Source organism: Rhizobium sp. NLR8a (assembly GCF_019685235.1).
In the GTDB taxonomy this organism is placed as follows: Bacteria; Pseudomonadota; Alphaproteobacteria; order Rhizobiales; family Rhizobiaceae; genus Rhizobium.
This window is the reverse complement of record NZ_JABDWI010000008.1, coordinates 226,411-283,031: the sequence shown is the minus strand read 5'-3', so window position 1 is coordinate 283,031 and position 56,621 is coordinate 226,411. Positions and strand designations below refer to the sequence as shown.

At 61.5% G+C, this 56,621-nt stretch carries 54 protein-coding genes and 1 tRNA gene (2 of these 55 only partly in view); 33 read left to right on the top strand and 22 right to left on the bottom strand.

The window, feature by feature from the left end:
- Together HJC04_RS17495 and HJC04_RS17490 are read left to right on the top strand one after the other, a co-directional pair.
- Positions 1-529: the 3' portion of a class I SAM-dependent methyltransferase gene (locus HJC04_RS17495; RefSeq protein WP_221146724.1), read on the top strand. Its footprint begins 284 nt before the window's first position; only the last 529 of its 813 coding nucleotides appear in the window; the start codon falls outside the window, past its left edge; it ends in the stop codon at positions 527-529.
- Positions 526-1,497, top strand: coding sequence for a hypothetical protein (locus HJC04_RS17490; protein WP_221146723.1), 972 nt, complete (start codon positions 526-528; stop codon positions 1,495-1,497). The genes HJC04_RS17495 and HJC04_RS17490 overlap by 4 nt, the downstream gene beginning before the upstream one ends.
- 41 nt (positions 1,498-1,538) lie before the next feature.
- Here HJC04_RS17490 and rfbB read toward each other — a convergent pair whose 3' ends face one another.
- Positions 1,539-2,594 carry a dTDP-glucose 4,6-dehydratase gene (rfbB, locus tag HJC04_RS17485; RefSeq protein ID WP_221146722.1) on the bottom strand — a complete coding sequence of 352 codons (1,056 nt, stop codon included), beginning with the start codon at positions 2,592-2,594 and terminating at the stop codon, positions 1,539-1,541.
- Between the two features lie 184 nt (positions 2,595-2,778).
- Here rfbB and gmd point away from each other — a divergent pair, with 184 nt between their 5' ends.
- From gmd to fabI, 7 genes are all read left to right on the top strand, one after another.
- Positions 2,779-3,840 carry a GDP-mannose 4,6-dehydratase gene (gene gmd, locus HJC04_RS17480; protein ID WP_221122496.1) on the top strand — a complete coding sequence of 354 codons (1,062 nt, stop codon included), beginning with the start codon at positions 2,779-2,781 and terminating at the stop codon, positions 3,838-3,840.
- Entirely contained in the window at positions 3,841-4,791 is a 951-nt protein-coding gene (locus HJC04_RS17475; protein ID WP_221146721.1) for a GDP-L-fucose synthase, read from the top strand.
- A gap of 347 nt (positions 4,792-5,138) precedes the next feature.
- The gene (locus tag HJC04_RS17470) at positions 5,139-6,161 is read left to right on the top strand and encodes a bifunctional 2-polyprenyl-6-hydroxyphenol methylase/3-demethylubiquinol 3-O-methyltransferase UbiG (protein WP_210629108.1); all 1,023 of its coding nucleotides are present in this window, start codon (positions 5,139-5,141) and stop codon (positions 6,159-6,161) included.
- A gap of 543 nt (positions 6,162-6,704) precedes the next feature.
- The gene (locus HJC04_RS17465) at positions 6,705-8,954 is read left to right on the top strand and encodes a DUF3141 domain-containing protein (RefSeq protein ID WP_210629107.1); all 2,250 of its coding nucleotides are present in this window, start codon (positions 6,705-6,707) and stop codon (positions 8,952-8,954) included.
- Between the two features lie 56 nt (positions 8,955-9,010).
- Complete coding sequence (locus HJC04_RS17460; protein WP_221122499.1) at positions 9,011-9,979, top strand: phosphate acetyltransferase; 969 nt, start codon at positions 9,011-9,013, stop codon at positions 9,977-9,979.
- A gap of 4 nt (positions 9,980-9,983) precedes the next feature.
- On the top strand, positions 9,984-11,156 hold the full coding sequence (locus HJC04_RS17455; protein WP_221146720.1) for an acetate/propionate family kinase: 1,173 nt from the start codon (positions 9,984-9,986) through the stop codon (positions 11,154-11,156).
- A 30-nt stretch (positions 11,157-11,186) separates the two neighbouring features.
- Positions 11,187-11,972 (top strand): enoyl-ACP reductase FabI, encoded by a 786-nt coding sequence (gene fabI / locus HJC04_RS17450; protein ID WP_221146719.1) that lies wholly within the window; start codon positions 11,187-11,189, stop codon positions 11,970-11,972.
- Positions 11,973-12,375: 403 nt separating this feature from the next.
- Here fabI and HJC04_RS17445 read toward each other — a convergent pair whose 3' ends face one another.
- From HJC04_RS17445 to HJC04_RS17430, 4 genes are all read right to left on the bottom strand, one after another.
- The gene (locus HJC04_RS17445) at positions 12,376-13,119 is read right to left on the bottom strand and encodes a GntR family transcriptional regulator (protein ID WP_210629103.1); all 744 of its coding nucleotides are present in this window, start codon (positions 13,117-13,119) and stop codon (positions 12,376-12,378) included.
- A gap of 164 nt (positions 13,120-13,283) precedes the next feature.
- A complete protein-coding gene (locus HJC04_RS17440; RefSeq protein WP_221146718.1) occupies positions 13,284-14,414 on the bottom strand; it encodes a sugar phosphate isomerase/epimerase family protein in 1,131 nt (376 codons plus the stop codon).
- 67 nt (positions 14,415-14,481) lie between these two features.
- A complete protein-coding gene (locus HJC04_RS17435) occupies positions 14,482-15,357 on the bottom strand; it encodes an amino acid ABC transporter permease (RefSeq protein ID WP_221146717.1) in 876 nt (291 codons plus the stop codon).
- 5 nt (positions 15,358-15,362) lie between these two features.
- Positions 15,363-16,292, bottom strand: a complete 930-nt coding sequence (locus HJC04_RS17430; protein ID WP_221146716.1) for an ABC transporter substrate-binding protein — start codon at positions 16,290-16,292, stop codon at positions 15,363-15,365.
- A 576-nt stretch (positions 16,293-16,868) separates the two neighbouring features.
- Here HJC04_RS17430 and HJC04_RS17425 point away from each other — a divergent pair.
- Genes HJC04_RS17425 through HJC04_RS17400 form a run of 6 tightly spaced genes read left to right on the top strand, consistent with a single transcriptional unit; the run spans position 16,869 to position 22,856 of the window.
- Entirely contained in the window at positions 16,869-17,981 is a 1,113-nt protein-coding gene (locus HJC04_RS17425; protein ID WP_210629099.1) for an ABC transporter ATP-binding protein, read from the top strand.
- A gap of 47 nt (positions 17,982-18,028) precedes the next feature.
- Complete coding sequence (locus HJC04_RS17420) at positions 18,029-19,072, top strand: PotD/PotF family extracellular solute-binding protein (protein ID WP_221146715.1); 1,044 nt, start codon at positions 18,029-18,031, stop codon at positions 19,070-19,072.
- Between the two features lie 7 nt (positions 19,073-19,079).
- Positions 19,080-19,910: an ABC transporter permease gene (locus HJC04_RS17415; protein WP_210629097.1), complete on the top strand. Its 831-nt coding sequence runs from the start codon at positions 19,080-19,082 to the stop codon at positions 19,908-19,910.
- Positions 19,903-20,736, top strand: a complete 834-nt coding sequence (locus HJC04_RS17410) for an ABC transporter permease (protein ID WP_221146714.1) — start codon at positions 19,903-19,905, stop codon at positions 20,734-20,736. The genes HJC04_RS17415 and HJC04_RS17410 overlap by 8 nt, the downstream gene beginning before the upstream one ends.
- Positions 20,737-20,770: 34 nt before the next feature.
- Complete coding sequence (locus HJC04_RS17405; RefSeq protein ID WP_221146713.1) at positions 20,771-22,195, top strand: Xaa-Pro peptidase family protein; 1,425 nt, start codon at positions 20,771-20,773, stop codon at positions 22,193-22,195.
- 1 nt (position 22,196) lies between these two features.
- Positions 22,197-22,856: a flavin reductase family protein gene (locus HJC04_RS17400; protein WP_210629094.1), complete on the top strand. Its 660-nt coding sequence runs from the start codon at positions 22,197-22,199 to the stop codon at positions 22,854-22,856.
- Positions 22,857-23,164: 308 nt separating this feature from the next.
- Here the strand turns inward: HJC04_RS17400 and HJC04_RS17395 are convergent.
- Positions 23,165-23,238: transfer RNA gene (locus HJC04_RS17395), tRNA-Gln, on the bottom strand.
- 244 nt (positions 23,239-23,482) lie between these two features.
- On the opposite strand from HJC04_RS17395, the gene HJC04_RS17390 reads away from it, so the two are divergent.
- From HJC04_RS17390 to HJC04_RS17380, 3 genes are read left to right on the top strand one after another with little or no spacing between them, the layout of a single operon-like run.
- On the top strand, positions 23,483-25,030 hold the full coding sequence (locus HJC04_RS17390) for a Ppx/GppA phosphatase family protein (RefSeq protein ID WP_210629077.1): 1,548 nt from the start codon (positions 23,483-23,485) through the stop codon (positions 25,028-25,030).
- 10 nt (positions 25,031-25,040) lie between these two features.
- Positions 25,041-25,760 carry an RlmE family RNA methyltransferase gene (locus HJC04_RS17385; protein WP_064681032.1) on the top strand — a complete coding sequence of 240 codons (720 nt, stop codon included), beginning with the start codon at positions 25,041-25,043 and terminating at the stop codon, positions 25,758-25,760.
- A gap of 31 nt (positions 25,761-25,791) precedes the next feature.
- Positions 25,792-26,175, top strand: a complete 384-nt coding sequence (locus tag HJC04_RS17380; protein WP_210629076.1) for a VOC family protein — start codon at positions 25,792-25,794, stop codon at positions 26,173-26,175.
- Positions 26,176-26,183: 8 nt separating this feature from the next.
- Here HJC04_RS17380 and HJC04_RS17375 read toward each other — a convergent pair whose 3' ends face one another.
- Complete coding sequence (locus HJC04_RS17375; RefSeq protein ID WP_221146712.1) at positions 26,184-27,608, bottom strand: DHA2 family efflux MFS transporter permease subunit; 1,425 nt, start codon at positions 27,606-27,608, stop codon at positions 26,184-26,186.
- Positions 27,609-27,850: 242 nt separating this feature from the next.
- Here HJC04_RS17375 and HJC04_RS17370 point away from each other — a divergent pair, with 242 nt between their 5' ends.
- From HJC04_RS17370 to HJC04_RS17360, 3 genes are all read left to right on the top strand, one after another.
- The gene (locus tag HJC04_RS17370; RefSeq protein ID WP_221146711.1) at positions 27,851-28,843 is read left to right on the top strand and encodes an MBL fold metallo-hydrolase; all 993 of its coding nucleotides are present in this window, start codon (positions 27,851-27,853) and stop codon (positions 28,841-28,843) included.
- Between the two features lie 382 nt (positions 28,844-29,225).
- Positions 29,226-30,710: an IMP dehydrogenase gene (gene guaB / locus HJC04_RS17365; RefSeq protein ID WP_210629073.1), complete on the top strand. Its 1,485-nt coding sequence runs from the start codon at positions 29,226-29,228 to the stop codon at positions 30,708-30,710.
- Between the two features lie 2 nt (positions 30,711-30,712).
- Positions 30,713-31,267, top strand: coding sequence for a hypothetical protein (locus tag HJC04_RS17360; protein ID WP_221122505.1), 555 nt, complete (start codon positions 30,713-30,715; stop codon positions 31,265-31,267).
- An 8-nt stretch (positions 31,268-31,275) separates the two neighbouring features.
- Here the strand turns inward: HJC04_RS17360 and HJC04_RS17355 are convergent, their stop codons facing one another.
- On the bottom strand, positions 31,276-32,193 hold the full coding sequence (locus tag HJC04_RS17355; RefSeq protein ID WP_210629071.1) for a LysR family transcriptional regulator: 918 nt from the start codon (positions 32,191-32,193) through the stop codon (positions 31,276-31,278).
- A gap of 91 nt (positions 32,194-32,284) precedes the next feature.
- On the opposite strand from HJC04_RS17355, the gene HJC04_RS17350 reads away from it, so the two are divergent.
- The 3 genes from HJC04_RS17350 (at position 32,285) to HJC04_RS17340 (ending at position 34,423) form a co-directional block, all read left to right on the top strand.
- Complete coding sequence (locus tag HJC04_RS17350) at positions 32,285-33,040, top strand: SDR family oxidoreductase (RefSeq protein ID WP_210629070.1); 756 nt, start codon at positions 32,285-32,287, stop codon at positions 33,038-33,040.
- A 105-nt stretch (positions 33,041-33,145) separates the two neighbouring features.
- The gene (locus HJC04_RS17345; RefSeq protein ID WP_210629069.1) at positions 33,146-33,562 is read left to right on the top strand and encodes an MAPEG family protein; all 417 of its coding nucleotides are present in this window, start codon (positions 33,146-33,148) and stop codon (positions 33,560-33,562) included.
- Positions 33,563-33,790: 228 nt separating this feature from the next.
- On the top strand, positions 33,791-34,423 hold the full coding sequence (locus HJC04_RS17340) for a TetR family transcriptional regulator (RefSeq protein WP_210629068.1): 633 nt from the start codon (positions 33,791-33,793) through the stop codon (positions 34,421-34,423).
- A gap of 6 nt (positions 34,424-34,429) precedes the next feature.
- Here the strand turns inward: HJC04_RS17340 and HJC04_RS17335 are convergent, their stop codons facing one another.
- The gene (locus tag HJC04_RS17335) at positions 34,430-35,386 is read right to left on the bottom strand and encodes a LysR substrate-binding domain-containing protein (RefSeq protein ID WP_210629067.1); all 957 of its coding nucleotides are present in this window, start codon (positions 35,384-35,386) and stop codon (positions 34,430-34,432) included.
- A 204-nt stretch (positions 35,387-35,590) separates the two neighbouring features.
- On the opposite strand from HJC04_RS17335, the gene HJC04_RS17330 reads away from it, so the two are divergent.
- The gene (locus HJC04_RS17330; RefSeq protein ID WP_210629066.1) at positions 35,591-35,890 is read left to right on the top strand and encodes a DUF1127 domain-containing protein; all 300 of its coding nucleotides are present in this window, start codon (positions 35,591-35,593) and stop codon (positions 35,888-35,890) included.
- 85 nt (positions 35,891-35,975) lie between these two features.
- Here HJC04_RS17330 and HJC04_RS17325 read toward each other — a convergent pair whose 3' ends face one another.
- The 6 genes from HJC04_RS17325 to HJC04_RS17300 form a co-directional block, all read right to left on the bottom strand.
- On the bottom strand, positions 35,976-36,845 hold the full coding sequence (locus tag HJC04_RS17325) for a DUF937 domain-containing protein (protein ID WP_210629065.1): 870 nt from the start codon (positions 36,843-36,845) through the stop codon (positions 35,976-35,978).
- A gap of 98 nt (positions 36,846-36,943) precedes the next feature.
- Positions 36,944-38,317 (bottom strand): glutamate--cysteine ligase, encoded by a 1,374-nt coding sequence (locus tag HJC04_RS17320; protein ID WP_210629064.1) that lies wholly within the window; start codon positions 38,315-38,317, stop codon positions 36,944-36,946.
- A 145-nt stretch (positions 38,318-38,462) separates the two neighbouring features.
- On the bottom strand, positions 38,463-39,200 hold the full coding sequence (locus tag HJC04_RS17315) for a 16S rRNA (uracil(1498)-N(3))-methyltransferase (protein ID WP_210629063.1): 738 nt from the start codon (positions 39,198-39,200) through the stop codon (positions 38,463-38,465).
- An 18-nt stretch (positions 39,201-39,218) separates the two neighbouring features.
- Positions 39,219-40,718, bottom strand: a complete 1,500-nt coding sequence (locus HJC04_RS17310; RefSeq protein WP_210629062.1) for an inorganic phosphate transporter — start codon at positions 40,716-40,718, stop codon at positions 39,219-39,221.
- 63 nt (positions 40,719-40,781) lie between these two features.
- A complete protein-coding gene (locus HJC04_RS17305) occupies positions 40,782-41,330 on the bottom strand; it encodes an NUDIX hydrolase (protein WP_221122506.1) in 549 nt (182 codons plus the stop codon).
- Positions 41,331-41,657: 327 nt separating this feature from the next.
- Complete coding sequence (locus HJC04_RS17300; protein WP_210629060.1) at positions 41,658-42,554, bottom strand: LysR family transcriptional regulator; 897 nt, start codon at positions 42,552-42,554, stop codon at positions 41,658-41,660.
- Positions 42,555-42,712: 158 nt separating this feature from the next.
- Between HJC04_RS17300 and HJC04_RS17295 the strand changes: the two genes are divergently transcribed.
- The 4 genes from HJC04_RS17295 to HJC04_RS17280 all read left to right on the top strand — a co-directional run bounded on the left by HJC04_RS17295 (position 42,713) and on the right by HJC04_RS17280 (position 47,378).
- A complete protein-coding gene (locus HJC04_RS17295; protein WP_210629059.1) occupies positions 42,713-44,152 on the top strand; it encodes an FAD-linked oxidase C-terminal domain-containing protein in 1,440 nt (479 codons plus the stop codon).
- Positions 44,149-45,348 carry an FAD-binding protein gene (locus HJC04_RS17290; RefSeq protein WP_210629058.1) on the top strand — a complete coding sequence of 400 codons (1,200 nt, stop codon included), beginning with the start codon at positions 44,149-44,151 and terminating at the stop codon, positions 45,346-45,348. Before HJC04_RS17295 ends, HJC04_RS17290 begins: the two co-directional genes overlap by 4 nt.
- A 238-nt stretch (positions 45,349-45,586) precedes the next feature.
- Positions 45,587-46,897, top strand: coding sequence for a glycolate oxidase subunit GlcF (gene glcF / locus HJC04_RS17285; RefSeq protein WP_221146710.1), 1,311 nt, complete (start codon positions 45,587-45,589; stop codon positions 46,895-46,897).
- Between the two features lie 43 nt (positions 46,898-46,940).
- Complete coding sequence (locus tag HJC04_RS17280) at positions 46,941-47,378, top strand: hypothetical protein (protein WP_210629056.1); 438 nt, start codon at positions 46,941-46,943, stop codon at positions 47,376-47,378.
- A 23-nt stretch (positions 47,379-47,401) separates the two neighbouring features.
- Here the strand turns inward: HJC04_RS17280 and HJC04_RS17275 are convergent, their stop codons facing one another.
- The 3 genes from HJC04_RS17275 to HJC04_RS17265 all read right to left on the bottom strand — a co-directional run bounded on the left by HJC04_RS17275 (position 47,402) and on the right by HJC04_RS17265 (position 49,873).
- Complete coding sequence (locus tag HJC04_RS17275; RefSeq protein ID WP_210629055.1) at positions 47,402-48,076, bottom strand: outer membrane protein; 675 nt, start codon at positions 48,074-48,076, stop codon at positions 47,402-47,404.
- 122 nt (positions 48,077-48,198) lie between these two features.
- Entirely contained in the window at positions 48,199-48,891 is a 693-nt protein-coding gene (locus HJC04_RS17270; protein ID WP_221146709.1) for a L,D-transpeptidase, read from the bottom strand.
- 235 nt (positions 48,892-49,126) lie between these two features.
- On the bottom strand, positions 49,127-49,873 hold the full coding sequence (locus tag HJC04_RS17265) for a L,D-transpeptidase (RefSeq protein WP_210629053.1): 747 nt from the start codon (positions 49,871-49,873) through the stop codon (positions 49,127-49,129).
- Positions 49,874-50,119: 246 nt separating this feature from the next.
- Between HJC04_RS17265 and HJC04_RS17260 the strand changes: the two genes are divergently transcribed.
- Positions 50,120-50,749: a DNA-3-methyladenine glycosylase I gene (locus HJC04_RS17260; protein WP_210629052.1), complete on the top strand. Its 630-nt coding sequence runs from the start codon at positions 50,120-50,122 to the stop codon at positions 50,747-50,749.
- Complete coding sequence (locus tag HJC04_RS17255) at positions 50,746-51,246, top strand: hypothetical protein (RefSeq protein ID WP_210629051.1); 501 nt, start codon at positions 50,746-50,748, stop codon at positions 51,244-51,246. Before HJC04_RS17260 ends, HJC04_RS17255 begins: the two co-directional genes overlap by 4 nt.
- 30 nt (positions 51,247-51,276) lie before the next feature.
- Here HJC04_RS17255 and HJC04_RS17250 read toward each other — a convergent pair whose 3' ends face one another.
- Positions 51,277-51,981: an HAD family hydrolase gene (locus HJC04_RS17250; RefSeq protein ID WP_210629050.1), complete on the bottom strand. Its 705-nt coding sequence runs from the start codon at positions 51,979-51,981 to the stop codon at positions 51,277-51,279.
- A 255-nt stretch (positions 51,982-52,236) separates the two neighbouring features.
- On the opposite strand from HJC04_RS17250, the gene HJC04_RS17245 reads away from it, so the two are divergent.
- Positions 52,237-53,286, top strand: a complete 1,050-nt coding sequence (locus tag HJC04_RS17245) for an aldo/keto reductase (protein ID WP_210629049.1) — start codon at positions 52,237-52,239, stop codon at positions 53,284-53,286.
- 64 nt (positions 53,287-53,350) lie between these two features.
- Here the strand turns inward: HJC04_RS17245 and HJC04_RS17240 are convergent, their stop codons facing one another.
- From HJC04_RS17240 to HJC04_RS17230, 3 genes are all read right to left on the bottom strand, one after another.
- Positions 53,351-53,710 carry a DUF305 domain-containing protein gene (locus tag HJC04_RS17240; protein ID WP_210629048.1) on the bottom strand — a complete coding sequence of 120 codons (360 nt, stop codon included), beginning with the start codon at positions 53,708-53,710 and terminating at the stop codon, positions 53,351-53,353.
- A 75-nt stretch (positions 53,711-53,785) separates the two neighbouring features.
- Positions 53,786-54,148 (bottom strand): hypothetical protein, encoded by a 363-nt coding sequence (locus HJC04_RS17235; protein ID WP_221146708.1) that lies wholly within the window; start codon positions 54,146-54,148, stop codon positions 53,786-53,788.
- Between the two features lie 61 nt (positions 54,149-54,209).
- Positions 54,210-54,974: a hypothetical protein gene (locus HJC04_RS17230; RefSeq protein ID WP_221146707.1), complete on the bottom strand. Its 765-nt coding sequence runs from the start codon at positions 54,972-54,974 to the stop codon at positions 54,210-54,212.
- A gap of 129 nt (positions 54,975-55,103) precedes the next feature.
- Here HJC04_RS17230 and hisS point away from each other — a divergent pair, with 129 nt between their 5' ends.
- Positions 55,104-56,621, top strand: partial view of a histidine--tRNA ligase gene (gene hisS, locus HJC04_RS17225; protein ID WP_221146706.1) — the 5' portion only. 6 nt of this gene lie beyond the right edge of the window; 1,518 of the gene's 1,524 nt are visible here — the first part of the coding sequence; it begins with the start codon at positions 55,104-55,106; its stop codon lies beyond the right edge, outside the window.

The following is a 56,621-nucleotide window of genomic DNA, read 5'->3' as shown; positions in this document are numbered from 1 at the left end:
TCTTCCGGCTAATGCTTCGCTGCTCGAAATCGGTTGTTCCAGCGGCTATTATTCCGAAGTGCTTGATGTGAGTGGCTTGCCGCTGCGTTATCGCGGCTGCGATTACTCCGATGCTTTCATCGATATGGCGCGCAGCATCTATCCCGGGCTGTCGTTCGACGTGGAGGATGCGACGCGGCTCAACTATCAGGATGACGCTTTCGATGTCGTCGTCTCAGGATGTTGTCTGCTGCATATCCCCGATTATGACGCGGCGATCGCAGAGAGCGCCCGTGTTGCCAAGGAATACGTGATTTTTCACCGTACGCCTGTTGTCTATGGCGAGCCGACCAAGTATTTCCGCAAACAGGCCTATGGCGTCGAGACCATAGAGATCCATTTTTCCGAGCCGCAGCTATTGGACATCTTTCGAGTTCGCGGCCTGCACGTCCTGGCGACGTTCACGCTAACTGAGAACGTGGATCCGCACGACAGTCGTAAGGGCAATGCAATGCGCACCTATTTGTGCAGGAAACAAACCCAATCATGACGAACTATTTCTGTACCCTTTTCGACAACGGCTATCTCATCAAGGGAATGGCCATGATGGAGAGCCTCGTCCAGTGGTGCCCCGATGCGCATGTTTTTGTGCTTTGCATGGACCAGCAGACGCAGGAGATATTGACCGCTCTCAACAGGTCCTACATCACCTGCATTCCACTCGCTGATCTCGAGACGCCGGAACTTCTGGAAGTCAAGAAATCGCGCGGCGTCGCCGAATATTGCTGGACCCTGTCTCCGTGTCTGCCGAGTTTCCTGCTGGAGCAGCATCCCGACATTGATTTCATCACCTACCTCGATTCCGATCTGCTGTTTTATTCACCGCTCGGTCCGATTTTCGACGAAATCGGCAATAGTTCCATCGCCATTATCGAACACCGTTTTGCTCCGCGGCTGCAGAATCGCGAAATTAACGGCCGTTTCTGCGTCGAATGGGTGAGTTTCCGGCGCGACGAAGAGGGAATGCGCTGCCTCACTCGCTGGCGCGAGCAGTGCATCGAATGGTGCTACTATCGCCTGGAAGACGGCAAGATGGGTGATCAGAAGTATTTGGATGAATGGCCGGATCTCTACCCGAATTGCCATATCATCGAGCATCCCGGAGCCGGAATCGCGCCCTGGAACTACGAAAAGCTGCATTTTTCGCAGGATGCATCAGGCAGGATCGAGGTCGATGGTTCGCCGCTGATCTTTTATCACTTCCACCAGTTTCAGTTGCTGACCAATGGCATGTTCGATCGGCTGTCGGCTTTCTACACCGCCGTCTGCGAGGAGCCCGACGCTGCTTACAGGGTCTATGAACGCGCTCTGAGGCAAGCCCTGAAAGCGATCAAGACGGTTTCTCCCGGCTTTTCCGGCGGCATTCGTCCCTTTTTCCGGGTTAAGGCGCGCCGATGGGTGCAAAGCAATGTACCCCGGCCGGTCATAAGCTTCCTGCACAATTTCATCAGGTACTGATGTCACGATTGCGGGGAGGAGCCTCGCTTCTCCTCGCCTCGTTATTGGTACTGCCGATCGATCCACTGTCGATAGCTGCCGCTTGTCACATTCTCTACCCAAGCATCGTTGGCGAGATACCATTCGACGGTCTTGCGAATGCCCGTCTCGAAGGTCTCACTAGGGCGCCAGTCCAGCTCCCTTTCTATCTTTGCCGCATCGATGGCGTAACGACGATCATGACCTGGCCGATCACGCACAAAGGAAATCTGGGCCTTGTAGCTTGCGCCGTTTGGCAGGGGCGTCAATTCATCGAGAATTTCGCAGAGCGTATTGACGACTGACAGGTTCGTCAGTTCATTCCTGCCGCCGACATTGTAGGTTTCCCCGACTTTTCCTCTCTCCAGAACACGCCGGATCGCGCTGCAATGATCTTTGACGAACAGCCAGTCGCGCACCTGCATCCCGTCTCCGTAGATCGGAATCTGTTTCCCCGACAGAGCATTGTGGATGACGAGGGGAATAAGCTTTTCCGGAAAATGATAGGGACCGTAATTGTTCGAACAGTTCGTCGTCAGAACGGGTAGGCCATAGGTGTGATGGTAGGCGCGAACCAGATGGTCACTCGCTGCCTTGCTCGCGGAATAAGGACTATTGGGTTCGTATTTGCGATGTTCGCTGAAAGCGGCCTCGTCGGGAGCAAGCGAACCATAGACTTCGTCCGTCGATACGTGGAGGAAGCGAAAGCTCTCCCGGAAGTCTTCATTCTGTGAAGCAAGAAATCCCCGGATTGCCTCCAGCAGACGAAACGTGCCGACAATATTGGTCTGGATAAATTCTTCTGGCCCATGGATCGATCGATCGACATGACTTTCGGCAGCGAAATTCAGGATGGCGCGAGGCCGGTGGGAACGGAGCAGTGCTTCGACAAGGTCGTAGTCCGCAATGCTGCCTTTGACGAAGACATGACGCGGGTCACTCCAGATGGATTTAAGGTTCTCAAGATTGCCGGCATAGGTGAGGGCATCAAGGTTGACGACCGGTTCATCGTGGAGCGCAAGCCAGTCGAGCACGAAATTCGCACCGATAAAGCCGGCACCTCCCGTCACCAAGATCATGTCTTTCCCTTTGGACATCTGATAAATGGAACGCTCTAGTCTCATTGCGCCAATCCCCCGTCAACCGAAGAGATCGACAATGCTGAATTTCGTTTGTCCCCGGTGTCGGTCACATTGGGGTTGCGCTGGTTCGGTCGTTTCCATAAACACCTCCCGAAGATTGCATCGAAAGACGACGTGAAAAATGACGAAAACCGCGCTTATTACTGGGGTGACTGGTCAGGATGGTGCCTATCTGGCCGAATTGCTTCTGAGCAAAGGCTACACGGTGCACGGTATCAAGCGGCGGTCCTCATCTTTTAACACCGGCCGCATCGAACATATCTATCAGGATCCGCATGAGGCCCACCCACGCTTCGTCCTTCACTATGGCGATATGATCGACTCGACCAACCTGCTGCGGATCGTCCAGCAGACTCAGCCTGACGAAATCTACAACCTGGCCGCACAAAGCCATGTCGGCGTCAGTTTCGAAACGCCGGAATATACGGCCGATGCCGATGGTATCGGGACGTTGAGGCTGCTCGAAGCGATCCGCATCCTGGGTCTTGAGAAAAAAAGCCGGTTCTACCAGGCGTCGACGTCGGAACTCTACGGTCTCGTGCAGCAAGTGCCGCAGAACGAGAAGACGCCGTTCTATCCGCGCTCCCCCTATGCCGCAGCCAAGCTCTATGCCTACTGGATCGTCGTTAATTATCGCGAGGCCTACGGCATGCACGCGTCGAACGGCATTCTGTTCAATCATGAAAGCCCGCTTCGCGGCGAGACCTTCGTCACGCGCAAGATCACGATGGCGGTGGCTGCCATCAGCCTCGGCCTTCAGGACAAGCTTTTCCTGGGGAACCTTGACGCCCAGCGTGACTGGGGCCATGCGCGCGAATATGTCGAGGGCATGTGGCTGATGCTGCAGCAGGACAAGCCGGATGACTACGTCTTGGCGACGGGTGAGACGACGCGTGTGCGCCAGTTTGTCGAGTGGGCCTTTGCCGATGTCGGCATCACCTTGGAATGGAAGGGATCCGGTGTCGACGAAAAGGGCTATGATGCCGCCTCCGGCGCTTGCCTTGTGGAAATCGATCCCCGGTATTTCCGCCCGACGGAAGTCGATCTTCTGCTTGGCGACCCGACCAAGGCACGTCAGAATCTGGGCTGGCACCATAAGACCCCGGTTCGTGAACTCGCCGCTGAGATGGTGCGCGAGGATATCAAGCACTGGAAGGCTCAAGGCAGCCGGAAAGAGGTCTGAGTGTACGACTTATCGAACAAGAAGATCTGGGTTGCCGGTCATCGCGGTATGGTCGGCAGTGCTCTTGTGCGCAGGCTTCAATCCGAAAATTGCAGGATCATCACGGCCACGCGCGCCGAGGTCGACTTGAAGCGCCAAGACCAGGTCGAGAAGTTTGTTGAAGCAACCCGGCCGGACGCGATCATAATCGCCGCAGCCAAGGTTGGCGGAATCCTCGCCAATGACAGCTATCCTGCCGAATTCATCTCCGACAATCTGATCATTCAAACCAACATCTTTGAAGCCGCTCACCGGGCGGAGGTGGACCGGCTTCTCTTCCTGGGTTCAAGCTGCATTTATCCCAAGCTCGCTCCCCAGCCGATTCCTGAAGAGGCTCTGTTGACCGGTCCGCTTGAGCCGACCAACGAATGGTACGCCATTGCCAAGATCGCCGGTATCAAGCTCGCGGAAGCCTATCGCAAGCAATATGGCCGTGACTACATTTCGGCGATGCCGACCAACCTGTACGGACCTGGCGATAATTTCGACCTGAACTCCAGTCATGTCCTGCCCGCGCTGATCCGCAAGGCGCATGCGGCGAAATTGCGCAGAGACCCGCAAATGGTTGTCTGGGGCACCGGAACCCCGCGCCGCGAGTTTCTTCACGTCGACGACTGCGCCGACGCGCTGGTGTTTCTGCTGAAAACCTATTCGGGCGCACAGCATGTCAATGTCGGCTCGGGCACGGATCTTGAAATCATCGAGTTGACGCGTCTGGTTTGCCGCGTCGTCGGTTACGAGGGTGAGATCGTCCATGACCTTTCCAAGCCCGACGGCACGCCGCGAAAGCTGATGAGCAACAAGAAGCTGCAGGACATGGGCTGGAAACCGAGCATTTCGCTTGAGGACGGCATTAGAGCCACTTACGCTTGGTTTCTCGAATGCGAAAACGGATCTGATCCAGCGGCCTGATGCCCGAGTTCCTGCGGGCCGGCACTTTCTCTGTCCCACATTGATTCGCGACACAGCGCTGTCGCCGAGCCTCCGATTGCCTCGTGGTCCTGGCCGGCGGGTCCGGAACGCATTGGTGTCTAAGCTTCACCACGCGTCGGTATAAACGCCAAAGCCGGTCCGAATTACAGTCCACCGGCGAGGAAGAGCAATTCGAACAATATCGGCGACCGGCAGCAAGCCCGATCATTGCGGCGGGGAACCCGATAGGGTTAGCGCGGTGGGTATTGTAGGAGGGGCGAATATACGCATAATTTCCGCTGCTGGCGCTGCCAGGCAAGATCGGTCGAATTTCTTGGGAGGGTTCCATGGAAACGAGCATCGAGCACGCCCATGCCGGCGCAGTGTCGCCCGAACTTGTGGTCGATGCGCTGTTTGCGTGCCGAAAGACGGCAGCGATCAGGGCGGCCATCGAACTTGATCTCTTTACACATATTGGCGAGGGCAAGACGCCGGCAGTCCTGGCGTCGGCAACAGCCGCCTCGGAGCGTGGCGTGCGCATCCTCTGCGATTACCTTGTGGTCCATGGCTTCCTGACCAAGGAGGGCGAACAGTACAAAATGACGCCCTCGACCAGTACGTTCCTCGATCGCAATTCGCCGGCCTATATGGGCTCTGCCGTCGAGTTCGCCGCCGCACCAGAAGTACTCGATAATTTTCTGCGCGATCCGACGTCCGTCGTGCGAAACGGCGGTTCGATGGGCCTTGCGAACATGTCGCCCGACAACCCCGTCTGGCTGAAGTTTGCGCGTGGCATGGGCTCTTTCACCGGGCTCAGCGCCAAACTGCTGGCTGGGGAAATCTCCAGCTGGGCGATGTCTCCCAAGAAGGTCCTGGACATCGCTGCAGGCCCAGGCGTCTTCGGCATCGAAATTGCCAGGGCCTTTCCATCCGCGGAGATCGTCGCCGTCGACTGGGGCGCCGTCTTGGAGCTGTCGAGGCAGAATGCGGAAAAATCAGGCGTCGCGGACCGGTACCGGACGATCGCCGGCAGTGCCTTCGAGATCGACTGGGGCGCTGGTTATGACCTCGTCCTGCTTCCGAATTTTCTGCACCATTTCGATTTGCCGACATGTGCCGCGCTGTTGCGAAAGATCATCGCGAGCCTTGCAGCGGATGGTCGGATCGTCGCGGTCGATTTCGTGCCGAATGAAGATGGCGTGTCGCCGCCTTTTCCAGCGGCCTTCTCCTGGGAGATGCTCGTCAGCACACCGGCCGGCCAGGCTTACAAGCAAAGCGAACTGGCCGAGATGGCAAAACTGGCCGGCCTCACCGGCGTCACGGTCAAATCGATGCCGCCAACCCCTGCGAGCCTCATTGTCTTTGAATAGCCGCAGCTCAAGGCTGTCTGTTCTATGTTATCGGCGGAACCGAGCTCATCGCAGATTTGAGGGAAATTGGCTGGGGGTTCGCGCCTGGGCTCAATGGCTTATCGAAGGCGCCTTGAGATCCTTCAGTGTCCCGCCGCCAGCGACCGTGGATGCCCCCTTGTGCCTCGGCGACGGCGAGGGTCACGATGATGGAGACACTTGCGGATCCCGGATATGATGAGCGAAGTCGGCCTTCGCTGCCCTGTAACAGGGTCGATGATCCGCGATGTCGAGTTCGACCCGCGACGCATGAGCGAGAATACCGGCTGCGGAAAGTCTGATGCCGAGCGGCGCCCCAGCCGCTGCGGTCTCATGAGGCCAGCCGCGCCGCCGCGTATGCTACCGTAAGATACGTTTGTCCGGCACCACGCTGCGCCTATGCTGCATGTGCTAAGAGCGTGCATGGCCCACAGCGCGGCCATCATTCACAGAGCGGACGCAGATCAAGAATATGATCATCCAAGTATAAGTCTCTGGCCAAGAGCGGTGAACAGGAGATTTGGCATGCGGCATTCTTCCTATCTTCCCACAGCCGGTTTCGCCACGCAGTTCGGTCCGGCCGGTTACGCCCTCGACTATGTTTTGGATGCCGCCCAGCGCAGCGTGCTGTTCTGGGACGTCATGCGCAAGCGCGGCAACCAGTATCGCGCCCATGCGGAAGCAACCGCGCCGCATGTCCTGAGCTTCACGCCCGAGGTCGTGCTTGACGGACGTTCGCTCGAGAAGCCCGTCAACTACGCGCTGGTTCGGATCGTCCCGCCTGAGGGGGTAGAGATTGATGAAAAGCGCCGGCCTTTCGTCGTGGTCGATCCGAGAGCTGGACACGGGCCGGGCATCGGTGGCTTCAAGGCTGACAGCGAGATCGGCGTTGCACTGAGAGCCGGGCACCCGTGCTATTTTATTGGCTTTCTTCCGCAGCCGATGCCGGGACAGACGATCGAAGACATTGCACTGGCTGAAGCCATCTTTTTGGAGAAGGTGATATCGCTGCATCCGCAGGCCGACGCCAAGCCATGCGTGATCGGCAACTGCCAGGCGGGCTGGGCCGTCATGATGCTGGCCGCCATGCGCTCAGAACTGTTCGGCTCGATCATCATTGCCGGCGCGCCACTTTCCTACTGGGCGGGTGAACGCGGCAAATATCCGATGCGATATACCGGCGGACTGCTTGGCGGTACTTGGATGACCGCACTCACCAGCGACCTCGGACACGGGCAGTTCGACGGCGCATGGCTGGTGCAGAATTTCGAGAACCAGAATCCGGCCAACACGCTATGGACCAAGCAATATAACCTCTATTCGAAGATTGACACCGAGGCACCACGCTATCTCGGTTTCGAGCAGTGGTGGGGTGGTCACGTCAATCTGAACGCGGAGGAAATCCAGTTCATCGTCGACGAACTCTTCGTCGGCAACAATCTTGCCGCGGGCCGCATCAAGACGTCAAAGGGCGAGGCGATCGATCTTCGCAACATCCGCACGCCGATCGTCGTCTTCTGCTCGAAGGGAGACAACGTCACGCCGCCCGCGCAGGCGCTCGGCTGGATTCTGGATCTCTATGACGATGTGAACGAGATACGCTCACACGGCCAGACGATCGTTTACACGGTGCACGAAACGATCGGTCACCTCGGAATTTTCGTGTCCGCGAGCGTTGCCCGCAAGGAGCATGGAGAATTCTCCAGCAATATCGATCTGATCGATGCGCTGCCACCCGGGCTCTACGAGGCGATTTTCGAGGCAAAGACCGCTGAGACAGTAGGCGGGGACCTCGTCGAGGGTGATTGGATCATGCGCTGCGAGGCAAGGACGCTGGACGATATCCGCGCGCTCGGCTGCAATAACGCCGCGGATGACCGGCGTTTTGCGACCGTTGCGAAGGTCTCGGAGATCAACCTGTCCCTCTACCGGACTTTCCTTCAGCCTTTCGTCCGCGCAATGGCGCCGGATTGGGCGGCCAAGCATCTGCGTGAGATGCATCCGCTCCGGCTGCAATACGAGGTGTTTAGCGACGTCAATCCTTGGATGGCGCCGATTGCAGATCTCGCCCTCGATGTGGCGGAAGAGCGCCGTCCCGTTCGTGCCGACAATCCCTTCCTGGCGTTGGAGCAAGCCTTCTCACGCCAGGTCGTTGCGGGGCTGGATGCATGGCGTCAAGGGATCGAGGCGCTGAGCGAGGCGACCTTCCTCTCCGTCTACGGGTCTCCGCTCCTGCAGGCGGCAGTCGGCATCGATCCGTCTGACACCAGGCCGCAGCGCAGAGCAAGCAAGACCGCGCTGCATGCGCAGGTTCTCAAGGAGAGGATCGAGGAACTCAAGGCGCAAATGGAGGACGGCGGACTTCGGGAAGGTCTGGCGCGCAGCCTGCTCTACGTCGCCATGGCCAATGGTGCAGCCGATGAGCGTGGCTTTGCCGCCATTCGCCGGATGCGGCGCACCGAGGACGGCATGCCGGCGATGACGCTCGCGGAATTCAAGGCCTTGATCCGCGACCAGTTCCTCATGCTGCTGATCGACGAAGAGGCTGCCGTGAGCGCTATCCCACGGCTATTGCCGGCGGAGGAGAGTGTTCGCCGCGAGGCCTTGTCTTCCCTGCGTGAGGTCTTGAACGTGCGCGGCGCGCTTTCCGGCGAAGCCGAACAGCGCTGGAAGAGGATTGTCGGGATATTCGGCCTTTCCGGAGAGACGCTGCCGGAACCTGTCTTGTCGCCGGCGAAGGCCACCCCGGGGAAGCCTGTTCGCCGCGCAAGTTAGCCGACAAGATGCTGAAGCCGAGGGACTGAGCCCGCCCTTCAACATGGAGTGTGAAGATGCAGGATTTAGACGACGTTGGGAAAGAGTACGTGCCGCATCAGAAGTATGAGCGGCTGATCGCCAAGGCAAAGCAGGTTCCTGTGATGACGACGGTCGTCGCCCATCCTTGCGACGAGACATCGCTGCGCGGCGCCGTCGAGGCAGCCGAGATAGGACTGATCCGTCCGGTCCTGGTCGGGCCGGCGGGAAAGGTGCGCACAATTGCAGACGCGCATCACATCGATATCTCCCCATTCGAGCTGGTCGACACGCCGCACAGCGACGCGGCGGCGGCGAAGGCGGTGGAGATCATCCGCCAAGGCGGCGCTGATTTGCTGATGAAAGGAAGCCTCCACACGGATGAGCTCATGCGCGCCGTGACGTCATCGGCCACGGGACTGAGGACGGCGCGGCGGATCAGCCATGTCTTCGTGATGGATGTCCCGCACCATTCGGAAACGCTGTTCATTACCGACGCGGCCATCAACATCGCGCCGGATCTCGATGCCAAGCGCGACATCGTTCAGAACGCCATCGATCTCTTCACCCAGGTCGGCCTGGGCACGCCCCGCGTGGCGATCCTTTCGGCGGTTGAGACGGTCACATTGAAGATCCCTTCGACGATCGACGCCGCTGCTCTTTGCAAGATGGCCGAGCGCGGACAGATAACGGGCGGCATTCTCGACGGGCCGCTTGCCTTCGACAATGCGATCGATCCGGAGGCTGCACGGATAAAGGGCATCCAGTCGCCGGTGGCCGGCCACGCCCAGATACTCGTCGTCCCCAATCTCGAATCCGGTAACATGCTGGCGAAGAACCTGACGTTCCTGGCGAAGGCAGATGCAGCAGGCATCGTGCTTGGAGCGCGCGTGCCGATCATCCTGACGTCGCGGGCAGATTCCGTGCTGGCGCGCCTTGCCTCCTGCGCCGTCGGCGTCCTGCTGGCCGATGCGCGCCGCCGCACGGCGCCGATACAGGGGGGATGATGCAATGGACACCATCCTCGTCGTCAATGCCGGCTCCTCCAGCCTGAAGTTCGAGGTCTTCGCGGTCTCGGGTTCGCTCACGCGACTGGTCAAGGGTAAGATGGAAGGCATCGGCACTGCGCCGCGCCTGGCCATCAAGGGTGCCGGCGGCGAGCGGCTGGCGGACGCAAGCTATCCAAACGAGACCGTTGCCGATTTGCCTGCGGCGATGCGCCTTGTGGGCGAATGGCTGCGCGAGCGGCACGACGGCCGCCTGATTGCCGTCGGCCATCGGGTCGTCCATGGCGGCCCGAACCACATGCGCCCGGCGCGCATCGATGAAACCCTGCTGCACGAACTGGAGCGCTATACGCCGCTTGCGCCGTTGCACCAGCCAAGCAATCTCGCGCCGATCCGCGCACTGCTGGAGCGTCAGCCGCAGCTAACGCAGATCGCCTGCTTCGACACGGCCTTCCATCGCGGCCATGATCCGATGGCTGACCACTACGCCATTCCCGCGCGTTATTTCGAAGAGGGTGTCCGGCGCTATGGTTTTCATGGCCTGTCCTACGAATATGTCGCCGGAAGGCTGGCCGAGATCGCGCCGGACGTTGGCCGAGGACGGGTCATTGTCGCCCACCTCGGAAGCGGTGCCTCGATGTGCGCGCTCCGCGGCGGAAAAAGCGTGGAGAGCACACTGGGCTTCACTGCTCTGGATGGCCTGCCGATGGGCACACGATGCGGCCAGATCGATCCGGGCGTGCTTCTCTATCTTCTCCAGCAGCGCGGCATGAGTGCAGCTGAGCTGCAGGACCTTCTTTACAGGGAATCCGGCCTCAAGGGCCTCTCGGGCGCCAGCAACGACGTCCGCGACCTGTTGGCGAGCGAGGAGCCGGGTGCGGCACTCGCGCTCGATCATTTCGTACATCGCATCGGCCTCAATGCCGGCATGCTCGCGGCCGCTCTCGGCGGATTGGACGCTTTCGTGTTCACCGCCGGGGTCGGGGAAAACTCGCCGGTCATGCGTGAGCGGATCTGCAGGAAGCTGGAATGGTTAGGCGCCAAGCTCGACAGCAGGCGAAACGCCGCCGGCGAGCTGTTGATTTCGGGCGACGATAGCAGGCTCGCCATCTATGCCGTGCCGACCGACGAGGAACTGATGATCGCGCGGCATACATACGCATTGCTCGCCGCATGATGGGCAACCCATGACCCGGGAGAGGGGCTGATGATGATCCCTGATGTGAAGGCCAAGCTTCTTGAAGGCAAGCGCGGGCTGGTGGTCGGCATCGCCAATGACCAGTCGATCGCCTGGGGTTGCGCCAGAGCCTTCCGTGCGCTCGGCGCCGAGCTCGCGGTGACCTATCTCAATGACAAGGCCAAGCCCCATGTCGAGCCGCTGGCCGAGGCGCTGGAAGCGCCCATCTTCATGCCGCTCGACGTTTCCCTGCCGGCACAATTGGAGGCGGTGTTCGACAGGATAGCCGAGCAATGGGGCGAGCTCGATTTCCTGGTGCATTCGATTGCCTTTTCGCCAAAGGATACTCTGCAGGGGCGAGTGGTCGACGTGCCTCGTGAAGGCTTCCTGAAGACGATGGACATTTCCTGCTGGTCGTTCATTCGCATGGCGCATCTTGCGGAACCCCTGATGAAACGCGGCGGGACGCTGTTCACCATGAGCTACTACGGCAGCCAGATGGTCGTGAAGAACTACAACGTCATGGGTGTCGCCAAGGCGGCGCTCGAAAGCGCCGTGCGCTACATCGCCGCCGAACTCGGGCCGAAGGGCATTCGGGTGCATGCCATCTCGCCAGGCCCGCTGGCGACGCGGGCTGCCTCCGGCATCCCGGAATTCGACGAGCTTCTTAGCAAGGCCGAGGAAAGGGCGCCGACACGCAGCCTTGTGTCGATAGACGATGTCGGCATGGCAACGGCCTTCCTCGCTCATGATGCAGCGCGGCTGATCACCGGCGACACCATCTACATCGACGGCGGCTACCACATCATAGACTAGGGGAACCAGTGGAGTGATTTACAACGCGCCGCGTCTTCGAGATGCCAAAGCATGACGTCCCGCTCGTATTCGAAGCGTGCGTTGCCCTTGCCTGCCCGCTGGGACGCTGGCCGCGCTCACTCGCGTGGGCATCAGCTGCGGGCTGCAGTTCTGGGCATCAGGTCCCCAATGACGCCAACACGATATCCGGCATGACTGGAAAATCACGGAATTAAAGGACTGGGAGAGAATTGGCTGGGGAACCTGGATTCATGATTTCAATGGCTTAGCGAAAAAGCTTTGAAATTCCTACTGTTTTCCTGCCGCGAGCGACCGTGGATGCCACCTTTGTGCCCTGGCTTTGGGCATCAGTCAACAGGACGGCCGAGCGGCAATAATTTCCGGCGCCGACCGCTGGCGCAACTCACGAAAAGTTCTCCAACACTGCGAGGAAAGTATGCCGATCGCCCTGTCCCTCCGTCAGGCGCACGCGCCCCTCGATGTCCGCGAGATGGTGGTCCATCAGGTCCTGCGCCTTGGCAAGGTCTTTCGCCTTTAGCGCCGCAACGATCATGCGGTGATGGTCGGCGCCACAGTCGTCCTCGCGGTCTTCTTCGTAGAGCGACATGACAAGAGACAGGCGGGCGACGATCTTGGAAAGCATTTCCGTCAGCACGGGATTTCCAGCGAGGCCGGCGAGGACGATGTGGAATTTTCCGGAAAGAACGGTCTTCGATTTCTCGTCGCCGTGGTGATGGATGTGTTCTTCCTCGTCCGTCAGCCTCTCCAGCGCATCGAGTTGTTCTGACGTCGCGCGCATGATGACGAGTTCAAGCAGCAGCCGCTCCAACTTCCGCCGTGCTTCGAACAGGCTCTTGGCCTGCTCAATGCTCGGCTCGGCGACGAAGGTTCCTCGATTTCTCTTGCGTTCCAGCAGATGGTCGCTTTCGAGCACGCCGAGCGCGCCGCGAACGACGGTACGGCTGACCCCAAAATGTTCGGCGATCGCTTCTTCGAGGATCTTGGTCCCCGGCTTGAGCGCGCCTTCGCCGATCGCGGCGGCCAGCGTGTTGCGAATGCGTTCAGACACGTCGTCATTGTCAACAGTGTCGGGCGCGCCGTTGGCGGTCGTGGACGGTTTCAGGCTTTGACGACGCGTCTTCTTCATCATTCCTCTCCAGGCTTAACGGCAGCCTCCGGGTCACACCAGATGCCGTGACATATCCGATATCGGTGCGCCGTAATTTTTTCCATAAGAATGTTTGTGCGCAACTCGATGTTTCCACCGTAAGCCGGTGAAGTCAGACGGCCAGCCTCCGTTATTTCGGGCGATCAGGCCGCCTTCCTGTCCGCCGTTGCCGAATTCAGCGTGATGCCCTTGTCCTTGCAGATCGCCTCGATGTGACGCGCCGACTGCTTGATGAAGGCGATTGCCTCGTTGAAGCCGTAGGACTGATGCTCGTAGCTCGGGTAGCCGTACTGGCTGGCTTCGTAGGCCTCCCAGTCCGGGACCTCGCCGGAGGCGACGCGCGTTTCGTAGGCGTCCACCAGCGCCATGTAGGCGCCGAGCTCTTCGGCTGTGAGATCGGGATGGCCGGCGCGCCAGATCGGATCGTCGATCTGGATGCACTGGCGCGGGTTTGCCTTTCGCGGCTTGTCGGCGACGGAGGCCGCAACCTCCAGCGAGAGGTTGAGCGCGGGGTTGGCTTCGGCGAGGATCGGCAGGATCGTCTCGAAATCGACGATACCGCCGCCGACGGGCCGGGTCTGGAAGTCGAGGCCGCCGGGCGCGCGGCCGACATAGGCGTCTTTGATATGCGTCTGACGGACGAAGGGGGCGAGGCGCTTGGCTGCGAAGACCGGATGCTCGGCCCGCTGCAGGCCATTGGCAGTGTCGAAGACGACGCCGACGCAGTCGGAGCCGACGCTCTCGATCAGCCGCAGGATCTCGAAGGAGGTAATCTCGTCGTGGGTCTCGATATTCAGGTGCGCGCCATGCGCGCGGGCGACAGGCGCAAGCTTCTGGAGCACCTTCTCGATGCCGACGAGTTGGTCTTCCCAGGTGATATCGGTCCGGAAGCGGTCATTGGCGAGCCGGCCGCGATATTCGGATTTGAAGTTGCCGGGCGCGACCCAGAGTTCGAGGCAGCCGATGGCGGCACTCGCCTCGATCATGCGGGTGAAGCCGGCGATGATGTCGCCGCCGCCGGCGGCCCTGAGAGCCGGCTCCTCGGCGCTGCAATAGGGATTGATCTTGCCGATGCCGCTTTCCAGGTAAAGGCCGAGCTCGTCGGCCCGCGCCCGGATTTCGCGCAATTCACCCATGTCGAGCGTCGGGCTCATGTCCAGTGCCGTCGAGAAGAAGATGCCCGAAAGCCCGAGCTCCTTGACATGGTCGACGCTGCCGAGCGGGCCTCGCTTTTTCGATTCCGGCAGTTTGATATTGTCGATGCCAAGCTTCATGTCATGCTCCTTGCTGTTTCCTGACGGGTCCGCTGCTCTGGCGGCGCCCTTCGTTTTTGACGGGTCCTCAGGCGCGTTTCGCGTCGCGGAGCTTGTCGGCGCCGCTGCGGAATTTGGGCTGGAGGCTCTTTTCGAGATAGTACTGGCCGATCGACGCCACCGTCGTGATCGCGAGGTACCAGATGGAGGCGACGAACAGCAGTTCGATCACCAGGAAGTTGCGGGCGTAGATGACCTGCGCCTGCGTCAGCAGGTCCTGCATGCCGATGACGGAGACGATGGCGCTCGCCTTCAGCATGCCGATCGCCTGATTGCCGGTCGGCGGGACGATGAGGCGTGCGGCTTGCGGCAGGATGATCGTCCGGAACGTCTGGCGAGGCTTCAATCCGAGTGCCGTCGCCGCCTCGCGCTGCCTGCGGTCGATGGCAAGAAGGCCGCTGCGGATGATTTCCGACATGTTCGCTGCCTCGTGCAGCCCGAGCGCCAGGAACCCTGCAAGCGCCGGCGTGACGAGGTCGTTGATCGAGATGCTGTAGTGTCCCACCCCGACCTGCGGTATGAAGAGCGCGATATTGAACCAGAGGAAGATCTGGACAATCAGCGGCACGCCGCGAAACCACCATACGAAGCCTGCGGCAATCGCCTTCAGGACGATGTTCGTCGACGTTGCCATGATGGCGAGAAGGCAGCCGAGGCCGATGCCGAAGACCATGGCGCCGGCCGTCAGCTCGAGCGTCAGAAGCACGCCGCGCAGGATGGAGGGATGCACGAGATAGCGCGGAATCTCGGACCACTGAACGCTCTGGCTCTGCGCGACGACGCTGCCGAGGAGGACCAGCGCGAGGATCGCGCTGGCACCGGTTGCGAACTGTCCCCACTTGATCGACCTCATGGCCGGTGGCGGCAGGCTCATTGTCGTTGTCTGCGTGGTGAACAGTGTCATGAGGTTCACTCTGCGGGCATGCTGGCGGCGTCGTTGACCTTGACGGTCTTGACGGCAAGCGGGCCGAGGCTCCACTTCTTCATGATCGCCTCGTATGCGCCGCTGTCGACCATCTGCTGCAGGGCGGCGACGACGGTGTCGCGGAGCTCCGGATTGTCCTTTGCCGTCAGCATGCCGAGATAGCCGACGGCAAGACGGATATCGGGAAGCGCCTGCAGGCCCTTGCCGTTGCCCGTCTGGTGCTCGGTCGTGTAGACGCTGGTCGCATAGCCGTTGACGGTGGCGTCGGCACGGTCGGTGCGCACCGCCTGCAGCACGTCGGGCATCTTCGGGATCGCCATGATGTCGATCGGCGTCTTGCACTTCGCCGAGGCGGCCTCGACCATCCTGCCCTGGAAGGTGCCGACCGGAACGGCGACCTTCTTGCCGCAGAGGTCTTCCATGCTCTTGATGCCGAGCGGGTTGTCCTTGATCGTCATGATCGTGGTGGCGTCGTACATGTAGTCGATGACATCGACCTGCTTTTCCAGCTCGACATCGTCATTGATGCCGGAGATCGTCATGTCGAAGCGCTTGGACAGGATGGCGGGAACGATGGCAGCACCCGCGCCGACATCCGTCATCTGGACATCGACACCCAGGATCACGCCGAGGGCTGCGGCGATATCGGCGTCGATGCCGACAAGCTTGCCGTCATCGTCGTGGAAGCTGATCGGCGGCGTCAGATCCGTCGCAACCTTCAGAACGCCTGATGCCTTGATCGAAACGGGAAGGCCATCCGCCAGCTTCTTCGTCGGCACCACGCCGGGGAGCTTGGCAACGTCAGCCGCTTCCATCTTCTCGGCCACGCTCTCCGCCGCATGGGCCGACGGCGTCATGAGGGTAACGAGCGCGGTGGCGATGCCGGTCTTCAGGATTGTCTGCACGTTCTTCATGGGATCCCCTTTTTTTAGATTTTGCCATGCGTGAATTCTCTGGGATCTTCCAAGCAATCACCGTGCCAGTTTTAAATTTGCGGCATCAAGCGATTGAATTTACATCAATAATTATTAATCTCCACTTCTCCGAATAAAGTTTCGCATATTATTTCGCATAATTATTCGAATTTACTGTGATTAAAAAATCATCCTTACGTCGATTTTCTGAGCGAAATTTGCCTGAGGTCTCGCCGTTCTCTTCATCCTCATTCCCTGCGTGATGGCGAAACACCTGCGAAATTGCTCGTGGCTCGCCCGACGCACCGTGTCGGCGGGCGATAAATGAGCAGAATTCTGCACTGCATCGAACATTTATGACGAAACTTTAGACAAAATATCTTCCGAAATAAATAACGGAAATTTATAATAAGAAAGTTGCGAAACTTCCTAAATCATAAAAAGGTTCCTATAATCAGATAGTTGAGTTTATTCCGCTCGTCCTGCTTCGAATCTGGCACGGGCTTTGCAATTCCCTTTGCAACATGCTCCGGTGTCGGAGCGCTCGTCACAACCACGCAAGGTCAGGGAAGCCACATGCTAGACATCGCAAAGACGGCCGATCGCAAGCGGCTCAGTGTTCGGGGCGTTACCCATAGCTATGGCGGGCAGAATGCCGTCAGCGACATTTCCTTCGAAATCGAGGCCGGCGAGATTGTCGCGCTTCTGGGGCCAAGCGGCTGCGGCAAGTCGACGGTGCTGAGGGCCATCGCCGGCCTCATCCAGCCGAAGGCGGGCAGGATCGTGCTCGGCGACGACGACCTTGCCAATGTTTCCGCCCGTGCGCGAGGGATCGGCATGGTCTTCCAGAACTATGCGCTGTTCCCGCATCTGACTGTTGCGGAGAACATCGCCTATCCGCTCGCCTGCCAGAAGGTGCCGCGCGCGGAGCGAAACGCACAGGTCGCCGAGATGCTCGCGCTTGTCCGGCTCGATGGCTATGGCAACCGCCTGCCTCGCGAACTCTCCGGCGGTCAGCAGCAGCGCGTCGCCGTCGCCCGCGCGATGGCGGGCCGCCCGTCGCTCCTGCTTCTTGACGAACCCTTCGGCGCTCTTGACCGGGCACTGCGCTTCGACCTGCAGGTCGAGCTCCTTCATCTCCAGAAGACGCTCGGCATCACCACGCTGATCGTCACCCATGACCAGGAAGAGGCCCAGAGCCTCGCCAGTCGGCTGGTGCTGATGAACAAGGGCAACGTCGAGCAGATCGATACGCCGATGGCCGTCTACGATCGGCCGAAGACCTTGTTCGTCAATACCTTCATCGGTCAGACCAATCTCCTGCGCGGGACCGTTGCCGAGTTCGGCGACGGCAGCACGGTGATTGCTCTGGAGAGCGGCGAAACCCTCGTTCTCCCGCGCCGTCTGAGCTTCACCACGGGCTCGAAGGTCACGATCACCTTCCGGCCCGAAGAGGTTCGCCTGATGACGCAGTCAGGCGTGAACGCGCTTGCCGCGCGCATCACCGTTTCCGTGCCGCTCGGGCCCTCCCTGATCCACGACCTCGTCCTCGACGACGGCACGGGCCTGCGCGCCTCCGAGGTTCGCGGTCCCGGCACCGCCATTCCGGACATCGGGGCCCAGCTTTTCGCAGAGATCGACACCCGCAGGTGTCACGCATTTCCGGCCGAACCGGAAAGCATCCAGTGAATGCCTATGACTGAATGACATCAACAACAACCGACAGAGGTGACAGCATGAACGACTTCAAAATGACCCGCCGCCATTTCGGCCTTCTCGCTGCCGGCGTTGCTGCAGCTTCGGCAATGCCATTCGCCGCTCGTGCGGCGGCCGGCGAGACCGCCATTGCCGCGACCTTTCCGGGCAACTGGGAAGACGGCTATCGCAGCGTTCTGGGCCCGCTCGTCAAGGAAGCCGGCTACGGCCTGACCATCGCCCCGTCGATGGCGCAGGACCAGCTCGCCAAGGTCATGGCGAGCCCCGGCAACCCGCCCTACGATACGCTGCTGATGTCGCCCGGTCAGATGGCCGTGGCCATCGAAAACGACATCATCCAGAAGATCGACCCGAGCCGTCTCAAGAACTGGGGCATGCTCGATCCGGCCTTCCAGGGCGAATACGGTCCGACGGTGACGATCGAGGTCAACGGCATCGCCTACAATCCCGACCTCGTTCCGCGCCCGAAGGGGTATCGCGACCTGTTCGAAAATCCGGCCTACAGCGGCCTCGTCTCCTGGGCCGGTTTCGGTTCGAACACGGCCGTCATGGCCTATACGGAGATGGCGAAGATTTTTGGCTCCGGCCCGAACGACATGGATGCGGTCTTCAAGCTGTTCAAGGACCATCCGGAACACCTGAAGGGCGTCGTCGACAGTACCAACCACCAGATGACGCTGTTCCAGCAGGGCGAGATCGCGGTCTTCATGTGCTCGACCGGCAATGTCGCCCGTCTGAAGTCGATGGGCCTCAAGGCGGAATATGTCGCCCCGGAAACCGGCGCGCCGGCAGCCCCGGTCAACATCCACCTGACCAAGGGCGCAAAGAACCTCGATGCGGCCTATGCCTATATGGATGCCGCCATCTCCAAGGCTGCGCAGGACAAGCTGAAGCTGCCGCCGACCGAGATGTTCCCGACCAACAAGGACGTCGCGCTGACGCCTGAGATCGAAGCCTATGTGACGCGCGAGCAGCTCGGCAACATGGTCTATCCGGACTGGGTCGCCATCAACAAGAACCGCGCCGACTGGATCCGCCAGTTCGACGCTCTCGTCGCAGGCTGAGGGGAGCATGATGAAGGCGGGCGGTTTTCCATACGTTGTACCGATGCTGTTGCTGTCGGTGGCGTTCTTTGCGACGCCGCTCGCCGTCCTCGTCGGTTTCAGCTTCACAGGCCCGGACGGGGCCACGCTGGCCAACTATGGCCGGTTCTTCGGGGACGCGTTCAATTTTCGCGTCCTCGTCAATACCGCCCGGCTGGGCCTGGAGACGGTTCTTGCCACGACGCTGCTCGGGGTGCCGATCGCGCTTCTCTACTGGCATAGCGGCAAGACGGCGCGCCAAGTCATCATCTTCCTGACGCTCATTCCCATGCTGACCAGCAATGTGGTACGCACCTTCGCCTGGATCGTCATCCTCGGCCGGCAGGGGCCGATCAGCGAGGCGCTGCTCGGGCTCGGGCTGATCGGTCGGCCGATGACCCTGATGTTCACCGAACTCGGCCTCGTCATGGCCATGTGCCAGATCGACCTGCCGCTGATCATCCTGCCCCTAGTCGCCATCCTGTCGCGCACGCCGGTTCAATATACCGAAGCAGCACAGGTTTCCGGTGCCGGTCCATGGCGCATCTTCGTCACCGTACTCGTCCCGCTCATGCTGCCGAGTCTGCTGGCCGGCTGGATACTGGTCTTCGCCAGCACCAGCAGTTCCTTCGTCACACAGGTCGTTATCGGTGGCGCGCGCAACGTCTATGTGCCGCAGTTGATCTACCGCGAGGTCGGCACGCTGTTTGACTGGCCACTGGCTTCGGCGATTGCCGTCGTGCTGCTGCTCTCCACCGGTTGCCTGCTCGTCACAATGACCATGATTTCCCGTCACAGGAGGCTTGTCGGCCATGGCTAATCCCAAGCTTACTCATAGGCGTGAAAATCCCATCCCCGGTCTGCTATACAAAGTTATCGTTTTCGGTTTCGGCACCTTCGCCGTGATCTATCTCGTCGCGCCGATCGTCATTGCCCTGACGATGTCCTTCACCTCGGGCCAGACCTTGAAATACCCGCCTGAAGGCTTCTCGCTTCGCTGGTATGAGGCGCTGCTCGATCCGGTCCGCTCGGCAACCGAACATGCGGCTGCCTTCAATTCGCTGAAGATCGCAGGCCTTGCGGTTATGGGCTCGCTGCTCTTTGCCGTACCCGCGACCATCGGCATGAGCCGGATGCGCAAGGGGACGGTCGGCGCGATCGAACCTTTGCTTCTGTCGCCACTCGTCCTGCCCAGCCTCGTCTATGGTCTGGCAGCCCTGATCGTCGCCAATTTCATCGGCTTCCAGCCGTCGCTCTGGCTGACCGTCGCCGGCCATGTCGTCGTCTTCGGGCCGCTGATGTATCGCGCTGCCTCCGTCGTCGCGCAGGGTCTCAATCCGTCGCTCGCCGAGGCATCGACCGTGATGGGCGCATCCTGGTTCACCACGCTTCGCCGGGTGACGCTGCCGCTCTTGATGCCGGGCATTCTTGCCGGCGCGTTCCTGGTCTTCATCCAGTCGCTGGACAATGTCTCGGTCTCGCTCTTCCTCGCGGATGCCGAAACGACAGTCCTGCCGCTCCGGATGTTCGCGCTGATCGAGGAGTCGCTCGACGTCCGCGTCGCCGCGATCTCGGGCATCCTCATCGGTCTCACCCTGATCGTCATGCTCGTCGCAAGGCGCGTTCTCGCGCCGCGGCAGGCCTGATCAAGCTCAAGAATAATCTGGAAGGAAACACTCTATGACCCCTAGCGCAACCAAGTCAGGATCCTACCGCGTCGGATCGCTGCTGGCCGATTTCCAGCCGGACTTCGATTTCGACGCGCCGCTGCCGCTGCCGGTCGAGGAATTCGAGGATCGCCTGCGCCGCATCCGCCGCCAGGCCGTGGAAGCCGGCCATGATGCGCTGATCGTCCATACCGGCGGCGTCGGCTGGTTCCACACGTCAAACCACTATCTGCGCTATATCTGCGACTGGATGCGCGAGGGTGTGCTGATTATCCCGACCGATGCCGACAAGCCGCTGACGCTGCTCTCCTTCTTCACCCAGTCCGTGCTTCTGCCGCCGGGCGGCGAGCCGGTGCTGGTTGAGGACATCTGGCAGATCGGTCCGATCGGCCGCGAATATGCCGACCGTCCCGGCGACAGCGTCGTCAAGACCGCCGAGAAGTGCGCCGATCTTCTGGCCGGCATGGGGCTCGCGAAGGCGCAGATCGGCCGCATCGGCGACCGCACCTCGCTGACCTTCTGGGCGGCGCTCGAAGAACTGATGCCGAAGACGAAGTTCGTCGCCGACAACGCCATCCTCGACCGGATGCAGAAGGTCCGCTCGCCGCGCGAGATCACCATGTTCCGCGCCGCCGCCCAGCTCATCAGCATCGCCACCCAGGCTGCCTATCATGTTGCGAAACCCGGCGTCACCGACCATGAAATCTACGCCGCCTTCACCCAGGCGCAACTCTCCTACGGCGGCGAGACCGGCGACGGCTACCAGATCGGCATCAACGAGTTCGGCACCCATTGCGGCAAGCCCTACGGCCATGTCGTGCGGCCGGGCGACCTGATCAACCTCTATGTCTCGAATGTCACCTATCGCGGCTACACCGCCCAGACCGCCCGCATGATCGCGGTCGGCGGGATCACCAAACGGCAGGAAGAGGTGCTCGAAGCCTGCACCGAGGGCGTCAAGCGCGCTGAAAAGCTGATCCGCCCCGGTGCCCTGATGCGCGACGTCAACAACGCGGCCTTCGAGCCAATGATCGAGCGCGGCATGCTGACCTCGCCCGAAGCGCGCACCATGCCCTACAACTGGGCTCCGATGGACGATGGCAGCGCCCGCCTCATCCCGCGACAGTATGTGAAGAACATCGACTGGGAGGCGCAGGGCCGCAAACTCATGCACGTCTACCCGGCGACGCACGGGCCACATAATCCCAACCTTGGCCACTCGGTCGGCATGGCCGGAGGGCAGAACAGCTTCAACATCTCCTCCCACAATTACGACCGGATGGAAGAAGGGATGGTCTTCGTGCTCCATACGCAATGGCTGGAGCCGCTTTCGGCCGGCTGCAATGTCGGCGACATGTATGTCGTCACCAAGGATGGGTTCGAGAACCTCTCCCGCCATACTCCGCTTGAAACCCACCGCATCGCTGCCGAGGCCTGATATGACAGACCACACCCATTTCGCCTTCGCCACGCTCACAGAACGCGAGCGCTATAAGATCCTGATCGGCACCGTGATTCCGCGCCCGATCGCGCTGGTGACGACGGTCAGCAAGGACGGCCAGCCGAACGCCGGCCCGTTCAGCTTCTTCAATGTTCTGACCCACGATCCGGCAATCGTCGCCATCGGCGTAGAGAACTATGCCGACATGCGGTTCAAGGACACCGCCCGCAACGTCCGGGAGACCGGCGAGTTCACCGTCCACATCTGCGATAATGCACTGGTGGATCAGATGGAGGTCTGCGCCATCAAGTTCGGCCCGGAGGTGAACGAGATGGAGGAGGCGGGTCTTGCGACCATGCCCGGCCAGATGGTGCGAAGCCCCCGTATCCTCGCGGCCCCGGCCGCACTTGAATGCCGCCGTCACACAACTCTGCAGGTCGGCCCGGCCCGCGAGATCATCCTCGGCGAGGTCGTCGGCGTGTTTGTCCGTAGCGATGCGGTCAACGCATCAAACCTGCATATCGATCAGCAGATGATGGATGCGGTTGGCCGTATGGGTGGCCACACTTATGCCCGAACGCGTGACCAGTTCGATATCAAGACGCCGACGCTACAGGAGTGGGAAAGCCGGAAGGCGGGTGAGCAGACGGCGGCGTAGTGAGCTTCCGGCCGATCATCCGAGCTTTTCTGTGATCGGAAAATTGAAAATTGAGTGAAAGACGGCTGCCCGGACAGGAATGAACGAAAGCGGCGGGTATGTGCGGCCGCCGATAGAAGATGAGTTTCTGCGGCGAGTGAGTTCTTGACCTCGTGGCGCACTGCCATGACGAAACCCCTGTCTTCGCCCGAAGGGGTCGGTTGCGGGGCGCTAGTGCCTGGTTCACCAGTGGGCGTCAGTTCTTGGCATCAGGTCGCCAATATGCCAAAACGAAATCCGGCATGAGTCAACAAATCAATGGAGAGAATTGGCTGGGGAACCTGGATTCGAACCAAGATCGACGGAGTCAGAGTCCGCTGTTCTACCATTGAACTATTCCCCAGCAAGCGAACCGGCGGGCGGTTCGGCTGGTGTGCGGCGCTTATAAACAAAAGCCCGGCGATTGCAAATACCTGTTTTGAAAAAAATCGGCCTTCTCAGGCCGGCGGTGAAACTCTTCCGCAAAGCCCTCTGTCAAAAAAGAATTTGGTGATTTTGGCGGGCGCTGATATTCTTGCGGCAACGCAAAAATCAAACGAGCGCCTGCTGCATACCTCCGGGACTTGCGCGGCGCGGTGGAAAACAACGTGGAAGACCCCGAAGGCGGCGCGAAGCCGCAATTTGACGGGGCGACGGCGGCAGGGCGCAGGGACGGCAAGAAGTCCAGGCGTCGCAAGGGCAAGCGCGGCGGGCAAACCCGCAGCGTCGCCCATCCCGCTTCGCATGAGTTCCCCGGCAGTGCCGGGCAGCCTGCGCGCCCCATGGAAGATGCGGCCGGACATCCGGCTCGCAAGCGCAAGCGCCGTCGTCGCGGCGGTCAAGGCGCTTCGCAGGATAGTTCAGTTCAAAACCAGAAGGTGGAACAGGACGCGGCAGCCGCCCGGCCCGACAGCGAACAGGCATCGAGCCGGCGCAACCGCCGGAAGCATCGCGGCAAGCGCGGGCTGCAGGGCCGGCCGCTGTCATCGGCAAAGCCTTCCCATGTGCCCCTGCAGGAAAGCCGCGTCGAAGAGACGGTGCGCAGTGCCGTCCCGCGCGAGATGCAGAACGGCGCCGGCGCCGGCCGCAAAGGCCGCCAGGAGAGCCACGGTCACCAGGGGGATCGTCAGGCCGGCGAGCACGCATGGCCGGAAGAACTCTATGCCGCGCTCGATCTCGGCACCAATAATTGCCGTCTGCTGATAGCCCAGCCGACCCGGCCGGGCCAGTTCCGCGTCGTGGATGCCTTTTCCCGCATCGTACGGCTCGGCGAGGGTCTTGCCGCCAGCGGCCGTCTCTCCGACGAGGCGATGGAAAGGGCGATCGAGGCGCTGAGGATCTGCGCCGGCAAGCTGAGGAACCGGGAGATCCGCCGCATGCGGCTGATCGCCACCGAGGCCTGCCGTCAGGCGGTCAACGGCGCGGAGTTCCTCGGCCGCGTTGTCGCCGAAACCGGCCTCGAGCTTGAGATCATCGACCGGGAGACCGAGGCACGCCTCGCGGTCTCCGGCTGCTCCTCGCTCGTTGGCCGCGAGACTCGTTCCGTCGTCCTCTTCGATATTGGTGGCGGCTCGTCGGAGATCGCCGTCATCCGCATCGGCGATAGTCGCTTCAGCCGGCTCGCCAATCACATCACCCATTGGACCTCGCTGCCGGTCGGCGTCGTGACGCTGTCGGAGCGTCACGGCGGGCGCGACGTCACGCCGGATGTTTTCGAAGGCATGGTGCGCGAGGTCGAAGCCATGCTCGGATGCTTCGACTGCCCGGAGATCGAGATCGCCCAGACTGGCGATTTCCACCTGATCGGCACGTCGGGCACGGTGACGACGCTTGCCGGTGTCCATCTCGACCTGCCGCGCTATGACCGGCGCAAGGTCGATGGCATCTGGCTCTCGGATGACGAGGTCTCCGCCATGCAGGCGAAGCTTCTCTCCTGGGATTTCGAAAGCCGCGCCGCCAATCCCTGCATCGGGCCGGACCGGGCCGATCTGGTGCTTGCCGGCTGCGCCATTCTGGAGGCGATCCGCCGCCGTTGGCCGAGCCCGCGCATGCGGGTCGCCGATCGCGGCTTGAGGGAAGGCCTGCTCACCGACATGATGGCCGATGACGGCGTGTGGCGGCGCCATCGCAACCGCCGCGGCCAGCGGGCGAAATAAGGGGAAGGGCATGACAAAGGCACCGATCGCGGGAAACCGCACCGGCCGCAAGCTCGGCCAGCGCGTCAAGAACAAGAAGATGAAGGCGTCCTCCCGCCAATGGCTGCAGCGCCACATCAACGATCCCTATGTGCAGCGCGCCCAGCTCGAAGGCTATCGCGCCCGCGCCGCCTTCAAGCTGTTGGAGATCGACGAGAAATACCACATCCTGCGCGGCGCCAGGCGCATCATCGATCTGGGTGCGGCTCCCGGCAGCTGGTCACAGATCGCCGCCAAGGTCACCGGTTCGACGGATGAGGACGTGCGTGTGGCCGCGATCGATTTCCTCGAAATGGCCCAGCTTCCCGGCGTCAAGATCCTGCAGCTCGACTTCCTCGATCCGAGCGCGCCGGAAAAGCTGATGGAGGCGGTCGGCGGCACGCCCGATCTCGTCATTTCCGATATGGCCGCGCCGACCACGGGCCACCACAGAACCGATCATCTGCGCACCATGCATTTGTGCGAGGTTGCGGCCCATTTCGCCGTCGAGGTGCTGGGAGAGGGCGGGCATTTCCTCACCAAGACCTTCCAGGGCGGCACCGAGCGTGATCTGCTCGCCATGCTGAAGCAGAATTTCCGCCAAGTCGTCCATGTCAAGCCGAACTCGTCACGCGCCGAATCGGTGGAGATGTTCCTGCTGGCCAAGGGCTTCAAAGGCCGCAAAGCGGAAGCTGACGCAGAGCAAGCTTGATCTCGGGTCCATCCCGGTTGATGATGATCCCATGCTTCTCTACATCACGCTCGGAACCAACGATCTTCATCGCGCAGGTCATTTCTATGACGCCGTGCTGGGTGCGCTCGGCTATCGTCGCCAGCGTCATACAGAAGAGGAGATCGGCTATTCCGCCGAAGGCGACACGCGCTGCCGCTTCTGGGTGGTGACGCCGTTCAATCGCCACCGGGCGACTGCCGGTAACGGCGCCATGGTGGCACTTGCGGCCGAAACGCGGGCGGCTGTCGATGCCTTCCACGCAGCCGCGATTGCGGCGGGCGCGGCGGATGAAGGCGGGCCTGGCCTGCGCTCCTACCATGCCCATTTCTATGCGGCCTACGTCCGCGACCTCGACGGCAACAAGCTTAGTGCAGTCTGCGAACGTCCCGAATAAAGCCCGGCCTATTTCACCATCGATTGTTCGGCTTCGATGGCCGACGGCTTCACGCCTCTCGAGCGATGGCGGGAAACGAGGGCGCCAGCGTTGCGATCCATGCGGACGAAGGGAATGGTCGCAATCACCGTCAGTCCGGCAAAGATGTAGAAAGCCAGATGGAAATCGGCCACATCAAGCGCCTCGCCCCTGATATAGATCGAGGTCTCCAATATTGCGGCCGCCACCGCGACGCCGAGCGCCAGGCTGACCTGCTGCATGACGGAGCTCATCGATGTCGCCTGGCTGGCTTCGGCATCATCGATATCGGCGAAGGCAAGCGCATTGACGCCGGTGAACATGAAGGAGCGGGAGAAACCGCCGAGAAGCAGCACGCCGATGATGACGAGGTGCGGCGTTGCCGGCGTGAAGAAGCCGGTGATGACGGTCACAAGCGTCGTCACCATGGCGGCGCCGACGAGTGTCGTGCGAAAGCCGGTGGCGGCGAAAACGCGCTTGGCCATGAACTTTGTGGTGATCGCCCCGATCGCCCCGGCAAAGGTGATGAGGCCGGATTGGAACGGCGTCAGCCCGAAGCCGAGCTGCAGCATCAGCGGTGTCAGGAACGGCATGGCGCCGACGCAGATTCGAAAGAGATTGCCGCCCATGGTCGAAGCCCGGAACGTCGGATTTTTGAACAGGTTGAGGTTGAGGATCGGCGCTGGGTGGCGCTTCGCATGGCTGATGTAGAGGACGCCGCAGGCAAGGCCGATAAAGGTCGCGGTGATGCCGATGATCGGCGGCAGGGCCGGCAGGCTGACCACCGACAGGCCGAAGACGACGCCGGCGGCTGAAAGCGAGGTGAGCACGAAGCCGGTGAAATCGAGCTTCGGCGGCGCGATCGCTTCCACCTCCGGCAGGAAGATCGTTGCAAGCCAGATGCCGATGATGCCGACCGGCACGTTGATCAGGAAGATCCAATGCCAACTGAAATAGGTAGTGATGAAGCCGCCGAGCGGCGGGCCCGTGAGCGGGCCGACCAGCGCCGGGATCGTCAGCAGCGCCATGGCGGAAACCAGATCGCTGCGCTTCGTCGTGCGCACCAGCACCAGGCGGCCGACCGGCGTCATCATCGCGCCGCCCATGCCCTGCAGGAAGCGGGCAAACACGAATTCGACGAGATTGGACGAGAAGGCGCAGAAAATCGAGCCGATGACGAAGACGGAGATGGCAAGCCGGAAAATCTTCTTGGCGCCGAACCTGTCGGCCATCCAGCCGCTGACCGGGATGAACACCGCCAGCGCCACCATGTAGGAGGTCAGCGCCAGCTTCAGCGTAATCGGCCCGACATTGAGATCCCCGGCGATTGCGGGCAACGCCGTCGAAATCACGGTGGAGTCCATCTGCTCCATGAAGAGAGCGACGGCAAGGATCAGCGGGACGATGCGGTTCATAGGCGGGAGCCTTGATAGGCTGCGGATTGGAGCAGGAAAGGCATTTGCTGTGTAGACTCACTTCCCGGGCCTGCCAATCCTTCAATCCGCTTCGATGGAACGTTTGGTTCACGTCTGCGTGAGATGGCTTGCCCGACATCCTTCCCTATCAACATTGACCTATGTTCACCTACCCGGGCAGGAAATACGGCCAGATCGTCGGGTCGGCGCGATGGCGCGCCGCGCATCAAAGGGGAGTGGACATGGCAATCTCAACGCCAATAAGGCGGCGCACGTTTTTTGCCACAGGCCTCGGGCTGCTGGCTGCGCCGGTGATTTTAAGAGAGAAGGCCGTGGCGGCCGCGACTGGAGAAAGCAGCAATATGAATGCAATGCCTTTGCCCGAGATCGATCAATTCAAGCTCGGTTCCTATAAATTCACAGTGGTGCGCGATGGCATCAACATCTCCGAAAAACCCTATGAAACCTACGGCACCAATCAGGATCCCGAGACGGTCAAGGCATTGCTGACTGCAAACTTCCTGCCGGCCGACAAGCTCCTGAGCGGCTATACGCCTGCCCTCATCGATACCGGCGCGGATGTCATTCTTGTCGATACCGGCTTCGGTGCAGCGGGGCGGGCGCGTGGCGCCGGCCGGCTTGCCGAAGGCTTGAAAGCCGCAGGATACTCGGCCGACGACGTCACCCTCGTGGCGCTCACCCATCTGCACGGCGATCATATCGGCGGTCTCATGGAAAATGGCGCAGCCGCCTTCAAGAATGCCCGCTATGTCATCGGTCAGGCCGAATATGATTTCTGGTCGAACAAATCACGCGAAGGCACGCCCGCCGAAGGCGGCCACAAGGCCGTGCTTGCCAACCTGACGCCGCTCGTCGAAAAAGCCACCTTCATCAAGGACGGTGACAGCATTGCGCCCGGCATGACGGCGATGCTGGCCGCCGGTCACAGCCCGGGCCACATGGTGTTCCATGTGGAATCCGAGGGCAAGCGCCTGGTGCTGACAGGCGATACGGCCAACCACTATATTCTGTCGCTGCTGCGCCCGGATTGGGAAGTGCGCTTCGATATGGACAAGGCGCAGGCGGCGGCCAGCCGCCGTAAGGTTTTCGACATGATCGCCACCGACAAGATCGCCTTCCTCGGTTACCACATGCCGTTCCCCGCGGTCGGTTTCGCCGAAAGGCAGGATGGCGGCTATCGCTTCGTGGCGAAGACCTATCAGTTCGACATTTGATCTACCGCATGTCGTCCGGAAGTGTGTAGCGGTTCCGGGATAACGACATGCGTAAAAACAAAGAGCTAAAGCGCATCGCATGAATGAAGTTTGACGCGATGCGCTTTCCCGCGCCGCGCGTCTTGGCAGACGCGCAAGGGACGCTGTAACACTTTGAATCTACGCATCGTGCTTTCCGAAATCGATTCCGATTTTCGGGCCGATGCGGTAGATGCATGGCTCCCATGACGATCCGGCGGCCACGCCGGGCTTTTTGCTATTTCCTTCCTGTCATAGACGTGTTACCAGCCCTCGCCAACTTCCAAGCAACTCATGCACACCGCCGGGGCGGACGATTCGTTTCCGGGACGGGTTGCATTTTCTTAACTGAAGGAATTTGGCCATGGCCCGCATCATTGAAACGGCAACCGGCGCGGACGCGCTTACCTTCGACGACGTGCTGCTGCAGCCCGGCCATTCCGAGGTCATGCCCGGCCAGACGAATATCGCAACCCGCATCGCCCGCGACTTCGATCTCAACATCCCGATCCTCTCTTCGGCCATGGATACCGTCACCGAGAGCCGGCTGGCGATCGCCATGGCCCAGGCCGGCGGCCTCGGCGTCATCCACCGCAACCTGACGCCGATCGAGCAGGCCGAAGAGGTCCGCCAGGTGAAGAAGTTCGAAAGCGGCATGGTCGTCAATCCGGTCACCATCGGCCCGGAGGCGAAGCTTGCCGAAGCGCTCTCCCTGATGAAATCGCATGGCATCTCCGGCATCCCGGTGGTCGAGAAGTCCGGCCGCCTCGTCGGCATCCTCACCAACCGCGACGTCCGCTTCGCCTCGGATCCGGAGCAGAAGATCCATGAGCTGATGACCAAGGACAATCTGGTCACGGTCAAGGAGAGCGTCGATCAGCAGGAAGCCAAGCGCCTGCTGCACTCGCATCGTATTGAGAAGCTGCTGGTCGTCGACGCCGAAGGCCGCTGCGTCGGCCTCATCACCGTCAAGGATATCGAGAAGTCGCAGCTGAACCCGAACGCCTCCAAGGATGCGCAGGGCAGGCTTCGCGCCGCCGCCGCCATCAGCGTCGGCGATGACGGCTTCGAGCGGGCCGAACGCCTGATCGAGGCCGGCGTCGACCTTTTGGTCGTCGATACCGCCCATGGCCATTCGCAGCGTGTTCTCGATGCTGTCGCCCGGGTCAAGAAGCTTTCCAACTCGGTCAGGATCATGGCCGGCAACGTCGCCACCTATGACGGCACCCGAGCGCTGATCGATGCCGGCGCCGACGCCGTCAAGGTCGGCATCGGCCCGGGTTCGATCTGCACGACGCGCATTGTCGCCGGCGTCGGCGTTCCGCAACTCGCCGCCATCATGTCGGCCGTCCAGGCCGCCCAGGATCAGGATGTGCCCGTCATCGCCGACGGCGGCATCAAATTCTCCGGCGACCTTGCCAAGGCGATCGCCGCCGGTGCTTCTGCCGTCATGATCGGCTCGCTCCTCGCCGGCACCGACGAGAGCCCAGGCGAGGTTTATCTCTACCAGGGCCGTTCCTTCAAGGCCTATCGTGGCATGGGCTCCGTCGGCGCCATGGCCCGCGGTTCGGCCGATCGTTATTTCCAGGCTGAGGTGCGCGACACGCTGAAGCTCGTGCCCGAAGGCATCGAGGGCCAGGTGCCGTACAAGGGACCGGTCTCGGCCGTCGTCCACCAGCTCGCCGGCGGTCTCAAGGCGGCCATGGGTTATGTTGGCGGCAAGGACCTGAAGGATTTCCAGGAGCGCGCCACCTTTGTGCGCATCTCCGGCGCCGGCCTTCGCGAAAGCCACGCCCATGACGTGACGATCACCCGCGAGAGCCCGAACTATCCTGGCGCCGGCCTCTGATCATGAAGGCGGGCAGCGCAATTCCGCTCTGGATCGTCGCGCTGCTCGCCGCCCTTTGCCTTGCCGTGCTCGCCTGGACGACCTTCGGCTTCGTCGTTCCTTTCAAGCACGAAACCGGGCAGGCGGTGCTCGACACCTACTTCGCCGGCTACGACGAATCGACCGTCTTCCACATGCAGAAGCTGCTCGATGAAAATAAGACGGCGGCCAAACTGCTCAGCGCCATGTATTTCGGGCCGGAGCTGATCTTTCCGGCATTGCTGACGGCGCTGCTGTTCGTCGTCTTCCTCAGGCTTGGTCCCGTCGGCTCGTGGTTCGGCCGGTCACTTCATCCGCTCATAGCCAAGGCGATCTCTCTGCTGCCTTTCATCTACGGCATCTCCGACTACGGCGAGAACATTTCCAGTCTGATTGCCTTCGGCAACAGCGCGTCCGCAGGTCTTGCAATGCACGTGCTGCCGTGGATGACGCGGTTGAAATTCGCAAGCCTCGCTATCTGCTTCATCGTCGCGGCCCGGCTTGCAATTGCCCGTTGGCTGTCGCCACGCCAGGACTGAAGTGGCTATCAGCTCCTTCGCCGCCAAACCGGATTTGACAGTCTCGCCATCATGAAATCGGAAAGTACCTCGACCTTCGCTGGCCGGTTCCGCGCGGAAGGTGTGACGAAATACAGTGCGCCGGTCGGCAGTGTCCAGTCGGGAAGAATCGGCTTCAGCCGGCCGTCTATCAGATAGTCATGCGCGAGAAACTCCGGAAGTTCGATGATCCCGAGGCCGCTTAGCGCCATTGGCACCAAGGCTTGCGAATTTGTGGCCTTGAGAGAGCCACTTGGCACGATGACCTCCTCCTTGCCTTCACTGTTGCGCAGGCGCCAGACATCCTGTCGCGCCCTATAGGCGTATCCCAGGCAATGGTGAGCCGCTAGGTCGCGCGGATGTTCCGGCACGCCGTACCGGTCGAGATATGCGGGTGCAGCGAGAATGAAGCGATCCACCGGCGTCAGCCTTCGCGCGACCAAGGACGAATCCGGCAGTACTGCGATTCTGAGCGCGGCATCAAAACCCTCTCCCACGATATCGACGACGGCATCGCTCATGTGCAGGTCGATGGAAATCTCCGGAAAGCGCTCGAAAAAATCAGGCAGGACCGGGGCAAGCCAGCGCGTCCCGAAGGCCATCGGTGCGGCAAGCCTGATGAGACCCTTCGGCCGGGTGGCAATCTCCCGGGCAGCGTCCTCCGCCCTCTCGGCCTCGGCATAGATTCGTGCGGCGCTATCGACCAGTCGCAGGCCGAATTCGGTCAACGCCAGCTGCCGGGACGTCCGGTTGAAGAGCCTGGCGCCGAGTCTGTGCTCAAGACGGCTGACGGCTCGCGAAACGGTCGGCACCGACACGCCGAGCGTCTGCGCAGCCCGAAGGAAGGAACGCTCTTCCGCGACCTTCGCAAACATCGCCAGACCCTCGAAATCGGGAAACTTTGTCATTTCATTCCTGAAACAATGGCTTTCAACTCTTTCTATTCCGCAACGATGCTTTCGTCCATATCTCAGCTTCAGTCGAACCAAGGAGACGACAATGACACAACGACTGAACGCAAAGATTGCGGTTATCACGGGCGCCACTTCGGGCATCGGCCTTGCAACGGCCAAGCGCTTCGTAGCCGAGGGCGCCCGGGTCTTTATCACGGGTCGCCGCAAGGATGTTCTCGATGCAGCAATCGCTGAGATAGGCGGCGAGGTTGTGGGAATTCAGGCGGATTCAGCCAATCTCGCCGACCTCGATCGCCTCTATGAACGGGTGAAGGCAGAATCCGGGAAAATTGACGTGCTCTTCGTCAACGCCGGTGGCGGCTCCATGTTGCCCCTCGGCGAAATCACTGAAGAGCAGTATGACGACACGTTCGATCGGAACGTGAAGGGGGTTCTCTTTACGGTGCAGAAGGCCTTGCCGCTGCTCTCGCCAGGATCATCGATCATCTTGACGGGATCGACCGCAGGCTCGACCGGCACACCCGCCTTCAGCGTTTACGCCGCATCGAAAGCCGCCTTGCGCAGCTTTGCGCGCAACTGGATCCTCGACTTGAAGGATCGCGGCATTCGGATCAACACGCTTAGTCCTGGCCCGACGGAAACGACTGGACTGGTCGAATTGGCGGGCAAGGACCCAACGCAGCAGCAGGGCTTGCTCGACGCCTTGGCAGCCCAGGTGCCTATGGGCAGGGTCGGTCGCGCCGAGGAAGTTGCCGCTGCCGCACTCTTCCTTGCCTCGGAGGATTCCAGCTTCGTCAGCGGTGCCGAACTCTTCGTCGATGGCGGCAGCGCCCAGGTGTGAAGACAATATCGGGTTTGCGGTTGCACAGCGGCGAGCCGCTGGCATCCGCTTATCCTTTCCGCTAATGCTGCCAACGGCATATAAAGCGGAAAGGAAGTGGCGATCATGACCGGCTATGAAATCTTCTGGCCACTCCTTGCCCATGTGGCCCTGGTCTATGGTCTCTACGCGCTTCTTGGCCTGAGACGCGGGAAAATGGTGCGGGTCGGAAAGATCCGCAAACAGGACTATCGCGAAAATCGTGACGAACCCGCCGAAAGCCTTGTCGTCAAGAATTGCCTCGCCAACCAGTTCGAATTGCCTGTACTCTTTTACCCCTGCTGCATTCTTCTCTATATCGCCGAGGCCGACAATCTTGTCGCCCTCGGCCTCGCCTGGCTCTTCGTCGCTCTGCGTTACGCTCATGCCGCCATTCACGTCACCAGCAATGATCTCAGTTACCGCAGCCCGATCTTTGCTGCCGGTTATCTGGTGCTTGCAGCCATGTGGGGTTGGCTCGCCATCTGGATGGCGATGGGCTGACGGCGATGTGCGCAGGCGGCAATCTGCCGGATTTTACAACTATCTGACGTTTTTTGCGCCCTCGTCAATCAGAGCAATGCGGCCTAGGAGCCTGATTTCTCACGCGTTTGCCTATCGTTAAAATCTGAGCGTTTCCATTTACCGCTGATGAAGGCCTGCAATGTCATATCCGCTCGACGCGGTGGTGGTAGATAGCCTGCGGCGCGAAACAATAAGAATGGGAACGACATGGGCGCGGAAAGCATGGATCGCATCGGCTTGCGCAGGAAGCCGAAGCAGGAGCGTAGCATCCAGAGGCTGGATCTTATCCTCGCTGCCGCCGCCAAGATAATCGCCCAAAAGGGCGTCAGCGCCATGCGGATGACGGAACTCGCGGTCGCCGCCAAGGTGCCGATCGGCTCGGTTTACCAGTATTTCCCGGAGAAGGCGGCGATCGTCAAAGCCCTGTTCGACCAGCACGCTTCGGCGATTCAGGCGAAGACGGCGGCGATGTTCAGCGACGTGCAGTCCCTCGACCAGGCCCTCGATCTCGTCTGCGCCACCATCGACTGGTATTACGAATCCTATCGCGACGATCCCGTTTATCTCGGCGTCTGGATGGGAACCGAGACCGATCAGGATCTGCTTCGGCTGAATATCGAGCATAGCGGTCGCGTCGCTGGTATCTTCGATGACGCTGTACGCCGGTTGGCTCCCGACCGTTGCGACGAGGAAATGTTCGCGCGCACTTACCTTTTTAGCCACCTGATCGGCGCCGTCATCCGACTTGCGGCCGTCAGCGAAGAGGCCATAGCGCAGCGCATGCTCGGCGAGTGGAAACGCGTCATCCGCGCCTCCCTTTTTGCCGCGAGCGTCGCCTGAGGACTTCTACCAGCTCGGCACCATATTGGCAGCCTTCAGCCGCGGATAAAGGCGCGCCTGGGCGGATTTGACATCCGCTTCCAGCCCGTCGTCGACGACAGCCGGCGTGATGTTGTCGAGGCAGGCAGTGATATGGGCCGTGATTGCGTTCATCAGCGACAGCGAGACGCCAGGCCGTTTCATGATGCCGATCTGCACCGGCGGCAGCGCCGGGAAACCGTCGGCCTGGCTCAGCACCTTCATGCCCGTCCGCAGCGCCGATTCCGGCATCACCGAGACCGCCATACCGGCAAGCACGGCCGCGGCGACGACGGTGCAGGACCAGCTGGTGAACAGGATCTGGTGCTCGCGCCCGACGGCATCGAGCGCCGAGCAGGCAAGCTGGCGCCATTGGCAGTCGCGGCGGCCAACGGCTAGCGGCACCGGCGCATCGTCGCGGATCGGATGGTTGGCCGAGCCGACCCAGCAGAGCGGCTCGGTTCTGACCACATCGGACATGCGCTCGCGCGGATTGTGGGTGACGAGGGCGATATCGAGCTCGCCCTTGTGCATGCGCTCGGCAAGGTCCATCGACGGCTCGCAGACGATGTAAAGCTCGACATTCGGATGCGTCTTGGCAAAACGGCCGATGATCTCAGGCATATAGCGGTCGGCGTAATCGTCCGGCGTGCCGATGCGTAGCGTCCCCTCCAGCCTGTTGTCGTCAAAGGCGGCGATCGCCTCATTGTTGAGGCGGATGATGCGCCGGGCGTAATTGAGCAGTTTTTCACCCTCGACCGTCAGCCGATTGCCGCGGCCGTCCTTGATGAACAGCTGCTTGCCGATGCGCTCTTCGAGACGGCGCATCTGCATGGAGACGGCGGATTGGGTCTTGTAGACCCTGTCGGCGGCCTTGGTGAAGCTGCCGGAATCGACGATGGCGATGAAAGTCTGCAACTGGTCGAGATCAAGAGGCGCGGACATGGGTTCACCTATAAAGATAGCTGATGATAATCATTAGAAACATTCGTTGGACTGATCAATAGGTCTTTGGCATCTTCGGGATGCAAATCAAGCAAAGTGAAGGACAGACACCCTGCCTGTCCGAGCCGAATTCAGCCTGCTCCCTTCCGCACGACCTCGCGGCAGGGGTGGGTTGTTGCGTGCCCCGAAAGAAAGGAGAGTTCGATGCACACGACAGACCGGACACTAGAACTCGACTGCGGCAAGCTTACCCCGACGTTTTCCCAGCGTCTGGCGGCAGGCCTCGCCCCGTTGACCTTCCTCTTTCGCGTGTTTCGCAATCGCATGGAGATCAACGCGCTGCATGATCTGAATGATACGCAGCTGAGAGATATCGGCCTCACCAGGGCCGATCTGACCTCGGCGTTCCTGGCCTCGACGTTTTTCGAGGATCCGTCGGAACATCTGACGCGTTCGGCGCGCAATCGTTGGCGCCTGCAGTTCTTCCGTTCCTGCGACGAGTAGGAGCGCAAGTTTCCCCGCAGGGTGATAGCCAATAGCCCTGCCGCTTGACCCGGCGATCGGCTTTCCCAGCCATCGCCGGGTCTTTTTATGTCTTAGGGTCAGGCGAAGGCTTCGGCCGGTAAGTTTCGAAAATCGCCTCCAGATTCCTCTGGTAGCTCTTCTGCACTTCCAGCCCGCTGTCGAACATGGCGTTCAACATCTCCGCATAGCTGTCGGCATTGACCTTCGCCTCTTCCTTCGGAGCCTCCGGCGTCTTCGCGGTAGGCTGCTGGGCTGCCGGTTGCTGGCCGAGCCCGGCCATCATCTCCTGGAAGGCCTTGGCGAAAGGATTGTCGAGGAATGGGTTCGGGGCAGGCGCCGGTTGCTGTTTCGGCATCGAAAACATCAGTTGCATCGCCTGCGTGAAGGGATTGTCGAAAATGCTGGACTCCGGGGCTGCCTTCGGCTTCGGCGCAAAGCCCGTACTCTCAAGCCATTTTTGAATGCTCTCGCCCATCGCCGTGTTGGCGAAGGGGTTGACAGGAGAGGCCATCTGGCCGGTCGTCTGCTTGAAGAGCCCGCCCATCAGCGTGTCGGCCAGCACCGGCAGCATCTGTTTGTAGATGTCCTGTCCGATCCCGGTCATCTGGGCGGCCTGGGCTGCGATCGCCCTCGAAACCTCCTTGGAGCCGAACAACTGGGCAAGGATGTTGTTGCCGTCGGAAATGCCCTCCGGCGTGAAGGCCCGGCTCATATCCTCGAAATATCGCGCGTAATTGCCGGAGGCGACGGCCTGCATCAGCCCGACGAAATCGTAAGGATTGCCGGTGCTGCGCTTCAGGCCGGCGGAAAAGGCCGGCATCAGCGCCGCCATGGCCTTCGTCGCCTGTTCCTGCGCCAGGTTGAATTGCCGGGCGATCGCTTCCATCGCCGCGCCGTTCTGCGCCTGCATCATCATATCGAAGAGTGGCAGCATGGAGGTCCCTTTCCCCGAGTCGTGACGCGTTGTGACGTCACTATATCCGGAAATGGTAATACGCAAACGGCTTTTTGTCAGAGGGGCTTAGGACGATCTCAGTACTGATAATCCTCGAAGACCGGTTCGACGGAACCCTGCCAGCGGCCGTGATAGAGCGACAGCAGATCCTCGGCGAGCGTCGCCTTCTTGGCAAGCACCTCGTCGAGCGGCGCCAGGAAGATGCTTTCGTCCTGGCCTTCGCCGTTAAGCCTGCCGCGCGCCTTGAGGCCGGCCCTTGAGATGCCGACGACCTCGCGCGCCGCCTCGAGCAGCGCATGCCCGCGAAACTCGGCCTTCAACCCTTGCGCCGGAACGGCATTGCGCAGGGCGCCGATCTCGGCAAAGCTCCAATCCTTCGTCAGCTCGTCGGCGGCCTGAAGGGCCGCATCGTCGTAGAGCAGGCCGACCCAGAAAGCGGGCAACGCACAGATGCGCCGCCATGGGCCGCCGTCGGCGCCGCGCATTTCGAGGAAGCGTTTCATTCGCACGTCCGGGAAGAGCGTGGAAAGATGGTTTGTCCAGTCACCCATCGTCGGCGCCGGATCGGCGACCTCGCCCTTCAACGCGCCGTTCATGAACTGGCGGAAGGTCACATGGGTACAGTCGTGATAGTGCCCGTCGCGGACGATGAAATACATCGGCACGTCGAGCGCCCATTCGGCATAATCGCGGAAGCCGAAATCGTCGCGGAACGTGAAATCGAGCAGGCCCGAGCGCTGGTTGTCGACATCGCGCCAGATATCGCCGCGCCAGGAGAGCAGCCCGTTCGGCTTGCCCTCGGTGAAGGGCGAGGATGCAAACAGCGCGGTCGCCAGCGATTGCAGCTTCATCGAGACGCGCATCTTCTGGCGCATGTCGGCTTCCGAGGAGAAATCGAGATTCACCTGGATCGTGCAGGTGCGATACATCATGTCTAGGCCCTTGGTGCCGACCTTCGGCATATAGCGGGTCATGATCTCGTAGCGCGATTTCGGCATTTGCGGGGTTTCGGCATAGGTCCATTTCGGACTGCCGCCGATGCCGAGGAAACGGATGCCCATCGGTTCGGCGATCTCGCGCAGCGTCGCCAGGTGCTGGTTCGATTCCCTGCAGGTCTGGTGGATTGTCTCCAGCGGCGCGCCTGACAGTTCGAACTGGCCGCCGGGCTCGATCGAGATCGCCCCCATGCCGTGCTGCTCGGCAAGGCCGATGATGTTGCCGCCGTCCATGATCGGCTCCCAGCCGCTCTTTTTCTGCAGGCCGGTAAGCAGGGCCGAGATGCTGGCATCGCCGAAGTAGGGAACCGGGCTGTTGTCGGCGCGGAAGAAGGCGAACTTCTCATGTTCGGTGCCGATCCGGAAGCGCTCCCGCGGCTTGTTGCCCGCGGCGATGTAATCGGTCAATTCCTGAACGGAAGATAGCGGTGTCTGGTCGGTAGTGTCGCGGGCCATGCGGGGTACCTGTATTCAAAAGGCGCCCAGGGGGCCGGGCAATTGGAAGGTGATTAGGACCCAAGCCACGTATGTTGCAAGTGAAATTCTTTCAACGACGCATCAAAAAAACAGCAGTGATTTCCGCGTCAACCCGTTTTCCCGGTCATGTCCAGTCGCCGATCGCCGCCTGGACCACTGCCAGCGCCGCAACAGCGGCCGTATCGGCCCGGAGGATGCGAGGTCCGAGCGGAATGGCAGTGACGAAATCGAGGCTTCGAAGCCGCGCCCGCTCATCCTCCGAAAAGCCGCCTTCCGGCCCGACGAGCAGAGCGAGATGCCTTTCTTGGATGGCTGCCAGCACCGGCAGCGGGTTTTGCCCGGCGTCACCCTCGTCGCAATAGATGATGCGGCGCTCGCTCGGCCAATGGTCGAGCAGGTCGGAAAGCCTCACCGGCTCGGCCACGGCGGGGATGCCGAGAATACCGCATTGCTCCGCCGCCTCGACGACATTGGCGCGCAGCTTGTCGAGATTGGTGATCTTCCCCTGCACATGCTGGGTCATGACAGGCTGCAGCAGCCCGGCGCCCATTTCCACCGCTTTCTGCACGAGATAATCCATGCGGCCGACTTTGAGCGGGGCAAAGAGATAGTGCAGGTCCGTGGCCGCCGGCTGCGGCCGCGTCTCTTCGGTTGCCGTCAGCAGGATGCGTTTGCGCGTCGGGAAGGACAGCGTCGCCCGCCACTCGCCGTCGCGGCCGTTGAAGAGCAGGATGTCTGTGCCGTCCTCCATCCTCAGCACGTTGGCGAGATAGTTGAAATGGTCGGCATTCGCCTCCACGACGGCGCCGCTGGAAAGCGGCGCGTCGACGAAAAGTCGTTGCATGCGGAAATTGGCGCGCATTGGAAAAAACTCGGGATCTCAAACGAAGAGCGCGAACATAACCCAATAAATCATCGCCGCAAGCGCTGCCGAAACCGGCACGGTGATGATCCAGGCGGCGATGATCGTCATGAAATGCGAGCGCCGCACCAGATAGCGTCGCCGCCTCTCGTGGATATTCGGCTCCTCCGGCTCGTCGATATCGAAGCTCTCCGTCTTGCGCCTGATATAGGCGATGCGGCGCTTCGAATGGCGCGTATACCATTCGCGGAAGAAGCCGACGCCGAAGACGGAGCCGACGGCGATATGGGTGGTGCTGACCGGCAGGCCGAGCCAAGAGGCGACGATGACGGTGAAAGCGGTCGACAGCGCGACGCAATAGGCGCGCATCGGATTGAGCTTGGTGATCTCCTCGCCGACGAGGCGGATGAGCCGTGGCCCGAAGAGCAGCAGGCCGACGGAGATGCCGAAGGCGCCGATCAGCATCACCCAGAGGGGCGAATGGCCGACGCCGCCAACGCCGCCGATGCCGACCGAATGGACGATCGCCGAAAGCGGCCCGACCGCGTTCGAAACGTCGTTTGCGCCATGCGCGAAGGATAGCAGCGCCGCCGAGCCGATCAGCGGCAGCCGGAACAGCGCCCGCAGTGAACTGTTGCGGTTTTCAAGATCCCGCGCCTGGACGAGGACGAGCGGCCGGGCGATAAGCCAGGTCACCAGCCCGATGGCGATCCCGATCAGAATGACGGTGAAGGGCGGAAATCTACCGATCGGCGACAGCTGCAGCACCATATAGGCCATGAAGGCGCCAGCCATCGTCGCGACCAGCACCGGTACCCAACGCCGCGCCGCCGCGATCTTGTCGTCGCGATAGATGATGAGCGTCTTGACGAGATAGAGCAGGCCGGCCGCGATCAGTCCGCCAAGGAGCGGCGAGGTGATCCAGCTCGAGGCGATCTCGAACATTACCCGCCAATTCACCGGCTCCGGCCCCACAGCTGAGATGCCGGCCCCGATCACCGCCCCGACGATCGCATGCGTGGTGGAAACGGGCGCGTTCATCCAGGTTGCAAGGTTGATCCAAAGGGCGGCTGCGGTCAGCGCCGCCATCATGATCCAGCCGAGCACCGCCGGCGACACCTGGCCAGCATCGACGATGTCGGAGGAAATCGTCTTGACCACTTCGCCGCCCGCGATCGTGGCGCCCAAGACCTCGAAGATCGCAGCAATGACCAGCGCCTGGCCCATCGTCATGGCGCGTGCACCGACGGCCGCACCGACGTTGTTGGTCACGTCGTTGGCGCCGATATTCATCGCCATGTAGCCGGCAAGGGCCGCTGCCGCCACGACGAGTACGGCGCCCGGACGGTCGAAGACATAGACGCCGGCAAAGAGCATGACCAGGCCGACGAAAATCAGCCCGAGCCCGGGTGCCACCAGCAGTCGCGCAACGTGCTTTGCCGCGTCCTCGACATAGGTGATTTTATCGAGGTCTTTATCGAGCGTGCGTTTGGTAAGAACTGCGGGACGGGGCGGCATTCTTTTTCCTGAGGGATGAAGCTGCTTCTACGCTGCTTTCCTAGCAGTGCAAGATGGCAGGATTCATTCCGCTGGAATTTGCTTGGCCGCCGGACCTTTTTTGGCCACCGGAATTCGCTTCGCCGGTCTGACTGAAAGCTTGTCGGTCATCTTTTGTTTGAAGGCGAGGAAGAGGTTGCGAAGCTCCGGTTCGCGCACGCGGCTCACCGCCTCGTCGACCGAGACCCACTCGATGGTGCGTTCGCCTTTTTCCTTGAAGTTCTTCGCCATGTCGGTGACCTCAAGCGCATAGACCTGCACTTTGCAAACCACCTGCACACCGTCGCGCAGCACTTTCGGATAGGTGTAGGAACCGAGCGTTTCCGCCTCGACGGAGCCGCGAACGCCGGCTTCCTCCAGAGCTTCCTGCAGGGCGACCTCATGGGCGCACTTGCCGTTCATCGGCCAGCCCTTGGGAATGACCCAGCGGCCGGTGTCGCGGCTCGTCATCAGGAGTACCTCGACTTCACCGCTCTTCTTCTTCAACCGGTAGCAGAGCGCACCATATTGCTGTCGCGGCGGGCGCCGGAACATCAGTCGCACATCGGAGGCCAATCGGGCGAGAAGAGTCAATTGTCGGGTCACCTTTACAGTGGTTGTTAGGAATCACTCATATGCGTGTATCACGGAACGCTGACACAATCCAAAGCCGCGACGGTCCGAAACATGATTTAACCGCCGTTCATAGGGGAAATCGGGCTGGGGCAGGCTCAAAAAAACCGTCACATCCTGTTTCGAATGCGCCATGTTGCACAGGTGTACAATATGGCTTCGTCCGGACCCCTAATCAATGGCGGGACGAATTGTTCCACCAGCATTTTTGAAAATGTGGTAACCATGCCTCGCTGTCCCACCGCTGCCTTGCTTCGTGCACTTTCGTGCCGCGGTTACGGGCCGCCATCAGCGCTCCCAATAGGGGATCGGCCCGTAAAGCTCGCTCAGATAGTCGATGAACAGCCGCACCTTGGCCGGCAGGAACTGCCGGCTAGGATAGACGGCCGAGAGCGCGACATTGTGCGAGCCCTCATAGGCGGGCAGCACCTGCACCAGACGGCCGGCCTTCAGTTCCTCGCCGATATCCCAGGTGGACCGCAGCGCGATCCCGAGCCCCGCGATGACGGCCTCGCGGATCACCTCGCTGGAATTGGTGATCAGCATGCCGTCTGGCCGCAGGCTGAGGGCTCCGTCCGGCCCGTTCAGCCGCCAGGTGTCGTTATTGTGCGCCGGCAGGCAGCGATGGTGTTTCAGATCGTCGATATGCCTGGGCTCGCTATGCGCGGCCAGGTAATCCGGCGAAGCACAGAGCAGCCGGCGCACGGGCGCCAGCCGTCGGGCGACGAGGCTGGAATCGGTCAGTTCGGCAATCCGGATCGCCAGATCGAAACCGCCGCCGACGATGTCGCTGAATTCGTCGGTCAGCACCAGGTTGATCGCAAGCTCCGGGTGCGCCTGCATGAACGCCTTCAGATGCGGCGCGATATGCATGCGACCGAAGGAGGTCGGCGCCGAGATCTTCAGCGTGCCGTGCATTTGCGCCGAGCGGCCGGAAATGTAGAATTCGGCCTCCTCCAACCCGGCGAGAATGCCGAGAACGCGGTCGTAAAAACCCTGTCCGGCTTCCGTCAGCGAGATCTGCCGCGTCGTGCGCTGCAAAAGCCGGGTACCGAGCCGGTCCTCCAGCCGCTTGATGCGCTTGGAGACGACGGCTGGGGAACAGCCGAGCGCCCGCCCGGCGAGCGACATGCTTCCCGTCGAAACGACCTTGGCAAAAATTTCGAGATCACCCAGATTGGTCATAAGGTTTTCAGACTTTTTCCCCTTTTGGCATAAGTGCTTAGCATTTGCGCCACTTTCGGGAAAGTGCTAAGCCGGTTCACCGGCGACAGAGGCTGGCGGCCCTTCCCGCTGTCATCTTACCGCTGTGACTTCCGGTCGTCAGGGTCAGGGAGGACATCATGTCCGACGCCATTCCGTTTCTCGCCCCGCGCGCCGATGTGCTGGCGCGCCGCGCCCGGATCGTTGCCGATCTCGCCGATCTTCTGCAACCGGAATGCCTGGTTCATGAGGCGCGCGAACTTGTGCCGTTCGAGACAGACGCCTTCGTGTCCTATCGCCGCCTGCCGCTTGCCGTCGCCCTGCCGCGCACCACGGCCGAGGTGGCGGCCGTCATGCGCTATTGCCAACGCTACGGCATTCCCGTGGTGCCGCGCGGCGCCGGCACCTCGCTTTCCGGCGGCGCCATTCCGCAGGAGGATGCCGTTGTGCTCGGCCTGTCGAAGATGAACAGCATTCTCGAAATCGATCTGCCGAACCGTGTCGCCGTGGTTCAGGCGGGTGTCACCAATCTCAACATCTCCGAATCCGTCTCGGCCGACGGCTTTTTCTACGCGCCTGATCCGAGTTCGCAGCTCGCCTGCACGATTGGCGGCAATATCGGCATGAATTCCGGCGGCGCCCACTGCCTGAAATATGGCGTCACCACCAACAATCTGCTCGGCGTCAGAATGGTGCTGGTCGACGGCACGGTGATCGAACTCGGCGGCAAGGCGCTGGACGCGGCCGGTTACGACCTGCTCGGCCTCGTCTGCGGCCACGAAGGCCAGCTCGGCATCGTCACCGAGGCGACCGTGCGGCTGATCGCCAAGCCGGAAGGCGCCCGTCCGGTGCTCTTCGGCTTCGAAAGCTCGGAAGAGGCCGGCGCCTGCGTTGCCGATGTCATCGCCGCCGGAATCATCCCGGTTGCCATCGAGTTCATGGACAAGCCGGCGATCGAGATCTGCGAGGCCTTCGCCCATGCCGGCTATCCCCTCGATGTCGGGGCACTGCTGATCGTCGAGGTCGAGGGTTCGGACGCCGAAATGGACGCCACCCTCAAAGACATCGTCGAGATCGCCCGCCGCCATGCTGTGAAGACCGTGCGCGAATGCCAGTCGGCCACCGAGGCGGCGCTGATCTGGAAGGGGCGCAAATCCGCCTTCGGCGCCACCGGCCGCATCGCCGACTATATCTGCATGGACGGCACCGTGCCGCTCAGCCAGCTTTCCCATGTGCTGAAGAGAACTGCCGAGATCGTCGATCACTACGGCCTGCGGGTCGCCAACGTCTTTCATGCCGGCGACGGCAACATGCATCCGCTGATCCTCTTCAATGCCAACGACCCCGAGGATGCCGCCCGCGCAGAAGCCGCCGGCAACGATATCCTCAAGCTCTGCGTCGATGCCGGCGGCTGCCTCACCGGCGAGCATGGCGTCGGCATCGAAAAGCGCGACCTGATGCGCCATCAATATTCGGAGGCCGATCTCGCCCAGCAGATGGCGGTGCGCGCCGCCTTCGATCCGGGCTGGCTCCTCAACCCGTCGAAGGTCTTCCCGCTCGAAGGGCGCCCTGCCGCATGATCGATCTGATGCCGACAAGCGAGGAACAGGCGGCGGCGATCGTCCTCGCACATGCGGAGACGAACCGGCCGCTCGCTGTCTGTGGCGGTGATACGCGCTCCGGTTTCGGCAATGCCGTTGCATCAGAAGACCGGCTGCGATCGACCAGGCTTTCCGGTATCATCGCCTACAATCCCGGCGAGATGGTCATGACGGTCCGCTCGGGTACGCCGCTTGCCGAGGTCGAGGCGGCACTGTCCGAAGGCGGCCAGATGCTTGCCTTCGAGCCAATGGATCATCGCCCAATCATGCGCAGGTCGGGCGAGCCGACGATCGGCGGCGTCTTCGCCGCCAATGTTTCCGGCCCGCGCCGCCTCGTTGCCGGAGCGGCCCGCGACAGCCTGCTCGGTGTGCGCTTCGTCAACGGCAGGGGCGAGATCATCAAGGCCGGCGGCCGGGTGATGAAGAACGTCACCGGCCTCGATCTCGTCAAGCTGATCGCCGGCTCGCATGGAACGCTGGGTTTTCTCACCGAACTGACCTTCCGCGTGCCGCCGCGCCCGAAGACGGAACAGACGCTGGTTCTCTCCGGCCTCAACGATGCCGAAGCGGCCAATGCCATGGCGGCGGCGATGGCGCTGCCGGTCGAGGTCTCCAGTGCCGCCCATCTGCCGCTGACGGTGACCTGGAAATTCCTTGCCGGCAAATTGCCCGAGGGCGAGGCGACGGTTCTGCGCGTTGAGGGCCTGGCCGGTTCGGTCGGCGTGCGCATGGAAAAGCTTGCGGCGGCGATGTCGGCCTTTGCCACGGTGACGCGGCTGGATGAGCCGGAAAGCCAGAGGCTCTGGCGAGAAATCCGTGATGTATTACCCTATGCCGACGGTACGACGCGGCCGGTCTGGCGCGTCTCGGTCGCGCCGGGAGCCGGCCACCAGCTGGTCGCGGCCCTTCGTCTAGAAGCCGGCGTCGACGCCTTCTACGACTGGCAGGGCGGTCTCGTCTGGATGAGGATGGAGGCGGACCCCGAAGCAGATCTGGTCCGCCGCTTCATCAAGGTGCTCGGTGGCGGCCATGCGACGCTGATCCGTGCTTCGGACGCGGCGAGGGCGGCAACGGCGGCCTTCCATCCGGAGCCGGAGGCAGTGGCGATGCTGTCGCGGCGGGTGAAGGAGAAGTTCGATCCGGCGGGGATCTTCAATCCGGGGAAGATGGGGTGAGAAGATGAGTTTGCGCGTGGTCCACCCCCCTCTGTCCTGCCGGACATCTCCCTCACAAGAGGGGAGATTGGCAAGAGGTTGGATCACCGGTCCCTCTCTGCCGTATCGAAGTAATTCCACGGTGGCTGTTTGGGGAAACCGTTGCGCCCATCTGATCTCCCCCCTTGTGGGGGAGATGTCCGGCAGGACAGAGGGGGGTGCCCCAGGCACAGCGCCCCCAAAGCGGAGGTCCCGCTAGATGCAAACCAACTTCACCCCATCGCAACTCGCCGACCCCCATGTCGCCGAATCCGAAAAGATCCTGCGCAAGTGCGTCCATTGCGGCTTCTGCACTGCCACCTGTCCCACCTATGTGACGCTCGGCAACGAGCTCGACAGCCCGCGCGGGCGGATCTACCTGATCAAGGACATGCTGGAAAACGGCCGCCCCGCCGATGCCGAGGTCGTCACCCATATCGACCGCTGTCTCTCCTGCCTTGCCTGCGTCACCACCTGTCCCTCTGGCGTCGACTATATGCATCTGGTCGATCACGCCCGCGCCCATATCGAAAAGACTTACAGACGGCCGTTCACGAACCGGCTGACGCGCGCCATTCTCGCGACCGTACTGCCCTATCCCGGCCGTTTCCGGCTGGCGCTCCATCTCGCCCGTCTCGGCCGCCCCTTTGCCGGCCTGATGCGGGGGGCAGCGCTGAAGCCCTTTGCCGCCATGCTGGCGCTTGCGCCGCGCCGCATCCCGGCGGCTTCAGACTTTTCAAAACCCGGCATCCATCGGCCCGAGGCGGGGCGGCGCGGCCGGGTGGCGATTCTCACCGGCTGCGCCCAGCCGGTGCTCGATCCCGGCATCAACGCGGCGGCGATCCGGCTGCTGACACGGCTCGGCATCGAGGTCGTGGCGCCGGAAGGCGAGGTCTGCTGCGGATCGCTGGTCCACCATATTGGCCGGGCCGAACAGGCGCTCGCAAGCGCCCGCACCAATGTCGATATCTGGACGCGCGAGATCGACAGCCATGGCCTCGATGCGATCCTCATCACCGCATCGGGCTGCGGCACGACGATCAAGGATTACGGTCACATGCTGCGCCTCGACCCCGCCTATGCCGCAAAGGCGGCCAGAGTCTCGGCGCTGGCAAAGGACATTACCGAATATCTGGCGACCCTCGACCTGCCGGCCCATATGCCGAGGGGCATCACGGTCGCTTATCATTCCGCCTGCTCGATGCAGCACGGCCAGCGCATCACCCTTGCGCCGAAGCAACTGCTGAAGGCGGCGGGCTTTACCGTGCGCGATCCGGCCGAAGGCCATCTCTGCTGCGGCTCGGCCGGCACCTACAACATCATGCAGCCGGAGATTTCGGCGGCGCTGAAGGCACGCAAGGTCAAAAACATCGAGGCCACCAAGGCCAACATCATCGCCACCGGCAATATCGGCTGCATCACCCAGATCGCCGCCGGCACCGAGATCCCGATCCTGCATACGGTCGAGCTTCTCGACTGGGCCTATGGCGGCGCTATGCCGGAAAAATTAACCGGTTTGCCGTTAGGCTGACGGGAATGCGGGCCCATTCGGGCCGCTCCCGGGAGGTTGGGCAATGTGGCGGGGAATGATTGTACTTGCGGGACTGCTCGGTGCGGCAGGCGCGGCCCATGCCGACAGCCGCCTATTCTGTTCCGCCGATGACGCGCAGGCGCGCTTCACCCTTGAAAGCGGTTTCGCAAGCGATGCCGGCCATAGGCTCAACCATTTCCGCGGTGCGCTTGTTGTCAAGGATCCCGCGCAAGCGACCTTTGCCAAACGTCTGTTCGAATCGCAGCATCTGAGCAATCACTGGTCGCGCGATGGCGAACTGCTTCTGGAGGTCTTCGACGGCGGCGGTGACGATACTGGCGGCGCAACGCTGGATCTGGTGGTGGTCGCCGGCGTCCGTGGCAAGCCGGCGTCGAATTTCAGCGGCACCTATTCCCTGACCATCGAAGGCGGCAGCAAACCTTATGCTGCCGAGGGCAAGGTCAGCTGCGGCACGAAATAGCGCCGCAGCCGAAATTCAATTCATTACCAGTGGAACGAGACGCCGACGTTGACGGCGTTGGTGAAGATGTTGGTCTTCAGGTCAACGCCGCTGTCGATCGGAACGTCGACGCGCGAATAGGTGCCCTTGTATTCGACAAAGGTCGACCAGCGGTCGGTCACCTTGAAATCGACGCCGGCCTGGGCCTGCAGCGTCACGCCGCCGAATTCGTAGGCCCAGGTCTTGCCCTCGGGACGAATCACCTCGACATGCGGAATGTTCACGCCGATGCCGGCGCCGAGATAAGGCGTCCAGCGGCGGCTCGGATCCTGGAAGCGGTAGAGCCCGTTCACCGTCAGCAGGTTCAGACCGTCGGTGAATTCGAAATGCGACCAGCCGGCCTTGGCGAGCGTGTCGTCGTCGGCATAGACCTTGTCATGGGTGTAATCGAGCGAGATACCCCAGTTCGGCTTGTTGAAATTCTCCAGCCACCAGGTGACGCGGCCGCCGTAATAGGGCGGCGCGCCGAAGGACTTGCCTTCCCAGCCGGCGGTGAAATGCGTGCCGTCGGAAAGATCGACGCCGCTGTGCGGCGCGGTCTGGTAACCGCCGTAAATGGAGAACTGCAGATCTTCCGCCGAGGCGGATGCTGCCGAACAGAATGTGAAAAACGCGATGCCCGCAAGCAGGGAAGCGGAAGAACGCAGCGCATATGTCATTGAATAGCCCCGATATTGCAAATATGTCCACTCCTAGGCACGTCTGCCAGCTTTCCGCCGCAAAGTCCAAGAGAAATAAAAGGCGCCTCTAAAAAGCGCCCTCGTTTTTTGACAAGTGTTGCTCAGCCGCCGAACATGGTGCGCAGCACGTCGATACCCCTGTCCTCGAAAGCCACATTGCCCTGCTTGTTGCCGGGGCCGATGACGATCACCTTGGTGCCGACAGGCGCACGATCGTAAAGATGCATCACGTCCTCGTTCATCATGCGGATACAGCCGGAAGACATATTGAGGCCGATCGTCCAGGGCTGGTTGGTGCCGTGGATGCGGAAGATGGTGTCGCGGCCACCCTGGTAGAGATACATGGCGCGGGCGCCGAGCGGATTGTCCTCGCCGCCTTCCTGGTAAGCGGGGATGATGTGACCCTTGGCAGCTTCGCGGCGGCGCATTTCGGCCGGCGGCGTCCAGGCCGGCCATTCGGCCTTGCGGCCGATCTTGACGATGCCCGACCAGCCGAAGCCGTCGCGGCCGACGCCGATGCCGTAGCGGGTCGCGCGGTTGTTGCCTTCGACCAGGTAGAGATATTTGTTATTGGTATCGATGATGACAGTGCCGGCCACTTCCGTCGTCACCAGGCGCACTTTCTTGCGCTTGAATTGCGGCTTTACATATTTCGGCATCTGCGCCACGCGCATGATCTGCGCCGGATGCCGTGCATTGTCGGAAGCCGGGCCGGCAGGCGCGGCGATGGCTGATGTAGAAATCAAGGACAGGACAAGTCCGGCCGCGGCCAGTCCCGGCATCACTTTGATCATTAGTCGATTCCCCTCAAGCAAGTCCGCCCGAAGCTACATGATCTTCTGCCCGATTCAAGATCGACATGGCCGGATAAAGCCATTTTGACGAGTGGAGCCACCTGTCCTAGCGGCTTCATAGAGCATTTCCGTATTTCTCCGAAACACGAAAATGCTCCATCTCTTTGTTTTTACTGAATTCTCAACGCAAAACCACTGCACACTCTTGCTGGTGCTCCAGCTTTTGCGTGCGCCGTTACATGACGATGACGCGGGTTCCGACGTTGACGCGGTCGTAGAGATCGACGACGTCCTCGTTGCGCAGGCGGATACAGCCGGAAGAAACGGCGCTGCCGATCGACCAGGGCGCATTGGTGCCATGGATGCGGTAGAGCGTCGAGCCGAGATACATGGCGCGCGCGCCGAGCGGATTTTCCAGGCCGCCGTCCATGCGCGCCGGCAGATAGTGGCCCTTGGCGGCCTCGCGGCTGATCATTTCGGAAGGCGGCGTCCAATCCGGCCATTCCGTCTTGCGGGTGATCTTGTGGACGCCGGCCCATTCGAAGCCCGGCTTGCCGACACCCACGCCGTAGCGCCGTGCCTTGCCGCCGTTCATGACGAGATAGAGAAAGCGGTTGTTGGTATCGATGACGATGGTTCCAGGCTTTTCCGTGGTGTCGTAATCGACCATCTGCGGCAGATATTGCGGCTCGATTGGGTGGCGGATTGCCGGTATGCCGGGATTGATCGCCGAAACCGTCTGAGGGGCCGGCTGCTGCGCCTGGCGGGTGACGCGGCGCTGGAAGAGGCCGCGCTGCTGCGGCTGGACGACCGGGCGCTGATAGACGACCGGCCGGACCTTGCCGCCGAGCTGATTGATCCAAGGTGCGGTCAGATCGGGGCTGAGGATAATAGGCGGGCGGGTGGCGTAGCGGTCGTCTGCAATGGCGGCCGTGGAGAAGATGCCGCAGAAGACTGAGGCAAGAAAAAGGTGTTTCATCATCGGACGAACTCTCTACAAATGACCGAAAATGGACTGGCGGGATGGGTCCGCCTGGCGGAGATGTTCCGCTCGCAAAGACGCTGCCACTCCATCCGCCAGCGAATGGTAAAGATCGATCCATGAAAGACCGACCGGCCGAATAAACTTTTCGTCAGGGTTACCGATCGGTTTGGAAAGACGGTTTGCAAATGGTAAAGCCGGAATCATGACCGGAGAACGACGCGGATCCCGGAGAATGAAGCGGACATGAGCACGACTGGCATCATCATCGGCGAGGACGGCAGGAGCCGCTGCCACTGGCACGCCAACCTGCCGGACTATCTCAAGTATCACGACGAGGAATGGGGCCGCCCCGTCACGGACGATATTCGCCTGTTCGAGAAGATCTGCCTTGAAGGTTTCCAATCCGGTCTTTCCTGGCTGACCATCCTGCGCAAGCGGGAGAATTTCCGCGCCGCCTTCGCCGGCTTCGATTTCGAGAAGGTTGCCCTCTTCGGTGAGAAGGATGTGGCCCGCTGCCTGGCTGATGCCGGCATTATCCGTCATCGCGGCAAGATCGTTTCCACGATCAACAACGCCGGGCGCGCCATCGAGCTTCGGGACGAATTCGGCTCGCTCGCCCGTTATTTCTGGCGCTACGAACCCGGCCACAATGAGCGGCCTGTTGTGGTCGACCGTGAGCACATCGTCGCCAATCCGACGACGCCGACATCGGTGGTCATTTCGAAGGATCTGAAGAAACGCGGCTGGACCTTTGTCGGCCCGACCACAGTTTATGCCTTCATGCAGGCGATGGGCCTCGTCAACGATCATCTGGAGGGCTGCTTCTGTCGGCCCGAGGTGGAGGCGATGCGCGCCGTCCTGGTTCGACCATGAAAGATCTGTCCGTGAAAATATCGATCGCCGCCCTTGCCCTGTTGTTCTTGCCGGCCTTTGCCGCGGCGCAGACGCCGCAGCTCGATCCCGGTGAGAAACTGGAGAAGCTGCAGTTTCCGGCCGTCACCATGCAGCTCAAGGGATGGACGAAATTCGGCAGCGGCCACGTCTACACGCTGCCGGTGCGCGCCGGTCAGCACGTGAAGATCGATTTTTCCACCAAGAGCAAGTTCGCCTTCCTGGCGATCTTCGACCTGTCGAAACCCGACGACGAAGCTTTCTTCGGCACCGATGAGGACGGCATGAGCTTTCAGACGACGGTGAAGGAAAACACCACCTGGCTGCTGCGTCCCTACTACTCCAAGGTCTCGCCGCGCCGCGGCCTCGGGGCCCCCTTCAGCATCCTCATCGAGCCGCTGACCGCCGCCCCGCAGCATCCGCCGGCTGAGCCGGACTCGCCCTCGCTGTTTCCGAAGGCGCCTCCCAAGGCGAAATGAGGCTGGCTTAATGCGTGTCGCCTGGGCCCGCTATGCGAGCCCATCGATCAGCTCGCGCAATTCGCCGAGATGGCCAATCTTTCGGAAGCGCGGCGCTTCTCTCGGCTCGTCCACATGTTCCAGCACCCAGGTGAGTTCGTGCGGCACGAAAACGCCGTAACTGCCGGCTGCGATCGCCGGCACGATATCCGATTTCAGCGAATTGCCGACCATCATTGCCCGCTCCGGCCCGTCTCCGACCTTGGCGAAGATGCGGCGATAGGTGACGGCCGTCTTGTCGGATACGATCTCGACGGCATCGAAGAAGTCGCCGAGCCCGGATTGGGCAAGCTTGCGCTCCTGGTCGAAGAGATCGCCCTTGGTGATTACGACAAGCAGATATTTGCCGGCAAGCGCCTCCAACGTGTCGCGCGCATGCGGCATGATCTCGACCGGATGGCTGAGAAGGTCGCGGCCGGTATCGAGGATCTTGGCGATGACGCTCGCCGGCACTTTGCCCTCGGTGATCTCGATCGCCGTCTCGATCATCGACAGCGTGAAGCCCTTGATGCCGAAGCCGTAATGGCGAAGATTGCGTTTCTCGGCTTCCAGCAGCCGCTCGGAAATCTTCGGGCCTTCAGCGAAATCGGCAAGAAGCTCAGTAAAATAGGCCTCGGTCAGTCGGTAATGTTGTTCGTTCTGCCAAAGCGTGTCGTCGGCATCGAAGCCGATCGTCGTCAGTGCTCGCGTCGTCACATGCGCACCTCTTCAATTATGGCCGTCAATCTATCGGCCGCCTGTGTCGAGACAAGGGCTATGTCGAGACAAGGGCGTCAGCCTCCGATGCGACAAGGCTTGGCGTTGAAAAGCGTCGCCGTCGCACTACATCGAATGGGCCTCACCCAGCAGCCAGCCACGGCTGTGCCTGTCGCGCGCAGGCCAATAATCAAAAGATGAAGTTCTTCCGTTCGCAAGTCCCTCTTGCGGCAGACACAAAGGATTTTTTCGACCATGCGTTACAATCAACTCGGAAATACCGGACTTTTCGTCTCGGAAATCTGCCTGGGCACGATGACCTTCGGCGACGCCAAAGAAGGTAGCATGTGGGGCGCCATCGCCGATGTCGACCAGAATGCCGCCGACCGGATCGTCGAGCGCTCGCTGGCAGCAGGCGTCAATTTCATCGACACGGCCGATGTCTATTCATCCGGCGAATCCGAAAGGCTGCTCGGCCAGGCGCTGAAGAACCTGGATGTGCCGCGCAAGGACGTCGTCATCGCCACCAAGGTCTATGGCATCATGGGCGACAAGCCGAACGACCGCGGCGCCTCGCGCGGCCATATCATGGATTCGGTCGAGGCGAGCCTCAAGCGCCTGCAGACCGATCATATCGACCTCTATCAGATCCACGCGACCGATACGGTGACGCCGATCGAGGAAACGCTGCGCGCCTTCGACGATCTCGTTTCGCGCGGCCTCGTTCGTTATATCGGTGTTTCCAACTGGCAGGCCTGGCGTATTTCCAAGGCGCTCGGTGTCTCCGAACGCCGCGGCTTTGCCCGTTTCGAGACGGTGCAGGCCTATTATTCCATCGCCGGCCGCGATCTCGAACGGGACATCGTGCCGATGATGCAGGAGGAAAAGCTCGGCCTGATGGTTTGGTCGCCGCTCGCCGGCGGCCTGCTCTCCGGCAAATATGGTCCGGGCGCGCCTGGCAATGGCGAAGGCCGCCGCGCCAGTTTCGATTTCCCGCCGGTCGACAGGGACAGGGCTTGGGCCTGCGTCGCCGTCATGCGCGAGATCGCCGAGAAGCATGGTGTCGGCGTCGCGACCGTCGCGCTCGCCTATATCCTCGCCAAGCCTTTCGTCACCTCGGTCATCATCGGCGCCAAGCGTGTCGATCAGCTCGACCAGAACCTTGCCGCCGTCCGGCTGAAACTCGACGAAGGTGATATGCAGAGGCTCGACGAGGTGAGCGCACTTGCCCCAGAATATCCGGGCTGGATGCTGTCGCGACAAGGCGCCGGTCGCCGCCCGGCCGACTTCGAGCCGAAGGACTGACCTCACCACTCTAAGGTCCGGGGAACGCCTGTCCTATCGGGCGTTCCCCTTCAGCAACGGCTGACTACTTGCCGTGGGCCTTCAACCAGGCGTTCATTTCCGCGATCTCGGCCTCCTGCGCCTTGATCACCGCTTCGGCGAGCTTGCGGATTTCGGGATCCTTGCCGTATTGGAGCTCGACCTTGGCCATGTCGATCGCGCCCTGATGGTGCGGAATCATGCCGTGGACGAAATCGACGTCGGCGTCGCCGCTATACTTGATCATCATATTCTTGTGCATTTTGTCGTTCGCCTCGCTGAAGGCGTGGCTGGCCGCGTCGTGGTTGCCCATTGGCTCGCTCATATCCATGGGCTTGTCTTCGGCGAAAGCGGGTGCGGCAAAAGCGGCAAGCATGGCGGTAAGGGCGATGATTTTCAAAGACATGAGAGTTCCTTCCTCTGTCTGACAATAGAGTTCCCGGGCAGCCGAAGCCGCCCATCTGCATGGAAAATGCGGGTATCAGACCAGTCGGGGAGGCGGTGCCTGTGGAGCAGGCCTGTTGTCATCAAGGGCGCGGGCAAGCGGCGGCGCCGGATAGCCGAAATTGGATTTTCCGCCCGCCACGGTCATCACTGCCGCCGGCAGCATAAGACAGGCGGCGCAAAGCGGCATATGCGCGAAGTTTCCGCTGGCGCAAGGGTCTTTCAAGGAACCGGCCTTGCCTGCTTCTTTCGGCATCGGCATGCCAGCCATTTCATGGTGCATGCTGCCGCCGGCGGCCGGCGCATTCATCGACGCGCATGTCGGACAGCCAGCCCATGCGGACATGGCGCCGTAGACCAGCCAGCCGAGAAACATTGTGATGAGGGCGATCATGCGCATGGTGTTTCATATAGGTGAATGCCTGCTGCACGCCAAGTGCTGCCCGACGGCCCCATCCGGATCACCAGCCGGCAATGACCTTGTGTTCGATCCGGTAATTCCTGCTCTCTTCGCCGAGCGGAGCGACCGGCCATGTCCAGATCGCTTTCGCCGGCGGCGGGGTGACGCCGTGCAGCAGGTCGGCCTCCTCATGTGTTTTGCCGTTGCGGTCGATGACGGCATAGGCGATGTCGGTCACGAGGCAATGCCGGCAGGAAAGTCCCGAAAGGCCGCTGAGATGCGCAGCGACCAGCCTCTCCACAGTGTCTTCCGGCATTCGACCGGCCGCCTCGGCCTCATGGCGTCGCTTCACGCCGCGGCCGATCTGGGACAAGAGATTGGCGGAAACCACGAAATCGAGATAGGGCACGCCACGCAGGAAGGCGAGCGGTTCGGGCTCCTGACCGGCGGCGAAATCGTCGTAGCCGGAGAGATCGCGCTCGATCAGCCGGACGTTGCGATAGCCCTTGGCCGCAAGCCACAGCCGCACCGAGGCGAGATGAATGAGATCGACGAGCACGACGGTGTCGAAATCGCGTGCCAGCTCATCGATCGGCACATCCCGCAACAGGCCGGAGCCGAGCACGACGGCGGTCCGCCTCTGCCTGAGGCCGGCCGCTGCTGCACGGATTGCGTTGCGGCTCTTCTCTTCGTGGTCGGCCCAATCCCCGGCGCAACGTCCGGCCCGCGACCAGAGATTGACGGAATTGCGGATGAACTTCCGATGGCGCTTGCCGGTCAGTGGCAATGTCGCGGCATAGAGGAGCGCCTCGGTGATCATGATCATATCCGCATTCTGAACAATGCCTCATCGTTCAATCGATTCTGGCAGCGCCATCAAGGCCCTCCGCCCTTGCCGCTCCCCGCCCAATCCGCTAGGACACCGCCACTGTCACAGTCAGCGGAATTCCCGGAAATGAACGACAAGCAGAAGAAACCGCAAAAGCTCAAGGCCCGCCTGCCGCGCGGCTTCGTCGACCGGACGGCCGACGATATCCGCGCCGTCAACGAGATGACGGCAAAGATCCGGGAAGTCTATGAGCATTATGGTTTCGATCCTGTCGAAACGCCGCTGTTCGAATATACCGATGCGCTCGGCAAGTTCCTGCCCGATAGCGACCGGCCGAACGAGGGCGTCTTCTCGCTGCAGGACGACGACGAGCAATGGATGTCGCTGCGTTACGACCTGACGGCGCCGCTTGCCCGCCATGTCGCTGAAAATTTCAACGAGATCCAGCTGCCCTACCGCACCTATCGCGCCGGCTACGTCTTCCGCAACGAGAAGCCGGGCCCCGGCCGTTTCCGCCAGTTCATGCAGTTTGACGCCGATACCGTCGGCGCGCCTGGCGTTCAGGCCGATGCCGAAATGTGCATGATGATGGCCGATACGCTCGAAGCCCTCGGCATCAAGCGCGGTGACTATGTCATCCGCGTCAACAACCGCAAGGTTCTGGATGGGGTCTTGGAGGCGATCGGCCTCGGCGGCGGCGACAAGGCCGGCCAGCGCCTCAACGTGCTGCGCGCCATCGACAAGCTCGACAAGTTCGGCCCGGAAGGCGTCTCGCTACTCCTCGGTCCCGGCCGCAAGGATGAATCCGGCGATTTCACCAAGGGCGCCGGGCTCAACCAGGAACAGATCGACAAGGTTCTGTTCTTCGTCGGCATCAAGGATTACGTCGAAAGCGCCGCACGCCTCGCCGGACTCGTCGCCGGAACGTCGAAGGGCGGCGAAGGCGTCGAGGAGCTGAATTTCATCGGTGCGCTCGTCACGAGCGCCGGCTACGGCTCCGATCGAATCAAGATCGACCCTTCCGTCGTGCGCGGCCTCGAATATTATACCGGCCCGGTCTATGAGGCCGAGCTTCTCTTCGACGTCACCAACGAGAAGGGCGACAAGGTCGTTTTCGGCTCGGTCGGCGGCGGTGGTCGTTATGACGGCCTCGTCTCCCGCTTCATGGGCCAGCCGGTTCCGGCAACCGGCTTTTCGATCGGCGTCTCCAGGCTGATGACGGCGCTGAAGAACCTCGGCAAGCTTGGCGCCAGCGAAGTGATCGAGCCGGTGCTGGTCACCGTCATGGACGGCGATGTCGAGGCGATGGGCCGCTACCAGAAGATGACGCAGCAATTGCGCGCCGCCGGTATTCGCGCCGAGATGTTCCAGGGCAACTGGAAGAAATTTGGCAACCAGCTGAAATATGCCGACCGCCGCGGCTGCCCCATCGCCATCATCCAGGGCGGCGACGAGCGCGCTGAAGGCGTCGTGCAGATCAAGGATCTGATCGAGGGCAAGCGCCTTTCCGGCGAGATCGAGGACAATGCCAGCTGGCGCGAAGCCCGCGTGGCGCAGGAGACGGTTATGGAAGCCGATCTCGTCGCCAAGGTGAGGGAAATCCTTGCCGCGCAGGCGGAGGATCGAAAGAGGGCTGGCGGTGAT

Coding starts and splice junctions, on each gene's coding strand:
- HJC04_RS17490 (WP_221146723.1), top strand. CDS start 526: ATGACGAACTATTTCTGTACCCTTTTCGACAACGGCTATCTCATCAAG.
- rfbB (WP_221146722.1), bottom strand. CDS start 2,594: ATGATCTTGGTGACGGGAGGTGCCGGCTTTATCGGTGCGAATTTCGTG.
- gmd (WP_221122496.1), top strand. CDS start 2,779: ATGACGAAAACCGCGCTTATTACTGGGGTGACTGGTCAGGATGGTGCC.
- HJC04_RS17470 (WP_210629108.1), top strand. CDS start 5,139: ATGGAAACGAGCATCGAGCACGCCCATGCCGGCGCAGTGTCGCCCGAA.
- HJC04_RS17465 (WP_210629107.1), top strand. CDS start 6,705: ATGCGGCATTCTTCCTATCTTCCCACAGCCGGTTTCGCCACGCAGTTC.
- HJC04_RS17460 (WP_221122499.1), top strand. CDS start 9,011: ATGCAGGATTTAGACGACGTTGGGAAAGAGTACGTGCCGCATCAGAAG.
- HJC04_RS17455 (WP_221146720.1), top strand. CDS start 9,984: ATGGACACCATCCTCGTCGTCAATGCCGGCTCCTCCAGCCTGAAGTTC.
- fabI (WP_221146719.1), top strand. CDS start 11,187: ATGATGATCCCTGATGTGAAGGCCAAGCTTCTTGAAGGCAAGCGCGGG.
- HJC04_RS17445 (WP_210629103.1), bottom strand. CDS start 13,119: ATGAAGAAGACGCGTCGTCAAAGCCTGAAACCGTCCACGACCGCCAAC.
- HJC04_RS17440 (WP_221146718.1), bottom strand. CDS start 14,414: ATGAAGCTTGGCATCGACAATATCAAACTGCCGGAATCGAAAAAGCGA.
- HJC04_RS17435 (WP_221146717.1), bottom strand. CDS start 15,357: ATGACACTGTTCACCACGCAGACAACGACAATGAGCCTGCCGCCACCG.
- HJC04_RS17430 (WP_221146716.1), bottom strand. CDS start 16,292: ATGAAGAACGTGCAGACAATCCTGAAGACCGGCATCGCCACCGCGCTC.
- HJC04_RS17425 (WP_210629099.1), top strand. CDS start 16,869: ATGCTAGACATCGCAAAGACGGCCGATCGCAAGCGGCTCAGTGTTCGG.
- HJC04_RS17420 (WP_221146715.1), top strand. CDS start 18,029: ATGAACGACTTCAAAATGACCCGCCGCCATTTCGGCCTTCTCGCTGCC.
- HJC04_RS17415 (WP_210629097.1), top strand. CDS start 19,080: ATGATGAAGGCGGGCGGTTTTCCATACGTTGTACCGATGCTGTTGCTG.
- HJC04_RS17410 (WP_221146714.1), top strand. CDS start 19,903: ATGGCTAATCCCAAGCTTACTCATAGGCGTGAAAATCCCATCCCCGGT.
- HJC04_RS17405 (WP_221146713.1), top strand. CDS start 20,771: ATGACCCCTAGCGCAACCAAGTCAGGATCCTACCGCGTCGGATCGCTG.
- HJC04_RS17400 (WP_210629094.1), top strand. CDS start 22,197: ATGACAGACCACACCCATTTCGCCTTCGCCACGCTCACAGAACGCGAG.
- HJC04_RS17385 (WP_064681032.1), top strand. CDS start 25,041: ATGACAAAGGCACCGATCGCGGGAAACCGCACCGGCCGCAAGCTCGGC.
- HJC04_RS17380 (WP_210629076.1), top strand. CDS start 25,792: ATGCTTCTCTACATCACGCTCGGAACCAACGATCTTCATCGCGCAGGT.
- HJC04_RS17375 (WP_221146712.1), bottom strand. CDS start 27,608: ATGAACCGCATCGTCCCGCTGATCCTTGCCGTCGCTCTCTTCATGGAG.
- HJC04_RS17370 (WP_221146711.1), top strand. CDS start 27,851: ATGGCAATCTCAACGCCAATAAGGCGGCGCACGTTTTTTGCCACAGGC.
- guaB (WP_210629073.1), top strand. CDS start 29,226: ATGGCCCGCATCATTGAAACGGCAACCGGCGCGGACGCGCTTACCTTC.
- HJC04_RS17360 (WP_221122505.1), top strand. CDS start 30,713: ATGAAGGCGGGCAGCGCAATTCCGCTCTGGATCGTCGCGCTGCTCGCC.
- HJC04_RS17355 (WP_210629071.1), bottom strand. CDS start 32,193: ATGACAAAGTTTCCCGATTTCGAGGGTCTGGCGATGTTTGCGAAGGTC.
- HJC04_RS17350 (WP_210629070.1), top strand. CDS start 32,285: ATGACACAACGACTGAACGCAAAGATTGCGGTTATCACGGGCGCCACT.
- HJC04_RS17345 (WP_210629069.1), top strand. CDS start 33,146: ATGACCGGCTATGAAATCTTCTGGCCACTCCTTGCCCATGTGGCCCTG.
- HJC04_RS17340 (WP_210629068.1), top strand. CDS start 33,791: ATGGGCGCGGAAAGCATGGATCGCATCGGCTTGCGCAGGAAGCCGAAG.
- HJC04_RS17335 (WP_210629067.1), bottom strand. CDS start 35,386: ATGTCCGCGCCTCTTGATCTCGACCAGTTGCAGACTTTCATCGCCATC.
- HJC04_RS17330 (WP_210629066.1), top strand. CDS start 35,591: ATGCACACGACAGACCGGACACTAGAACTCGACTGCGGCAAGCTTACC.
- HJC04_RS17325 (WP_210629065.1), bottom strand. CDS start 36,845: ATGCTGCCACTCTTCGATATGATGATGCAGGCGCAGAACGGCGCGGCG.
- HJC04_RS17320 (WP_210629064.1), bottom strand. CDS start 38,317: ATGGCCCGCGACACTACCGACCAGACACCGCTATCTTCCGTTCAGGAA.
- HJC04_RS17315 (WP_210629063.1), bottom strand. CDS start 39,200: ATGCGCGCCAATTTCCGCATGCAACGACTTTTCGTCGACGCGCCGCTT.
- HJC04_RS17310 (WP_210629062.1), bottom strand. CDS start 40,718: ATGCCGCCCCGTCCCGCAGTTCTTACCAAACGCACGCTCGATAAAGAC.
- HJC04_RS17300 (WP_210629060.1), bottom strand. CDS start 42,554: ATGACCAATCTGGGTGATCTCGAAATTTTTGCCAAGGTCGTTTCGACG.
- HJC04_RS17295 (WP_210629059.1), top strand. CDS start 42,713: ATGTCCGACGCCATTCCGTTTCTCGCCCCGCGCGCCGATGTGCTGGCG.
- HJC04_RS17290 (WP_210629058.1), top strand. CDS start 44,149: ATGATCGATCTGATGCCGACAAGCGAGGAACAGGCGGCGGCGATCGTC.
- glcF (WP_221146710.1), top strand. CDS start 45,587: ATGCAAACCAACTTCACCCCATCGCAACTCGCCGACCCCCATGTCGCC.
- HJC04_RS17280 (WP_210629056.1), top strand. CDS start 46,941: ATGTGGCGGGGAATGATTGTACTTGCGGGACTGCTCGGTGCGGCAGGC.
- HJC04_RS17275 (WP_210629055.1), bottom strand. CDS start 48,076: ATGACATATGCGCTGCGTTCTTCCGCTTCCCTGCTTGCGGGCATCGCG.
- HJC04_RS17270 (WP_221146709.1), bottom strand. CDS start 48,891: ATGATCAAAGTGATGCCGGGACTGGCCGCGGCCGGACTTGTCCTGTCC.
- HJC04_RS17265 (WP_210629053.1), bottom strand. CDS start 49,873: ATGATGAAACACCTTTTTCTTGCCTCAGTCTTCTGCGGCATCTTCTCC.
- HJC04_RS17260 (WP_210629052.1), top strand. CDS start 50,120: ATGAGCACGACTGGCATCATCATCGGCGAGGACGGCAGGAGCCGCTGC.
- HJC04_RS17255 (WP_210629051.1), top strand. CDS start 50,746: ATGAAAGATCTGTCCGTGAAAATATCGATCGCCGCCCTTGCCCTGTTG.
- HJC04_RS17245 (WP_210629049.1), top strand. CDS start 52,237: ATGCGTTACAATCAACTCGGAAATACCGGACTTTTCGTCTCGGAAATC.
- HJC04_RS17240 (WP_210629048.1), bottom strand. CDS start 53,710: ATGTCTTTGAAAATCATCGCCCTTACCGCCATGCTTGCCGCTTTTGCC.
- HJC04_RS17235 (WP_221146708.1), bottom strand. CDS start 54,148: ATGCGCATGATCGCCCTCATCACAATGTTTCTCGGCTGGCTGGTCTAC.
- HJC04_RS17230 (WP_221146707.1), bottom strand. CDS start 54,974: ATGATCATGATCACCGAGGCGCTCCTCTATGCCGCGACATTGCCACTG.